The organism is Methanocorpusculum vombati (assembly GCF_026891935.1).
Classification (GTDB): domain Archaea; phylum Halobacteriota; class Methanomicrobia; order Methanomicrobiales; family Methanocorpusculaceae; genus Methanocorpusculum; species Methanocorpusculum vombati.
Genome location: NZ_JAPTGC010000008.1, coordinates 1 through 54,128, shown reverse-complemented (window position 1 = coordinate 54,128; position 54,128 = coordinate 1). Strand labels below are relative to the sequence as shown.

Below are 54,128 nucleotides of genomic sequence, written 5' to 3'. Positions count from 1 at the left end.
GCCTCGTTTCAAAGGTGGTTGCAATACACCGGACAGCAGAGGATTCATTCTCGGTCATCAGCCCGGCAAGATTATGATGCGCCGCAGACGGCGTTCCGGAGAACTCATTCATGCCGCGAAGGCATTCTGCAACGAACCACTCCTGATACGCAGGCTCGCGTGCGGTCATGGTACCTCCCATGACGATCAGTTCCGCTTTGTCCACATGATGACCAAGCAGTTTGAACTGGCCAAGTCGGGCAGTGACCTGACGATAAGGATCATACGCATTCTGCCGGGCACGAAGAGCCGCCGGTTCCTCGCCGGTATAACTCTGCGGCGACCGGAACTCATGATCCGGCCCGCCGGGACAGGGCAGGCATTTCCCGTGCGGGCACGCACACGGCGAGGTCATAACAGCAACCGGGGCAACGCCGGACAGGGTCCGCGTTGGCTTTACCTGAAGCACGCGGCGGACGGACTCATACTCCTCCGGGGTTGCCGCCGCAAGAATTGCCGAACTTTTCGGCATGGCATCAAGGGAGTACTTCCGGCACACGGAAAGCTTGATGCTCTGAATGTCAGGAGAAGACGAGGCAGAGATGAGGGAGATTATCTCCCGGTGAATAGCATGCTCGTCCATAGATAAGGAAAAAAGTTAGTGTTCTGCAATGACGCTGGCGCCGGAGTCCTGAGGGAAGGAGGTCTGGGGCTTTTTGTGGGCGTTCATCTCCGTAACGATCTCGTTGCCGAGTGTGAGAAGAGCAACACGGTGAAGGTTTTTATTTTTATGAATATGGATGGGGGATATCTGCATTGCATCATACTCGGTCGTCGAAACCGTGTTTCCGGATACGGACTCATAATATTTCTTAATCTGAACCATTAGCATATGTAAGTGGAGCAACTCTTCTTTCTGCATATTTTCAAAACACCTCGTATCAAAAGATTACTTACATTTGTCTGTTCATTTACAGATATAGGTTATTGGTGACGTTTATATCTGAGAAGAAAAATCCGGATCGGACACACTGTAGCACGGCCCGGTTACGGCAGATACACACGCGGATTTCCAAAAGAACCCGTGCGACCCGCATATTTTCCGGACGAGACAACACCCACATATGAGGCTTTGGATGACGTTTATATCTGAGAAGGAAAGGATCTTCGGAGGACTGTTCGGAGCGGCGGCGGGTGATGCGGTCGGTCTCACCTATGAAGGAATGAGACCTGCAGTACGCTGCAACCTGCCGGTTGCAGGCGGAGGACGGTTTGGTCTTGCAGCCGGTGCGGTAACGGACGACACGATGATGACGCTTGCCCTGCTTCGGACATATCTCTCCTGCGGGATGTTTGATCGGGATGCATTTCTTCTGCGCATGACAGAGACGGTCAGACGCAACCCGGCAACATTCGGCAGAACCACGAAAACACTCTGTACCCTGCTGGAACAGGGATGCAATCCGGAAGCAGCGGTCCGGGCGGTGGACTCGCTCTTCGGGAGCAGGACAAACGGCAGCGTCATGCGGACCTTACCGGTAGGACTGGTTTGCGACCCCCGGACCGTAGCCGCCGAGGCGCGGCGGGTCTCGGCGTTCACCCACTTCGACCCGGCGGCGGGAGATTGCTGCGCGGCGGTCTCCGCCGCAGCGGCAGTCCTGCTGGCGGGAGGAGAACGGGACGATGCCCTTGCAGCGGCACGAAATGCCGCGGAGAGAACGGATCTGTTTACCGGGGACCTTATCCCGTCAGTTGACGCGGTGGAAGCAACCCGGTGTGCATTTTTCTGCTTCCGGCAGGCCGCATCCGTTCGCGACTGCATTGAGCGGGCGGTAACGCTTGGCGGGGATACGGACACGATTGCAGCAATTGCCGGAGGACTTGCGGGACTGTACTTCGGTATGGAAAATATACCAAAAGAGTGGGTGTGCCGGATCAGCATCCGGAAACATATTGCGACGTGCGCCGGGGAACTTACGTTGGCACGTGGCGCAGCTCGACAAGTTTAAGATTTTTCTTTCCTTTCGGGCACATCTCGTTGTAGGAACCGAGCACCTCAAGAACAACATACCGCCCTTTCTCCGTCATGCCGTCGGGATGGCAGAGAGCATAGCCTTTACAGAACCGATCGTCACAGACCGGCGTGTAGGTGATGCGGGTCCTGCGGGTTGCCTGACTGGTCGGGATAACCGCAGTGATGGAAGCCTCAGTTACCTCCACGGCAACCGCTCCGCCGGCGTGAACAAAACACTCATGTTTGGTCGGACGAACCGCTGCCACGCGGTACCGGCGGCCTTCGCGGAGTTTTGCATTGTGGCAGACCTTGGCCACTTTGCACTTTTCGCATTCCGGGGTTTTTCCTGCATAGACGAACTCGGCTCCCTCATGGGCAAGCACGGAACCGACGATAGTAACTATTTTTTCTGCGTCATCCATTCTGTTTACACCTCATACAATGCCTCTACTACTGCAACAGCCGCTTCCCGTGTGATACCGGTATCAAAGATGGTGAACCGTTCAGGCCGGATCTCGCAGGCACGAAGAACCGCCTCAACACAGGTCTCATTGCTGATGCCAAGGTCCTTCGGTGTAGTCGGTGCACCGATACGTCTAAGGGAAGTCCGGATACCTTTCCAGTCGCCGCCGTGCAGATACATCCCGATGATGGTACCAAGTCCGCAAGCCTCACCGTGGAGCGCAACACCGGGCGCAAGCCGTTCCAGCATATGGGCAAACTTATGTTCGCCGCCGGAAGCGGGACGCGAACTCCCGGCGATGCTCATAGCAATGCCGGAGGAGAACAGGGCCTTCACTACGATCCACGCCGCCGTCTCATCGTTGTGACTCACGAGATCCGCATTCTTGACAAGAATTTCTGCGGTGATCTTGGAGAGCGTTAAGGCGTACTCGCTGATCGCCTCACCGGTGAGACGGTGGGATAACTCCCAGTCAAGGATAGCAGTATAGTTTGCAATGATGTCCGCACATCCTGCGGCGAGCAGCCGGTGCGGAGCGGTTGCAATCACGCCGGTATCGGCTACGATGGCAAGCGGCGGCTGGGCTGCAACACTGACATTTCCCGCATCGGTTACCACCGAAGCGCGGGAGGAGGCAATGCCGTCATGGGATGCAGCGGTCGGCACGCTGACAAACTGAATGTCAAGGTTGTAGGAGACGACCTTTGCGGTGTCGATGACGCGGCCGCCTCCGACCGCGATGATGAGAACGCTTCCCGCCTCCTTTGCCGCATCTTCGACACGCTGAATCTCGTCGTAGGTAATTCTGCCGACGAGACAGGTGGTAACGGGACGTCCCTCTAGGAGTCCGGCAACCCGTGCGCCGACGGTCTGCATGGTTGTTGCACCCGACAGGAGCAGGATGGGTCCTGCAACACCGAGGTCATCGATGATTCCCGGAATCTGCAGAAGGGCATCATGGCCGACCACGACATTGCGCGGCATCTGCATCCAGCGGGATTTGTCAAAGGTTTTATCCTTGAGTATCCTATTATTGTCTACGTTCACGGTCGGGGCCCCACATGTTTAATGAAATAGGTGCGTTCATACAAAAATATTATATCGATGCGGTCCTTGAAGACCAGCCGTATAACATCTATCTGACAATTACGTGTGCAGTCTTGTTGCTCGTCACCCTTTATCTTCTTTACCGCTGGGTGCGGGCAAATAACATCCGTGTTGACACACAGCTTATCTTAGCGTCCATGCCCTTTGTCGTTTTCGGCGGGGTCCTCCGTGTGGTGGAAGATACCGGCTGCATCCCCGAACCCTGGTGGGTGCTGTTTGTTACGCCGCCGATCTTTTTCGTGGTGCTGCTGTACACAATTCTGATTCTGGTACTGTCGCGGACTCTGGAAAAACACGGGGTTGTTACGTCTTACACAAAACCGTACTTCTGGGTCGGGGTTGTATCGAATCTGGTGTGCCTTGCCTTCCTCTGCTGGTGGGGCATTACCCAGACGGAACTTGCACTCTGGGTTGCAGGCTGCATTCTGGTGATGGCGTCAGTTGCGGCAATTCTCTTCTGGGCACTGATCCGGTACGGATTTGGATGGGAGTATGTAACGCATCCGCTGTACAAGATTCTGATCTTCGGACAGCTGCTGGACGCATCGGCAACGAGTTTTGCCCTGGACCTGCATCCGATGCACTACATTGAGCAGCACGTCCTGGGAGATGCCCTGATACAGCTTACGGGAACTGCTTTTGTGATGTTTCCTCTCAAAATGGCGGTTCTGATTCCGGCTATCTGGATTCTGGAGATGTTCCGTAAAGAAGAGGGCATGGACGAGATCTGGCATCTGGTACTGCTTGCCATGATTACGGTCGGGTTTGCACCAGGGGTCCGGGACATTCTGCGGATGGTGCTGTTTATCTGATGATGCCGGACAGAAAGATCTACTTCGCAGCTCTCGCAATTGTGGTGATACTGTTCTTTGGGTCCTGCATCTACGGCTATACAGCATCCATTCAGATGCCGGAGGCGGCCGATGAGATCGTGGTGACGTTTCAGAGCTCCACAACCGAACTGGACACTTCGGCTCCCGCACAACTGTCCTGGCAGATCTTTTTCAATAACCTGAAGGTCTGTTTAATCCTGTTTATCGGCGGAATGACATTTGGCGCGGCAACACTGTTTGTGCTGGTCTCCAACGGGTATGTGATCGGCAGCATCTCCGGCGTCATGCTGCGCGGATACGATCTGTCGGTGTTCGCGGCGACTATCGTTCCCCACGGTATCTTCGAGATTGCGGCAATTCTGATGTCTTCAGCGCTTGGTTTGCAGATGGGGCGGTCGCTGTATCTGGATGCACAGGGGAGGGATAATGCCGGAACAACATGCCTGTGGTACGGGACCCGGTTTTTGCTGGTGGTCGTCCCGCTTCTGGTTATTGCAGCACTGGTGGAGACCTTTGTAACGCCGGGGATTGCGATGATGGTTTTTGCAGGCGCGTGACATGCCAGCAGATTCCGGATAGGAAAAAATCGTAACTCCGGGCAGCTTTTGCCCAAACCCGCAATCTTAAAACCAGCTGCGACATACCACATCACAGATTTTTCCAACGGAGATTCCCAATGTATCTGAAACTTCCCAAATCCGAGTCGGACACGCGGCTCGCACGCCTTTTCTCAGCACTTGAGGCCACCGATGCATCCTGGGACACGGCCCTTGTTTTCGGAAGAATCAATCTGTACTATCTCACCGGAACGATTCAGGACGGGGTTCTGGTTCTGCGCAGGAACGGAGAGGTACAGTTTTTTGTACGCCGGAGTTTTGAACGGGCACGGGAGGAGTCGCCGATTGATGCGATTCACCCGATGAAAAGTTACCGCGACATGCAGGAGTATCTCCCCGCAGACCTCGGACGAACCTTTGTAGAAACGGATCAGGTGCCGGTCGCGATGCTTGACCGGCTACAAAAGTACTTCCGGCTGGATGCGGTGCTTGCACTCGATCCGGTACTGCTGCATCTCCGCGCGGTAAAAAGTCCGTATGAACTTGCATTCCAGCGGAAAGCAGGGCACGATCATGACAATCTCCTGATGAAGATTGTACCGGACATTCTGCGCGAAGGAATGAGCGAAGCGCAGCTGTTCGGCGAACTGTACCGGGCGATGATGGATATGGACTATCAGGGACTGGTGCGGTTTGCCGGGTTCGGGACAGAGATGCAGATCGGCCAGATAGGTTTCGGGACAACAACCCTTGCGGCGACCTGCTTTGACGGACCGGGCGGGATGCTCGGTGCGTCGGCGGTTATTCCTTCGGTCGGCAGCAGGGATCGTACCCTTGCAAAAGGCGATCTGGTATTTGTGGACATCGGTTACGGATACTGCGGCTACCATACGGACAAGACACAGGTGTACTCCTTCGGGGGAAAACTGCCGGAACATGCACTGGCACTGCATGAGGAATGCATTGCAGTACAGAAAAAAGCGGTCGGACTTCTTGCAGCGGGAAATATCCCGTCCGGAATTTATGAAGATATTCTTGCCGGCCTCAGCCCCGCACTTGCGGAGAACTTTATGGGATACGGCAGCCGTCGTGTTTCCTTCCTCGGCCATGGAATCGGTCTTGTGGTGAATGAATGGCCGGTGATCGCACGGGGTTTTGACTCCCCGCTTGCGGAGAACATGGTCATTGCACTTGAACCAAAGACCGGTGTCCGGGGCGTCGGAACGGTGGGAGTCGAAGACACCTATGTGGTCGGAAAATCCGGCGGTGAGTGCATCACCGGCGGCGGAAGACCGGTTCTTGAGCTGTAAATCTCACGGCTCCGTTCCTCCCGGAGACGGCTGCACCGCCAACCGGTTGGTTATCTTAATACTCTCTCGGCGCATAGATCTACTGCTTCAGGTGTATATACAACATGGCAGATGAAACGGAAGGATTACCGCCGCGAAGTGATTTCAGCGCGTGGTACAATGAGGTTATCCGGCGTGCGGAGATTATGGATGTCCGCTATCCGGTGAAGGGACTGTATGTGTGGTATCCGTTCGGATTTGCGCTCCGCAACCACACCTACACGCTTCTCCGCAGCCTCCTGAACAGAGATCATGAAGAAACACTCTTCCCGCTTCTAATCCCGGAGACGGAGTTCATGAAAGAGGCCGAACACATCAAAGGCTTTGAAGACGAGGTCTACTGGGTTACCCACGGCGGCCTTTCTCCGCTGGATGTCAAACTGGCACTCCGCCCGACCTCGGAGACGGCAATCTATCCGATGTATGCGCTGTGGATCCGGTCGCATGCCGACCTCCCGCTGAAACTCTATCAGATCGTGAACACATTCCGGTACGAAACAAAGCATACCCGCCCGCTGATCCGGCTCCGGGAGATTACCTCCTTCATGGAGTCCCACACCGTACATGCAACCTGGGACGAGGCAAACGAACAGGTGGAGTATGAACTTGCCCTGACACAGGAGTTCTACCGCGACCTCGGCGTCCCGATCATCATCTCCAAACGGCCCGACTGGGACAAGTTCCCGGGCGCGGACTTTACCATGGCGATCGATGCAGTGATGCCGGACGGCAGAACACTGCAGATCGGAACCGTTCACCATCTCGGCGACCACTTCTCCAGAACGTTCGGCATCACCTATGAAGATGTGGATGGGGTTCAGCAGTTCGGATCACAGACCTGCTACGGCATCTCCGAGCGGTGCATTGCCGCAGTCATCGGTGTGCACGGCGACGACAAAGGACTGGTGCTTCCGGCAACCGTTGCCCCGACACAGGTTGTCATCATCCCGGTCATCGTCGGCAAACGCGGTGATGAGATTCTTGCAGCGGTAAAGACGCTGGAAAGCGAACTCAAAGCCGCCGGTCTTCGGGTAAAGACGGATGCCCGCGACATGCGTCCCGGTGCAAAGTACTATCACTGGGAACTGCACGGCGTCCCCCTCAGAGTGGAACTCGGTCCCCGTGACCTTGACAACCATCAGCTGGTCTGTGTGAACCGCCTCGGAGTTAAGACGATTGTTCCGCGCGAAAATGCCGCAGAATCGGTGAAGAAGCTGCTCGACGAAGCGCATGACCAGATTCTTGCGCGTGCGGAGAACCATCTGGAAAGCCATCTGATGACAGCTGCAACTCCTGAGGAGTGTAACGAAAAGCTGGACGGCAACGTGGTGGTTGTGCACTGGTGCGGCTGCCGCGACTGTGCAGACAAACTTGAAGAGCTGACGAACTCAAGTCTTCTGGGAACCGAGGTTCGCAGCAGATATGTGGTCGACGACGAGGGACCGTGCATCATCTGCGGCAAGACAGGCAAAGCTGCTCTGGTAGGAAGATCCTACTAACCCAACCATTCTCGAATACTGCGGGGGCTGCCCCCCGCATCAATTGTTGCAATAGGAAAATTTCTGATACGTATGGATAATATTGACAAATCTGCAATGGAGCGGACTATCGGCTTCAAGGAACGCCGGTACATCGAGGAGCTCCGAATTTTAACGAAAGCCACAGCGATTGACTGCCTGATTGACGACCGGTTTGACCGGATCATCTACGTGATCAAGCAGGGCGATATGGGCCTTGCAATCGGAAAGAGCGGTGACAACATCAAAAAGATGTCACGGGTCCTCGGGAAGCGAATCGAGATGGTGGAGTTTTCCGAAGAGCCGGATCACTTTATTGCAAACATGTTCAAGCCCGCAGAGGTACTGAAGGTGCTGTTCGGCGCAGATGATCACCCCGTAACGGTTCTCGTTCCGGAGAAGAGTGATGTCGGCCTTGCAATCGGAAAGGGCGGGTCAACGATCGAAAAAGCACGCCAGCTGGTCCGAAGATTCTACTGTAAAGATATTGGGGACATTACCGTCCCCGGAGGAGAAGAAGCATGACGGACGCACAGGTGTTTGATGAGTTGTGGCAGGTTATCTGCCAACGTGCAAGAGAGGATCCGGGCAGGAAGTCGTATGTCCGTCATCTTCTGTTCCATGAGAAAGGTATCGACAAACCGCTCGAAAAGGTGGGCGAGGAGTCCTGCGAGTTTGTGCTTGCAGTAAAGAACGGACGCGAGGAGGCGATTGTAGGAGAGGCTGCAGATCTGCTGTTCCATCTGATGGTTGCCCTCAAAGCTGCGGACGTGGATTTTGCAAAGGTGGAGGAGGAGCTTGAGGTCCGGCGGGCCGGCATGCACCTCCACGATTAACTTTTTTCAGAACGAACCGTTTCTTTATTGGTCATCCGGGATTACACGACAGTGTAGGCCCCGTCCGCCATCCAGACAGCCCCATAGACGAAGGAGGCGTCATCACTTGCAAGCATGAGGACGATGTGTGCAATCTCATCAGGTCTGCCAAACCGCTTCAGCGGCTGAAGGGCAAGGAAGCCGGCAAGACCTGCCGCTACATCCCCGGTATCGCGTGCGCCGTCATAGAGACCGGGAGTTTCGGTGGTTCCCGGTGCAACAGCGTTGACACGGATACCGTACGGCAGAAGTGCAACCGCTGCGGCGCGGGTGAAGGAGGCGATCGCTCCTTTGGAAGCATGGTAGGCGAGGTAACCGGGTGAACCGACCACGGCAAAGGTAGAGGAAAAGTTGACAATTGCGCCGCCTTTCTTCTGTGCGATCATGAGTTTTGCCGCTTCACGGGTACAGAGGAAGGTGCCGGTGACGTTTACGTCCATGACACGTCCGAACTCAGCGGCGGTAGTCTCAAGCAGGCCTTTATTGAGCTGGAGTGCCGCATCGTTTACGAGAATATCAATGGTGCCGAAGGTTTGCGTAACCTCCGCAATCATCCGAAAAATATCGGATTCACATCCGACATCACAACGGATAAAACAGGCATCTCCTCCTGCGGCGCGGATATCGGCTGCGGTGGTTGCACCTTCGGTTTCATCAATGTCAACGACAGCAACTTTTGCTCCGGATTTTGCAAAGAGAAGCGCAACAGATCTGCCGATGCCTTTTGCAGCTCCGGTGACCACGGCAACTTTACCGGAAAAATTCATGAATGACAGTTTTGTTGTCCGGCGAAAAAAAGTGTGTGGGAAAAGGATTTATGATCCTTCACAGCGGGTATCGAACTTTTCGTTGAGCATGTGCTCTTTGACGATCGCTTTCTCCGGCACGATGACCTCAGGCCAGAGACGGGTTCCGGAATGAATGGTCACCGAGTTTCGCAGAACCGACCGGGGACCAACAACGGTGTTGTGCTCAATGGAACAGTTGTCGCCGATGATGGTATCAATATCGATGATGCTGCCGGAGATGGTAGTGTTCGCACCAACAACAACGCCGTTGTAGATGGAAGAGGAGAATATTTTTGCATTGTTTTTGATCAGGACATTCTCACCAATACTGGTGTAGGGGCCGATAATGACGTTCTCGCCAATCGTTACTCCACTGCCGATGAAGACCGGACCGACAACCCGCGAACCAGCACCGAGCGTGATACCATCACCGAACCGTACCGGCCCTGTGATGTGCGCATCCTTGACGTTGAGCGTTCCTGCAACGCTGGTCGTTGCGTTCTCCTGCAGCTTCCACTTCTCCGCAGCCCGGAGCATCGCGGGGTTGCCGACATCAGTCCAGTTGCCGCGTGCAAGCCAGCCGTTCAGCTGATACCCCTTCTCCATCAGGAGAGGGAAGAGATCCTTGGCGAAGTCGAATTTGGTGTCTTGGGGAATGAACTCAAAGATCTTCGGATCGCAGACATAAATTCCGGTACTTGCAAGATTCGAGAAGATCTCCCCGGGCGAAGGTTTTTCACGGAACCGGCGGATGCGAAGGGACGCATCGAGTTCGGCGATGCCGAACTCGCGGGGGTCTTCGATGCTGATGAGACCAATTGAGGTAATCGCCGAGGAGTTCATGTGTTCGCGATAGAACTCAAGGACGTTAAGGTCGGTCATGTGGTCGCCGCCGACAACAAGGAACGGGGCATCGTTGAGATACTCTTCCGCGTTTTTCACAGAACCTGCAGTTCCGAGTTTGATCTTTTCGGGAACATAAGTGATGGTCGCGCCGTACAGTGAACCATCACCGAGCGCCTTCTGAATTTCATCACCAAGATAGCCGATGGTAATAACAATATCAGTAAATCCGAGATTTGCGAGGTGCGTCACCAGATGGACAATGGACGGACGGTTCGCTATCGGGATGCACGGCTTGGGCCGCTCAAATGTCAGGGGACGAAGACGGGTACCCTCGCCGCCGCACATAATGCAGGCTTTCATATCATACTATAATATGCGCTGGTATCTATTGGTTGTATGCTTCTTTGTGCGCGCAGGGGTTGGAAACCCCGGAGATACAACATGTAGCATGACACGAGTTAACATGCACCATGTCACTTTATATACATGAGACATCAACATTAGTACCAGCACAAGACACCACAAAGACTTCGGGTGGAACGGGATTTTCCCCGGCCTGTGGTGTTTTCTCGGCACCGCAGGGGATGGGGAAGAAACTTTTCTGCTTTTTGGGTATTGTGTATGTGCCGTGCTACTTGGTGAATTACTATGGATCTTGATACTGGTGCGACAGCCTGGGTACTTATTTCAGCCGCATTAGTGTTGCTGATGGTTCCCGCAGTAGGTCTGTTCTACGGTGGAATGGTAAGGAAAAAGAACGTCATCGCAACCATGATGTTGTCCCTCGTGGCCCTCGCCCTTGGTATTATCCAGTGGATTGTGATCGGATACTCGCTTGCCTTCGGCAGTGATGTTGGCGGGTTCATTGGAAGTCTTGAGTACTTCGGACTGAACGGCATCACAATAGACGGTGTGTCCGGCGGGATTCCCGATATGCTGTTCATCTGTTTCCAGATGATGTTTGCATGTCTGACACTTGCCATCCTGACCTCGGGTGTGGTTGGCAGAATTAAGATGTCGGCGTTCCTCATCTTTGGTGCAATCTGGCTTACGATCGTCTATGCTCCGCTTGCACACTGGGCATGGGGCGGAGGCTGGGCCGGAACACTCGGAGCTCTGGACTTTGCCGGAGGAACAGTAGTTCATATCAGTTCAGGTTTCGCGGCACTGGCGCTTGCTCTTGTGATCGGCAAACGGCTCGGCTACGGCTCCCAGACAATGGGTCCGCACAACATTCCGCTGACCCTGCTCGGCGGCGTGTTCCTGATCGTCGGCTGGTTCGGATTCAACGCAGGCAGTGCTCTTGCAGCGAACGGTCTTGCAGCGAGTGCATTCCTCGTGACCGCGGTCGCCTGTGCAGCCGGTGCCCTGACCTGGATGGCCCTTTCCTGGAAAGGGGGCAAACCGAACTCACTCGGTTTCATCTCGGGAGCGATTGCAGGATTAGTCGGTATCACCCCGGCCGCCGGGTTCGTCAATGTGCTTGGTGCTCTCGTCATCGGTATCATCACTGCAGTGGTCTGCTACACCATTCTGACCTGGAGAATCAGGAAAGGTCTCGATGAATCCCTTGATGCCTGGGCAATCCACGGCATGGGAGGATTTGCCGGTGCAATCCTGACAGGTGTGTTTGCGGTTGCGGCAATCGGCGGTGTCGGCGGCCTTATTGAAGGAAATGTGATGCAGTTCGGCATCCAGATTCTGGACGCATGCGTTGCGGTAGCCTACTCCTTTGCGGTAACCTTTGCCCTTGCCTGGATTATCAACAAGATTATGGGTCTGCGGGTCACCGATGATGAAGAGTATGTAGGCCTTGATATCGCACAGCACGGAGAACAGCTGGCAAACTAATGCAGGAGGAGATGCAGCATGAAAATGATTGTAGCAGTCATCAGACCTGAAAAGGTGGATGATGTCGTGGATGCCCTTGAGGCAGTGAATGTCCCGGGAGTAACAATTACCGATGTCCGCGGACGGGGCGAGCAGGGAGGTATCTGTCTGCAGTACCGTGCGGGCAAGATGCAGATTCATACCCTGCCGAAGACGAAACTGGAGATCGTGATTCCTGACAAGGATGTTGATACGATCATCAAGACGATTCGTGAGCATGCACGGACAGGAAAGAAAGGGGACGGACGTATCTTTGTGCTGCCGGTTGACGCGGCGGCATGGGTGCGGACTGACGATTTCATCACCGGATAAGGTTGTCCGGCTGAGACAAAATTATCCCCCTTTTTTACAATTTTTTCTTTTCCTGATGTTAGAACACAAACTGCCAGCCGTCGGTTTTGAGGATTGCTTCTGCATTGCGGTACCCGGGCATAAGGCGTTCGACTTCGTTCCAGAAGGTTTTCTGGTGATGACGGAACCGGAGGTGGGCAAGTTCATGGACGACGATGTACTCGGCAACGATTTTGGGGGCAAGGAGGATACGGGCATTGATGATGATGCCGTTTTTAGGAGTACAGCACCCCCACTTGCGTTCCTGAAGCCGGATGCGGAGACGGGGAGGGACGACCTCTGCGAGGGGGGCGTACTGCAGGATGATCTCCTCCAGAGGAGCTGTGCCGATTCTCCGGTAGAGCATGATGATCAGATCGCGGGCAATAGCAGTCTGATCAGTCTCGGTAAATCCGTCCGGGATGGTGATGAGAAACCGGCCATCGGTAAATTCTGCTTTTGCAGGGCTGCCGGTTCTGCGGATAACCGGGTACTCACGACCAAGAAAGGGAAGGGTTTCCCCGTCAGTGTATCTGCGGATGATTTGGGGACGGGAAGAGTATTTCTGTACCTGATACGCTATCCATTCGCTCTTGGTTTCAACAAGTGTTCTGACTTTTTCGGGAGGGATGTTCTGCGGCATGCGGACGATAACGGAGGCATCGGTTTTGACCTCCACAGCCCATGATTTTCTGCGGTCACTGTATATGACGGTGTAGGGGATTTCGTGTCCGTTGCAGGTGATTGTTCCAAGGCCGGTAACTTCTTCGGACCGCATGTGAATGATTATCTCTCCGTCACGCCAACATAAATAGAATATGTTCGTTCGTGCAATCGACCGGGAAGTCCTGGATCTGCTTCTTGAGATGGGGAGGTCGAGTTCTCCCGACGAGTTTATTGTGATGCTCGGATCCGAGAAGGGTGTGATTACGACAGTGTATCCGATTGCAGGAACGACGGTCACGAGCGATAGTGCGACCATTTTTATGGATATGGTGCCGCTCGGAATGCAGATTGCAGGAACAGCGCACAGTCATCCAAACGGTGCGTTGTGGCCGTCGGATGCGGATCTGCAGACGTTTGCGGAAACAGGCCAGTGCCATATTATCGTAGGTGATCCGTTCGAGGCGGATTCCTGGCGCTGTTTCGATCGCGAGGGCCGTGAGAAGTCTTTGGAGGTTGTTTCTGCGTGAGAAGAGTTGTTGCAACCGGGACGTTTGATATTCTGCATCCCGGCCATTTGTTTTATCTGGAGGAGTCGAGAAAGCTTGGCGACGAGCTGTGGGTGGTTGTTGCCCGGGAGCGGAATGTGGTGCATAAACCGCGGCCGATTATTCCGGAGGAACAGCGCCTGAAGATGATTGCCGGTCTCCGGTGCGTGGACCATGCAATGTTAGGAGACAGGGAGGATATGTTCCGGCCGATTGCGGAGATTGATCCCGAGGTGGTTACGCTTGGGTTTAACCAGAAGTTTTCGGAGGAACGGCTGGTGTCGCAGATGCGGGAACGGGGGATTCGTGCGGATGTCGTGCGGATCGGGCCGTTCTGCGGCTGTGCGTTCAACTCATCGACAAAAATTATCGAGGAAGCCCTGAAACGGAGAGGGGCAAAATGAAGAAGTACCCGGTTGAAGAGGAGATCGTCAGACTGACGAACTTCATCCGCGAGAAAGGCGGAGACGCAACGCCAATTGATGCGGACAAAATTGTAACAGGGGAATGGGTGCGGATGAAGTGCCTGTTCGGCTGCAACGGGTTCGGGAGGCGGTTTTCGTGTCCACCCTATACGCCGACGCCTGCGGAGACACAGGCTGCCCTTGACGGATATTCTCGCGCCCTGCTGGTGCGGTTTGACGGGGATGTGGGAAAGACAACGCCGGAACGGCTGGTGTCACGGGAGATGACGCGGTATGTGCAGACGGTAATGTTTGAACTCGAAGAGATGGCGTTTTACGACGGGTTCTACAAGGCGTTCGGGTACACCGGGCATCAGTGCGGCTGGTGCGGGAAGTGTACGGCGAAGGAAAAGGGAGCAGTAATTACGGACTGTAAGAACCGCAGAAAGATGCGGCCAAGTATGGAAGCTGCTGGCATTGATGTGTATGCGACGTGTGCGGCGGCGGGATGGGAGCTGGATGTGCTGGAGTGTACGGAAGTTGCAGGCGGGTCAGTTCTGAATACACCGATGACAACAGTGATGCTGCTGCTGGTTGAATGAACCGAATTTTTCTTTTTTAAGAGGAGAATCGTTACAGAAAGAGTATTTTTGCTACGTTTCCGTACTCGAACAAAACAAGAAAAAATACCCAAAAGGAATGCCTTCAGCCGGAATTGAACCGGCGACAACCAGATCTTCAGTCTGGCGCTCTCCCGACTGAGCTATAAAGGCGCTGTGCGTCATTAATGTTGACGTGGGAATTATATAAGTATTCTGATTTCCCATCCAGCGATCTTATGTTGTCAAAGATGCAAACATAGTAGCCAATGCCTTTGTATCTGCGTAAGAAAACCGTTGAGAAGAAACCGAACCTCCAGGAAAAGATTGTGGGGAGGACAACGAGTGTGGTACATCTGACGCACAACGATCTGGATGCAGCAGGAAGCGACGCTATCTGCCGGATGGCATTCGGACCGGAGATTCTTACGCTGTTTTCCTCGGTGAACCGGTTCGGCTGGTTCGTCGGACAGGTCGGGGGATGCAACGGCAAAGGGGATCGTCTGATCATCTCGGATCTTGGGTATCAGAAAGGAATTGAGGATCAGATCCGTAAAGCGCATGCAGCCGGATGGAAGATTGAGTGGTATGATCATCACAAGTGGACCGAGGAGGAAAAGGAACGCGTCCTGCCCTTTGTGGTGTCACTTACGGTCGATACATCCGTGTGTGCTACAGGCGTGGTCTGTGCTTCGTTTGCGAAAGGAAACACGGCCGCCGCGGAGGTTGCGCGGGTGGTGTGCGATTATGATTTGTGGAAGCACGAGGATCCGCGGTCGGCGGTCCTGGGAATAGTAACGTCGAAGCGGGAGTACCTGGAACTGATCCGGGACAAGCTTTCCAAGGGCATTATCATTGATGACGAGGTCTCACGGATTTTTGCGGGTATCGAACGGGAAAAGAATGCATGCATGAAAAAGAGCATCCGGCATGCAAAAGTATTCCGGGGACAATATGTGATTGCGGTGATGCCCGCATACGGATACCCGAGTGAAACGGCGGCGGAGGCACGCAAGGAACTCGGATGCGACATGGAACTTCTGGTGTTTGACACGGGGAAATTTTCTCTCCGGAGTGTTGCACCGGTAAGTCACCTGATCGCCCGGCAGTTCAACGGAGGAGGCCACCCGAATGCGTCGGGCGGAAGTTTTGCGTACGGCTGGAAGGAGAAGTGGATGCTGAAACTGTTCGGACGCGTCGCATGCGCAAAAAAGTTTGTCGAAGCAGCTGAGACTCTCTGACCTCTTTGCAAAAAATATTTTTTCTGAAGAAAATTATTTTTCCGCGCCCGCACGTTCCTCGGCAACCGCCTCGGCCATCGTGGAGATCTCCTGCTCGGAAAGTTTTGCAAGCACCTCGTGGGTCGGACCGATATCAATGATCTTCCCGGCGCGAATGAACATACAGCGGTCGCAGACATCGCGGACAAACTCCATATCGTGCGACACGATGATGAACGTCTCGTCCATCTCCTCCCGAGCGTGAATGATCGAATGCTTCACATCCACCTTCGTGATCGGATCCATTGTTCCGGTCGGTTCATCCAGAAGAATAATTCTCGGCTCGCGGATCAGAACCTGCGCCAGCGCAACCCGGTGTTTCTCGCCCGCCGACAGACTTGACGGATAGCGGTTCAGTACATCCTTTGCCTTCTTTTCCGTAAACCCTGCCATCCGCAGTGTAATAACCGCCTTCCGGACCGCAAGCTCCTTGGGGAACTCAAGGCCGATTGCATCGGTCAGATTATCAATAATCGTCCGGTGCGGATAGAGATCGTACTCCTGATGCAGCAGACCGATGTACTGTTTGGCACGGCCGCGGAACTGATACCCGGGCTTGGTCATATCGATCCACTCATCACCAATCCGCACATCCAGTTTTCCCGCGGTTGGTTCGTAGAGACCAGCGATCATCTTCGACAATGTTGTCTTCCCGCCGCCCGACACTCCGATGACCCCAAAGATCTCCCGCTCATTGATCTCAAACGTAATATTGTCCACCGCCTTAATCACGCCGCGATCCACCGCGATGAACTTTTTGTACAGCTTTTCGGCACGCACAATCGGATTGCCGATCTCCTGATCGCTGTACTCCAGATCATCCTCACAGCCCTTCATGAACTCCGTAACGATCTCAGCAGGCTCACCGATCTTCATGATCTTTCCGTCATCCAGAAGCACCGCACGATCACAGACATCCTCCAGCACCTGGGAAAAGTGCGAAGTGATCACCATGCCCATATTCGTATTCTTCGCCGCCTGCTTAAGGAGACCGTGCACAATTGTCGCGGTCTTGGGGTCAAGTGTTCCGGTCGGCTCGTCCGCACAAAGGAACAGCGGTTCGCGTGCCAGCTGGCGGGCGAGGACAACACGCTGCTTCTCGCCGCCGGAGAGATCGCGTGCCACATGCATCATGCGGTGTGTCAGCCGCACCTCATCGATCAGATCTGCTGCACGGTTGATCGCCTTCTCCGCCGGATAGTCAATATCATCCAGCGCCCGCAGAACATTTTCAATCACGCGGTCATCGCCGTAGAGAGCAAACGTCCGCTGAAACATCAGCGACGTTCTCGCCATGATCTTTGTCTTCAAGGCAGCGTTTTCCGGTGCCCAGAAGTCCACGTCCTGTGCCTCCAGAACCGCACCGCAGAGCGGGCATTTCTGACCCGCACTGCTGCGGAACTCAATTCTGCCGCAGGCAGGGCAGCGCGAAATATGATAGATGATCCTTCCTGATGTAGGGGGATTATCAATTCCCCGCAGCAGATGAATCAGAACCGTTTTTCCGCAGCCGGATCTGCCGATCACACCGACAATCTCTCCTTCGGCTATTTCCAGATTGATATCGTTGAGAATCCTGACCTGTTCGCCTGCCGGATTGTCTGCATCTGCGGGAAAATCGATGCAGAGGTTTTCAATGGTGATAAATGGCGTCGTCATTTGCACAATACCTCGAAACCCGGCAGACCAATTGCGTCTGCCGGAAAATGTTATCATACTATTTCTCAGGGAGTATTATATACTTTGGCGCATATGAGTAATTGAAGATCTCTCTGCCAACAGACAAAAGTACTTTTAAGCGGCAGAGAAAAAGATACAGGAGATAATATCATGCCGGAAAATCCAAACGAATGTCCGAAAGGCAGGTGCGGCAGGCCGCGGGTGAGGCGGTGCATTGATCTCAACGGGCCCTCCGGCTGCTATGCACCGGTCTGTCCCCATCGTCAGGAAACTGCGGAGTCGGTTGTTGTGTTTCCGGAGGAGATTGCGGTCCTGAAGCTTGTGGATCTGGACGATCTCTCCCAGGAGGAAGCAGCAGGAGTTCTCGGTGTCTCCCGCAAAACGGCATGGCGGGACCTGCACGAGGCGCGGAGAAAGATCGCCGATGCACTCGTGAACGGAAAAACCATTCGTGTGTCCGGCTGTCCGCACGATAACAGCTGCGACTGTACTGTACCGGACCGGGAAACATAATTTTTGCCGGACGTTGTTCCTGTCAGGTGTCCCTCCCAGTACAGCAAACTAAAAAACCCTTTCCCCCCCATATACTATACAGCTAACCGGGCTGACAGGTAAGGATTTTACAATGGTTTTCAGAGTATTTGTTGAGAAGAAACCCGCTCTTGCAAATGAATCACACGCGCTCCTCCGTGAGCTTTCCACTCTGCCGGGAGTGCAGGGGCTTACGTCACTCCGAATCATCAACCGCTACGATGTGGACAATATCGACGCAGCACTCTTTGCGTACGCAAAGCGCGCCGTCTTCTCCGAGCCGCAGCTTGATATCGTTGCGGACACGCTAACCCTTGCCGAAGACGAACGGATGTTTGCCGTGGAGTATCTGCCGGGCCAGTTTGATCAGCGCGCCGACAGTGCAGCCCAGTGCATTCAGCTCATCTCACAAAAAGAGCGCCCGATTGTCCGTACTGCCCGCGTATATGTTCTCGGCGGCAGTATCTCCGATGCGGTGCTTGACACGGTCAAAAAATATGTCATCAATCCGATCGAGAGCCGCGAGGCCGACTCTGCAATGCCAAAAACTCTGGTGATGAACTGTGATGTTCCGGCAAAAGTTGCGGTGCTGAACGGATTCCGTGAACTTGATGCGGCAGGTCTTGCAGACTTTGCCGCCGAATACGGTCTTGCTATGGATGCGGCAGACCTTGCCTTCTGCCAGAAATACTTCGCGAGTGAAAACCGCGACCCGACCATCACGGAGATCCGGATGATCGATACCTACTGGTCGGATCACTGCCGCCACACGACGTTCCTTACCACCATCGACAGCGTGAAGACCGATAGTCCCCTGCTGCAGAAAGCCTTCGACGAGTACCTGGAGATCCGAAAAGCAGTCGGCAGAACCAAACCCGTCAACCTGATGGACATCGGAACGATTGCCGTCAGATATTTGCGGAGTCAGGGAAAACTTGACAAGCTCGACGAGTCCGAGGAGGTCAACGCCTGTACGGTAAAGATATCGGTCTGCGTGAACGGAACGGATGAGGACTGGCTGCTGCTGTTCAAGAATGAAACACACAATCACCCGACCGAGATTGAGCCGTTCGGCGGCGCGGCAACCTGTATCGGCGGGGCAATCCGTGATCCGCTTTCCGGCAGGGCGTATGTGTATGCCGCAATGCGGCTGACCGGTGCCGGAAACCCGCTTGCGCCGGTCAGTGAAACACTGCCCGGCAAACTTCCGCAGAAAAAGATTGTCACGACCGCCGCCGCAGGGTACAGTTCCTACGGCAATCAGATAGGGCTTGCAACCGGTATGGTGGATGAACTCTATCATCCCGGTTACGTCGCAAAACGGATGGAGGTCGGGGCTGTCATCGGTGCGGCACCCGCGAAGAATGTGCGCCGCGAAGTTCCTGCCGCAGGAGATGTCGTGATTCTTCTTGGCGGCAGAACCGGCCGTGACGGCTGCGGCGGGGCGACGGGTTCTTCCAAGTCCCACACTGCCGCGTCCCTTGAGTCCTGCGGTGCCGAGGTGCAGAAAGGAAATGCTCCTGAGGAGCGAAAAATCCAGCGGCTGTTCCGCAGCCACGACGCTGCGGTTCTGATCAAGCGCTGCAATGATTTTGGTGCGGGCGGTGTTTCGGTTGCGATTGGAGAACTTGCCGACGGGGTTTTCATCAATCTCAACGCTGTGCCCAAAAAATACGACGGATTGGACGGCACCGAGCTTGCGATCAGCGAGTCACAGGAACGTATGGCGGTTGTGGTCGCTTCCGCCGATGCGGAGCGGTTCATCGCACTTGCCCGTGCGGAGAATCTTGAGGCGACCATCGTTGCCGAGGTGACCGCCGAGCCGCGTCTGGTAATGACCTGGAACGGCGACAGAATTGTTGACATCTCTCGTGAGTTCCTCGCATCCAACGGAGTGGAGAAACACACCGACGTGGAGATGGCAGTGCCGCAGCCGTTCGCCCGCGACGTCGCCGGCGACTTCGCGGAGAACTACCGGCACCTTGCAGACGATCTGAATGTCTGTTCCAAACGCGGACTTTCCGAACGATTTGATTCAACGATTGGTGCGGGCGCGGTGCTGATGCCGTTCGGCGGAAAATACCAGCAGACGCCGGTACAGGCAATGGTCACCAAAATTTCGGTGGAGAAGGGAGATACCGATGACTGTTCCCTGATGACATGGGGATGCAACCCGCAGATTCTGGAGAAAAGTCCCTATCACGGGGCGTATCTTGCGGTGGTTGAGAGTGTTGCTAAACTTGTTGCAACCGGTGCGGCGTTTGCGGATGTGTATCTCTCCTTCCAGGAGTACTTTGAAAAACTCGGCAGCGACCAAAAGCGCTGGGGAAAACCCGCAGCAGCACTCCTGGGTGCACTCAAAGCCCAGATGGGGCTGGGTATCGGTGCTATCGGCGGAAAGGATTCGATGAGCGGATCGTTTGAACAGCTCAACGTGCCGCCGACGCTGATCTCGTTTGCGGTGACCACCGAGAAGATCCGCCACATCATCTCAAACGAGTTCAAAGGTCCAGACCACCGTGTGGTTCTCCTCTCTCCCGTGTATGAGGGAGAGCTGCCGACGACCGATTCCCTGCTTGCGGTTTTTGCGCAGGTGACGAACCTGATGCGGGAGGGACGGGTGCTCTCCTGCTGGACACCTGCCTATGGAGGTGTTGCGGAAGGCATTCTGAAGATGGCGCTCGGCAACGGAATCGGCTTTACCTATGATGCGGGTGTTTCGATGAACGATCTCTTCGGTTACCGGTACGGATCGTTCATCCTCGAACTTGCCGATGAGACGGACGCCGGGGTTCTGCTCGGCAGAACAACTGCGGTGCCGGAGCTCCGCTCCGGCGCCGTGTCCGTTTCGCTTGACGAACTGCAAAGGATCTATGAAGCAAAACTTGAGCCGGTGTTTGCCTGCAACATTTCCCAAGGTGAAGGAGCGATTGAGAAGATCTCATATACCGCGCGGAACACGGCAAGGCCCCGTGTCCGGGCTGCTCATCCCCGTGTTCTCATTCCGGTATTCCCCGGAACAAACTGCGAGTACGACAGTGCCAAAGCGGTTGCCCGCGCCGGTGCGGTTCCTGAGATCATTATCATCAACAACATGACCGCAGCCGACACCGCAGAGTCCGTGAACCGCGTGGCAGAAGCCATCCGCCGGTCCCATGCCATCTTCATTCCCGGCGGATTCTCCGGAGGCGATGAGCCGGACGGGTCGGGCAAGTTCATCACCGCGTTCTTCCGCAACGCGAAGATCAAAGACGCGGTGCATGATCTTCTGAAGAACCGCGACGGTCTGATGTGCGGTATCTGCAACGGGTTCCAGGCTCTGATTAAGCTGGGTCTGGTGCCGTACGGCGAGATAGTGGATGTGGATGAACACTCCCCGACGCTTACCTTCAACACCATCGGCCGCCACCAGTCGCGGATTGTGCGCACGCGTGTTGCGTCGGTGAAGTCACCGTGGTTTGCCTGCGTGGATGTGGATGATGTGTTCGCCGTTCCGATCTCCCACGGTGAAGGCAGGTTCCTTGCCGATGAAGAAACGCTCCGGAGTCTGATCGCGAACGGTCAGGTGGCAACCCAGTATGTCGATCTCGCGGACAATCCCACATCCGACATTCACTTCAACCCGAACAACTCGGTGATGGCAGTTGAGGCAATCACCTCACCGGACGGCAGAGTGCTCGGCAAGATGGGACACACCGAACGGGTGGGAGAGGGGCTGTACAAAAACGTGCCCGACCGGTTCATGATGCAGCTCTTTGAGTCGCTGGTCAGATATTATCAGTGAAGGATCATCCGACATTCTTCTTTTTTGTATTTGCCAATTCAGACCGGATCTCTTTTTTGTATGCATACATCTCTCCTGCGAGAGCGCCCCCAAGTATCAATGCCGCGCCTAACAGCTGGATAGGCAGCAGTACCTCTCCAAGCAACAGAACCGAGAATACCACCGCTGACAATGGTTCAAGATACCCGCAAATGGAAACGGTCTGAATCGGCAGATGCCCAAGCGAAGAAAAATACAGATAACAGCAGATGCCGGTATTGAACACACCAAGGATCAGAATCGGCACCCAGTCCTCCGCTGCGATCTCAAACGAAAAACCGGAGCCCATACACCCCATAAACACCACCACTGAGAGAAAACTAAAGATCAACTGCCAGACGGAATTTTCCAGCCCGCCGATCTGTTTGACTTTCTTCGTACAGATAACCATCGCTGCATGCATCACCGCCGACATTCCCCCGCAGAATAGTCCCCATCCGTTATCTCCCGTCAGAAGAATATCTCCGTTCACAAAGAATGTTCCAAACAGCACAATCGTAAAACTTCCAATACCTGCCCAAGTCAGTTTTTCGCGGAACAATACCGGCGCAAACAGCATGACAATTACCGGACCGCAATAGTACGCAAGTGAAGAGAGACTCACCCCGATCAGCTGATACGCTTCATACAAAAATATCCAGCTTGCCCCCATCGCAATACCGGACACGGCAACATAGATAAAATCCCGCTGATACTGAAGAAACGTAAATTTTTCCCGCAGAAGAAGAAACACCGCAAGCAGTACAACACTGCCTATGCACGTTCGCAGGAATACAATCTCATCGCTTGGAAGAGAGATGTAACTCGCTACAACTCCGTTTAAGCCGAACAGGATCAGGGAAACGACATATGCCGCGTAAGCTCTCTTCATCCCTTACTCATATTTCTTTCTGGCTATTTAATAATTACAAAATCAAATGTTTTATTACTTTTTGATTACAAATACGGATGTATCGGTGGCGAAAACCGCATGGATACGAACATTCAAAAATATAAGGCATTCATCAAAACAGTTGAGCAGGGCAGTTTCACGAAAGCTGCCGAAACACTCGGCTGTTCCCAGTCAGGAATCAGCAGAATGATCCATGACCTTGAAACCGAATGGAAAGTATCCCTTCTAGAACGAAGCCGTGCGGGAATACGGCTCACCTCTGAGGGACTCAGACTTCTGCCGCATGCAAAACGGGTCTGCGAAGAGTATCAGAAACTTCAGATGCAGGTGGACGAACTGAACGGGTTGGAAACCGGACTCATCCGAATCGGAACTTTTTCCAGTGTTGCAACCCACTGGCTGCCGAACATCATCAAAGAGTTCCAGAAAGATTATCCAAACATCGACTATGAACTGCTGCTTGGTGACTACACGGAAATTGAGCGGTGGATTTTGGAAGGACGCGTGGACTGTGGTTTCCTTCGTCTCCCCACCCATCCAGAACTGGAGACGATCTTTCTCGAACGGGATCAGCTGCGGGTGATTCTGCCAAAAGATCACCGGTTTGCCGATTGTGACCGGTTTCCGGTTCAGGCACTCTGTGACGATCCGTTTATGCTTCTGGAAAAAGGAGCAAAGGCGGAAGTATCAGAAATTTTTGAAAGAAATCATCTGACGCCAAAAGTACATTTCACCACCTGGGATGACTACGCGATCATGTCGATGGTTGAAAGCGGGCTTGGCATCAGCATCCTGCCAGAGTTGATCCTCAAACGCATTCCCTACACCATTGTGGTAAAAGAGTTGGACGTCCCTGCATACCGCGACATCGGCATTGCTCTGCGGGACACCAAAACGGCATCCCTTGCGGTCAAACGATTCCTAGAGTACCTCACATACAGAAATGTCTCTTCGAATTTTGAATCCGACAGAAAAACGAATGGATCCGAGGAGATTCGAACTCCTGACCTTCGCCGTGTGAAGGCGACGTCATACCACTAGACCACGAATCCAAGAAAATACCCACAAAAAGGGAGTGCACCGACCGGGATTCGAACCCGGGCTATTGGCTTGGAAGGCCAAAGTCATACCTCTAGACCATCAGTGCTTTTGCGTCACATATGTTTCGTTTTGAAGTAATTAAATCTGCCGGATTTCTCAGAACAAGAGAAGGAGGGATTAGTATCCCTGCATCTCCTGCTTGACCTTCTCCAGGTTTGCGATACGCTTCTCAAGGGTCGGGTGCGTGGAGATCAGCTCCATCACCGACTCACCGGATATTGCGGGGATGATGAAGAATGCATTGTTGGCGGAGACCTCACGTTTCTTATCCGGAGGTACCGTATCCATTCTGCCGGAGATCTTCTTCAGCGCACGGATCAGTGCATCCGGGTCGCGGGTGATGTAGGCACTGCCGCGGTCTGCCGCAAACTCCCGGTACCGGGAGATTGCCATTGTGACAAGCGTTCCCACGATATACACGATGACGACCACGACCATGGCAACGATGAAGACAATAATTCCTCCGCCGTTCTCGCTGTCACGGTTGCTGCTGAGGAGCGCCATGATGAAGGCGTTGTTGATGATCATCGCCGCAATCGAAACCAGGAAACTGCCGATGGTCATCGTCAGCATATCCCGGTTCTTGACATGCGCGAGTTCGTGGGCAAGAACTGCCTCCAGTTCCTCATCGGTGAGGATGCCCCGGATTGCCTGAGTCACTGCCACAACCGCATGTTTCGGGCTTCTGCCGGTCGCAAATGCGTTCGGTACCGCAGACGGCATGATTGCCACCCGCGGCATCGGCAGATCCGCCTCATCGGCGAGTTTTTTCACCATTGCATACAGCTTCGGCTCTTCGTCTTCCGATACAACCTTTGCCCTGGTTGACATCAGCACCAGTTTGTCCGAAAGGAAGTACTGGATCAGCGCCATTACCGCTGCCATTCCGATGATCAGGTAGAGGTAAGAGGAACCAAACATACCGGTGCCTGCCAGCCACCATGCGATCACCGAGAAGAGTACGACGTAGATGAGACCCATAATCAGCCACGCCACCATCTGGCGGGCGAGAAGGCCAAAGTCACGCTTCCATATCATTGTAGATATTAATGTATACGCGCGAGATAATATGTTTCGTGTCCCGGAGGTGGATATTCTTAGGTGTATCGGGACTGCATTACCCGGAGCTAGCGGATTTTATCGATCTCCTCTCTGAGGATCTCCCGGACAAGTTTTCGTATCTCCTCCGCATTCACAATACGTGATGAGGACGGATCACTGCCGCAGTCACGGAGTAATTTTTCCGGATGCGGAAGTGGAAATTTCTGATACGCAGGTCTGTTCCAGCATCCTGAGCAGCATTATTTTGCGCCTGGAACGTACAGCCGCACGAATTGACGCAAACGGGGTGATTGAAGCGTAAGAGGTTCACCCCCCGCCGCAACAAGAAACCTAAACATCTTTCTCAGACAATATTCTTGGTACATATGTCTGACGACTGCATCACCGAGTCCGGGGAAGAGATCATGACAGAGGAGCTGACCGATCTGGCGTTTGGGATGTTCACCATTTTCATGGAACAGCAGCTGGAAAAGGAGGAGACCTGCCTGTACCGCGAAGTTGAGGCAGGCACCGATCTGACCGCACGCTGCGAGACACTTCTCGCTGCATTCACCGAGGAGTATCCGCCGCTTGCTCCCGCTCTTGCGATGCTTGGAACCGCTGCGGACATTGCCGGACTGTATGCGGCAGGTGAGGGAATTGTTCCGACGAAAACCACAAAGTCCTACTGGATTCAGCAGGGTCGTCCCGGTGCGGAAACAGGGGCAACAGGGGCGGAAGAAGCGGGAAAGTGGCTGATCTTTCTTGCGCCGGAGGATGTGGACGCCGCGTGGCAGAAGGTGCGCAACGCCACCGTTGCCGGCACGCTTGGCATCGGTGCGAAGGTGAGCACCGCAAAGGAAAATGAGGACTCGCGCGACGACCGCAAAGTCATTTATGTATTTACCGCCGACTGGGCAAATGAAGAAGACGTCATGCGCGTGCGTGAAGAGCTGAAAAATCTCGGATTTGTGGATCGGATCGGCTACAAACGCAACCTTGACACCTATGCGGGCGAGTACCGCGAAAAGGGAAAACGTGTGACGTACTACTCAGTCTAACTTTTTTGAAAAAGAAAAAAATAATCGGTGCGAGTATGCTGCGCCTCGTTCTACACGAGGCCGCACGGACACACTGAATCGCTTATGCTTTCCGTTCCTTGTTCTTCGGGCGGAGCGAAGTGGAGCCGCACTTGCGGCAGGTGGTTGCGCGGATAGCGTTACGTGCGTTGCATTTCATGCAAACTTTCACATTAAGAAGTCTTGCCTCTGCTTCTGGGAATCTCATGTATGAATAACCCCTATATTGAGTTCTATAGTGTGGGTGCTGAATGATATTAACAATTACGCTCACACGGACACAACATACCAGTCCCGGAACGCTGCAAGTGCACGCGCCCGGTGTGAAAGATTGTTCTTCTCCGTCATCGACATCTCGGCAAGTGTCTTTGCGCCTACGGCAAAGATAGGATCGTAGCCGAAGCCTTCCGTTCCGCGTTCTGCGGTTGTAATCATCCCATCAACCCGGCCGGAAAATACCCGGATGCCGTTTGCATCCGCATAGGCGACCGCGGTTGCAAAGTGTGCGCTTCGCATCTCTCTGCCGTCCATGAGCCGGAGCACACCAGCGTTGCCGATGGTGTCCTGCACGTATGCGGCAAACGGTCCGGGAAACCCGGACAGTGCATCGATGAACAGTCCGGTATCATCCACGATTAACGGGACACCAAGCGCCGCATATGCCTGTTCAGCCTTGGCGCGGGCAATCTCTTCCACAGAGTCTGCCTGCGGTTCAATACAGTCGAAAGCAACATGCGTCACTTCGGTAATGCCGGAGAAGAACGCAGCAACTTCCGCGGCCTTGTTTTTGTTGCCGGTAACAACCGTGATCACAGATATCTCCCCCGCAGTTCGATCTCCTGTTCACGTTCGATCACCGCGTCCGCGCCGGAGAATACCGACCGGTATCCGTCACAGAACGCCTGTTTCAATTCCACAGGTGCTGAGGTCGTACTTTCCAGCGTCTGGAACAGGACATGCAGATCCACACCGCGCGGCTCGATCTCATCCGACATCTGCGCAAGACCAAAGTCCAGCAGATACACGCGCCCGCCCTTCCAGATCATGTTTGAAGTGGTCAGATCGCCGTGCACAATGCCTGCCCCGTGCAGTTTTCCAACGGACACGCCTGCTGCATATGCGTATTCGTCACTGATGATGTATTTCAGCACATCACCGTCCAGCTTCTCCATCACAATCGCGTTTCCGGTAACATCGCGGATCACCGGTACCGGCACACCGCCGCGCCGCGCGGCTGCAATGCACCGCGCCTCTGCGCGCGTGCGCTCCGTAATGAGATGCGTATCCAGCGCGGGTACTCGGTATCCTTTTGACAGCCGTGTTTTCACCGCGTCCGCGCCGGTAAGATCCACCGCAGCCTCCGCGCCGCGTTCCGTAATCTCCGACTGACCGGGTGCAAACAGTTTCCCGGCATCGCTCCGCCAGGTCACCTCCACCTGATCGGACCGGTAACCCGGATTTACAAACGACTCCTCGATTGGAATCGTTGACCCCGCTTCCAGCATCACTTTGCCGGTGTAGGCGATCATCGCACCATTGTCTCCCATGTACACACGGGGCGGTGCCATGAACTTCGCGCCGCGCTCCTCGCACATGATCCGCAGCATCTCCTGTAAGCGGCTGTTTGCACCAACACCGCCGACCAGAATCACCTCATCCTTACCGGTGTGGGCAAGTGCACGTTCCGTCACCTCGACACACATCGCAAACGCCGTTTCCTGAAAGCTGCAGCAGACATCCTCCATCGACTCCCCGCGCGCGGTTGCATCCTTTGCCGCACTCATCAGACCGGAGAAGGCAAGGTCCATTCCCTTCACCGTGTAGGGAAGAGGAATGTAGGATCCTTTCTTTGCCATCTCCTCGATGATCGGCCCTCCCGGATGCGGGAGATCATGACTGCGGGCGAACTTGTCCAGCGCATTGCCAAGACCAATATCCAGTGTCTCACCGAAGATGCGGTACCTGCCGTTCAGGAAACCGAGCACCTGCGTGTTTGCGCCCGACGCATACAGTACGATCGGGTCGGCAAACTTCGTGTACCAGCGGCCGATCTCCACATGGGCCACACAGTGATTCACCCCGATTAACGGCACACCGTACTTCAGGGCAAGTGACCGCGCTGCGGTCGCAACCGTCCGGAGCGAAGGGCCAAGGCCGGGGCCTATTGAAAACGCTACACCGTCAATGTCATCGCCGGCTTCGGCAAGAACCTTTCCAATCACCTCTGCAGCAACCGCTGCATGGTGCTGGGCTGCCTCGCGCGGATGAATGCCTCCGTGCGGAGGCACATATGGTGAGGAGTGAAGACAAACCAGATCCTCATCAAAAACAGCGGCACTGAAGTTCCATGCTGTCCCTTCAATGCCAAGAACCCTTGTTTCGGGCATAATAATGTATTTTATTGCTTAAACTCAGTATATCCGCACTTTCCGCAGGCAAAGCGGTCCTTGTGCTCGCCCATGAATACACCCGGGCCGCAGCGGGGGCAGTGGCGGTGCGTGGTGGTTGCCTTTCCCTGTCCGTCAACGGAGTAGAGCTCACTGCGTTTCTGGGTTTGCTTTACTACCTTCTTTGCTGCCATGGTTTTACTCCTCCTCAGCTGCTTTCGGCTGGCCGCGGGCAATCAGGTATTCGCGTTCGGTTGCTTTCAGTGCTTCCGGAGAGTCGTAAATGCGTGCAACACCGATAACTGCTCTTGCTCCGAACCGTCCCTTCAGCGGAGAGAGGATGAGGTTTTCGACCGGGGTATTCTGCATAGCTGCGATTTTTGCTCCGATATCTGCACGGGCAGGGGTTGCGCCGTCATACATGGCGGTGAATGCAACCTCGTTACGGCTTAAAAGCTCGTTTCTGGTATTAGAGGTGATCTTAATCTCCATCGATATCCCACAAATATTGGAATGCAGTATATTTAATACTGGTGTCTTCCGTCATTTTCTTTTCCCCGGTATCCCAAACAGAAAGGCCGGTCAGACAGATACAAAACAGGACAGCAGATCAGCGGCGCGCTGCCGCAGCGCGGACGTCACTTCACAGACCACGACACCCTCGTTCGGCTGACCGTAAAGAACCAGAGCACCGTCGGGCAGAAGTCCGATCAGCGGAAGAACTGCCAGATCCTCTTCACCATCCACCAGAATCATACAGGGGGCGGCTTTGACGGCTTCGGCAAGCACTGCCGTCAGCTCATCCGTGATCGCACCAGCCGGGTTTTTGACACGCAGAATGCGATGCGGGACATCCGGCATCGCAAGATACGGGGAGCGCATGGTAAACCCGTCGATGACACCCACTGCAGGAATAATACCGCGGGCAAGCGCCGAGTGTGTAACAACATCCCCCACCGTACAGACAATCCTGCCGGAGAGCTGCGGGACAACATCGGAAAATTCGGGAAAAAGGGTGCCGAAGGGCTGTTTGAACAGTCCCCGGTGTTCCGACGGGAGAACAAGCATTATCGAACCTTAAGAGCGTAACGGCCGTTGTATTCGATGTTCATCTTCTTTGCAACATCCGAGTGGCGGGAGTCAATGATGACCAGATACCCGAACCACTCCGTTGTCAGGGCATTGCCCTGACACTCCGGGCAGACCGTCTTGTCGGCTTCCAGCACCTTGTGGCAGGTACGGCATGCCTGCAGTAGTTTCTTTGGTGTCCGCTTCGGCGCCATTACTTCCGCTCCTTCTCCGCCTTCTCACGGTTGCACTCATCTTCAAGCCAGGCAAGCGTACCAAGGCCCGGCTGGCGCATGGTCAGACCGATCTTCGACTCGCGCGGTTCACGTTCGTTCAGTGACAGGGCTACCACACGGGCGCGCACCGTATCGCCGACCGCAATCGTTCTGCCGGTGTCTTTGCAGACAAGACGGGAGTTCTTCTCATCATAATCGATGTACTCATCGGTGATCTGACTCATGTGCAGCATTGCATCAATGGGCCCGAGCGAGATGAACGCGCCGAAGCTTGTCGTCTCCACCACAATACCTTCGATGATCTCCTGAAGGGACAGGCGGAGTGTTACCGCTTCAAAGTCCACGTCATAATACACACCGCCGTCGCTGTAGATGATCTCACCGTCGCCGACACGGTCAACACCCGTTACGGCAATGAAGATACCCATCTCCTTGTCAACGCTTCCCTCGAACTGCTCCTGCAGCACATCCAGAATGACGGTGTTCAGATCCTCGCCCATACGTTCCGGCGGGACTCTGACCTTATCGTTTAATTTCAGTTTATAATACATATCCTTGCTCCTCGTCGAATTATTTTCCAATCAGCTCGAGTCTGGACCGTGACCGGAGTACAACAACCGGAATGCGCAGGCTGAGCAGGCGGTCTTTCAGCTTTTTATCATTGGTCACTACAACAGCATTAAACATCTCTGCGGATCGGATAACCTTGTCATCCACCGGGACATCATCCTCATAGGGAGGAAGAACCGTGCAATGTGCCGCAACCGTCAGACCAAACCGTGCCGCTGCCGCATTGTTCCCACGTCCCTGTGCAAGACCGCGCAGCTCGTACACCACCTCGGCAGGTACGAGTACATCATATCCCCCGAGCAGTTCGCGCAGACCCTCAAACAGGTCCACGCCGAACTGCGCGGGCATCATCAGAGCGTTTGTGTCCAGAACAACCGTTACTCGGTCAGGACACCCATGCCGATCAGACGCCATCTGCCACCGACCTGCCGGCTGATTGCAATACGGGACCCAAGTTCCGCACAGACCGGACGCTTGAGAATAACCTCTGCCTGATTTTTCTTCGCCGCCATGACAATACCGACCGTGACAGCCGTGCCGACGGACAGCATCAGCGGCTCTTTCAGCCGCAGCGGGTCGATGTTCTGTTCGGATGCAGACCCTACCACACGATCCATTAAGGTCATGTCAAACTTCAGTTTGTCCCATACCGGAGGAAGAGATCCTGCCGCACCGGCAACCTGACCGACAAGCGTATCACTTTTCGTAATCGCCGGGTCAAGTTTCGTACCAATAGCAGACAGACCGCCCGGAGTTGCGACCGGAACCTTGTGGGACGCCTTGTTCATGGAGGTAATTTTGGTTGTAATCGGCTCCCATTTTGCCTTGTTCTCGGACATGTACTGCCGGCCGGGCCGGATCTCAATGTCGTCGCCTTCATGGAACACGCCGCGGATCAGAGATCCGCCGATAACTCCGCCTTTGATGTCACGCCAGGAACTTCCCGGCCGGTTGACATCAAAGGATCGGGCAATCAGCATAATCGGCGGAACATCAGCATCGCGTTCCCTGTCAGGGATTGTGGTGTTCAGCGCATCGATCAAAACACCGAAGTTGATCTTCTTCTGCGCAGAAACCGGAATAATCGGTGCATTTTCTGCAACCGTTCCTTTCACGAACGCTTTGATCTGTTTATAGTTTTCAATTGCCTGTTTCTGGGGCACCACGTCAATCTTATTCTGTACGATGACGATGTTTGTGATGCCGGTCAGCTCAAGAGCCATTAAGTGCTCTTTGGTCTGGGGCTGCGGGCACGGTTCGTTTGCGGCAATGACCAGCATCGCACCGTCCATGATTGCAGAACCCGAGAGCATGGTAGCCATCAGAGTCTCGTGACCGGGGGCGTCCACAAAGGAGACAGACCGTACCGGTTCGAGTTTTTCGCCGCAGATCGGGCATGTATCAGTATTCGACCAGGAATCTGCGCCCTCACATTTGGGGCACTTGTAAAATGTCGCGTCGGCATAGCCGAGGCGGATGGAGATGCCGCGCTTCAGTTCTTCACTGTGGCGGTCGGTCCATGAGCCGGTAAGCTGGCTGACCAGGGTGGTCTTCCCGTGGTCAACGTGGCCTACCACGCCGATATTTACGTTTGGTATTGTAGGATCATGCAAAGAAACCAAAACCTCCTCAACCTTATATAATCTACCTCCGAACAGATATATTTGTGTGATAAAACATGCCGGATTTGTTTTCCGGTATCGGACAGACTTCGTATGACGAATTCTCATTCTGCATAAGATAACGTAAGAAGAATAAAATAGGAACAGTCCGATATAATACTATATTATGGTAGGAGACTCGGATTTATCGCGTATAGGGATATCCCTTCCGCAGAACCTTCTGGACAAATTTGACGGCATCATCGGACTTCGCGGTTACTCTTCCCGCTCGGAAGGTATCCGTGATGCGATCCGCAGCTACATTACCTACTATGAATGGATGTCTGATGTCAAAGGCGAACGGCAGGGAGTGATTACCATGGTCTATGATCATGATCACCGCGGACTGATGCAGACGATCACCGAGATTCAGCATGAGAACCGTGAAACCATCCAGTCCACCCTGCATGCACACGTGAATGACGAGCGGTGCCTTGAGGTGATCCTGGTCCGCGGCGACGGGGCAAAGCTGAAGGAAGTTGCAGAAAAGCTGATGGCACTCAAGGGTGTTGAGTCGGTCAAACTGACGACTATTCCGGTAAACTGATTTTTCAAAAGAGAGGAGGGAAATTACCCTCCGCCTTCACAACTCTGATCGGTATTCTGCCAGGCAGATTCGTTCATCTCGCGGAATCTTTTCTGTTCCTCCTCAAGATCTTTTCTGAAGTCACTATGCCTGGTTTCTTTGTGGGCAACCTCACTGATGGCAGTGAGCTGGTCAATACGATAGTACAGACCGGTACTGTCAAGCTCTGCAAAGGTGAATCCGTTTTCCTCGACGAATGCCACGATCTTCCCGACGGTTCCCGTTCTGCCGTACCGCACCGTCTGCCCGATTGCAGGAGTGCTCATGCTACTATGTTGGATGATGCCGGGGTATAAAGATGTGGATTGCGGTCCGTCAGGATTTAAAAAAAGGGGTCTGGTATGTTCCAGAATACGGTTCAGTTTATGGTAAGACCCCGCATCACGGCCTCTTCGGAGACTTCGAAGGTCTCACCGGTACCGGCGATGGTATAGGGTCCTGTGGTCTTCACATCATATGAGCTGCCGGAGGTGGAGTACGGGACAACGAACTGTCCGTCGACGCTTGCCTGACGGTAGGTGAAGGTTCTGCCGTTGTTGGTGACAACGTTCACTTCGATGATGCCGTCTCCTTTGATCACGGCTCCCGGCACGTACTCAAAGCTCTTGACCCAGGCGGTGCCGCCTGCAATCGGCTGGGTCGTGTACTGACCGTTGGCCATGACATAGTTCGGGGACTCATGTACCAAGCGGAAGTGCTGCAGTGCCGGAACGGTTGTGCTCGGCAGATAGGCAGTAGCTGTGCTTGACGGGTTTGCAATCACATATGCATGCTTCGTTGCAGGTCCCGCCGCATTGATCAGGTCGGCGGCTGCCTGGGCTTCCGCCTCGGTTGCGTAGGCTTTGACTGCGGTGATGACCGGGTAGCTGTAGTTGGCCGAGGAGTCGGTTTCCACAACTGCGATGTCTCCGGGGCTGGTCATGGAACCGTCATAGTACTGAAGCCGGACGGTAAGGGTGTTGTAATATTCGGGTGTCTGCGCCTGTACCCCGGAGAGCTGACCGCTGTTATTCGGCTGCAGGAAGGTGTAGTAGTACGGGGTGAGCTGGGCAACTGAGTCGTTCCAGATTGCCATTGCCCCAAATTTGCCGCCTGCCATCTGATAGTCGGTCATCACATAGCGGGTGCCAAGGTGATCCAGTTTTTCCATTACGGCAGATTCATTCGTACTGGTCAGTACTGCAGCAGCACCGTACGGGCCCGCCACTCCTGACTGGAACGGATTGCTGTTCGGGATGCGTTCTGCAATGGTGGTGATATAATGGCCGTAGTCCCACCAGGACATGACACCGTAGGACTCTGACGGGTACTCGAATCCTTCGCCGTTGTAGATGGTGAGGTAGTCAACGCCGGTCTCCGGAGTTCCGGTAAGCATCCAGGTACATTCGGAGATCCAGTCCTTCTCGGTTCCACCGTACTTGCCGTAGCTCTCACCGGTCTGGACTGCGGTTACTGCAGAGGTTGCAACAAATGCGATTGCGATAACTGCAACGATGGCGCAGGTTCCTACCTTAATCCAGTCAGGGCCTGCTGCTGCCTTTGCAGTAGCTTTTTTACCTTTCTTTGCCGGTTTGTCTTCAGATTCTTCCTGTTTTTTGCTTCCGGCAATCTGCAGAAGATCCTTTTCGGCAAACGTGATCGCCCATCCGACAAACACTGCGGCAAGAAGCGCGATGTTTGCTGCAACATAGTACTCCCAGCGGACGTGCTGCATAGTGGCAAAGATCATCAGCGCCGACCAGATGAGAACGAAGAGTGCTCCGGGTTCCTCATGTTTCCATACACGGTAGAGGAGGTAAATGAATCCGCCTGCGGCCAAGAGGATGCCCCAGCCGAAGGAGTTGAACGCTCCCTGTATGGACCAGGATGCCATTTCGGCGATGGTGGATCCAGCTGCACTTGTGGCGAAGAATCCGCTGAGACTGCCTATCGCTGAGTTGAAAAGCAAGGGTGCCGCACCTGCAGTAATACCCATGCCAATGACAACCAGCAGAGCAAGGGAGACAGGATAATAATACCACTGGAACTGTTTCTTTGTGAGTATCATTGATATGGCATAGAGAACGATCGTTCCAAATATCAGGCCAAGATGAGCACAAAGTACTCCCAGGGAGTAAGTGTAGAAATTGAAGTCGACACTCTGAATGCCGTAGATCAGCATGCCGATAGCAACGACCGCAAACGTAATCACGTTCAGAACAAGCAGATATTCGGTTGGTTTTCCAGAGTGGTGGTTGATAATGAACTGAAGCAGCGTGAAGATCGCAGCAAACAGCCCGAACACAACCATGGTTGACATGGTCAAAAGGCCGAGCAGGTAGGCAATACCACAGATTACTCCGTATAATACAGGAATCTTCAGGGTTGCGTACTCTTTGAAATCGATTTTGTGATCCTTGAGCGCATACAGAGCCACTACATAGAGAAGACAGAACAGTGTGGAGAACAGTGTTTCTGCGATGTGGTGATCCAGGTGCCCGTACAGGGATCTTGACAGATACTGACCGCCGATTACGGCAATGAACAGAGCGGAGACAAGTCCTGTCTTCCAGTTGCCGATTCTGGCACCAAGCCAGTACATAACCGGAACCATTGCGGCACCCATCAGGGCAGGCACCCATCCGGCCGCATCAATGACCTCAGGCCGGGTTGCAGCTCCGGCAAGTGCCGCAATCGCTGCTGCAATCCAGGTGAACAATGGACCCCAGACGATATCCTGTCCGGTAGGATACAGGGTCATCGGTTCAAAATGGATAAATCCGAAGTTGTTTGCAAGCGCTACTTCAATCAGCCGCAGGTTGTACCAGGCATCAGGTCCTGCGATCATATCGCCGGTCCCGGCAAGGTCCGGAAACGGCAGTATGCGTATCCAGAAGGCAAGTACGGTGAAGATGAGTACAAGCCCTCCAAGGATTCCATAACGATATCGACGATCGTTCCAGAAACTCAGATCCATAAGTTATCACAGAGGAAATTATCTATCTATAATCTGGGTTCTTTATCAGATAAAGTAATTGGGGAAAGCGGAACAATCATTTAACCGGCAATAACAATATTATTAGCATGATATCTGCCGCAGCAGTCCTTCTGATACTATGTGGAGTCGGAGCCGGATGTGCTGCCGCGTATCCGTATTTTTCCTATTTGCGAAAACTCCACGGAGTTTCTTTTACTCCCTCCCCCCAACTCCTGGAATACCCAGCAGTCAGTATTGTGGTGAATGCATATCATGAAGGAGATCTCGTCAGAACACGTATTGAGGATATTTTTCATGCCGCGTATCCTTTAGACAGGATTACACTATACGTGGTAAATGACGGCGCGGATAAGGCAACCGGTGATGCCGCAAAAAAAGCTCTCAAAGACAGCCCAATAAAGGCAGCAGTGCTTGAACCAAAGGAAAGACTGGGGAAAATCAAATGCCAAAATCTGGTTCTTTCCCAAATCACAGACGAGTTCGTAATCTTCACGGATGCTGATATTACCACAAAACCGGATGCGCTTGCAAAACTAATTGCCCGCCTGCAGGATCCGGAGATCGGGGCAGTGTGTGCAGATCTGATTCCGGTTGGTTCGTCACAGAATGTAACCGGTTCCGAGGGTGCGTACCGGTCTGTATATGGGAAAATGTGTGAGTACGACAGTCAGCTTGACTCCACCTACAACTTTAACGGCCCGCTGATCGCTTTCAAAAAATCAGCAGTACCGCATATCGAGGAAACGATCGGTGCTGATGACGCAAACCTTGCGCTGACATGCATTGCCAACGGGTATCGTGCCGTATATGCGGCGGATGCGGTCGCATACGAACTGCAGCCCGTATCGTTCCGTGCCCAGTACCGCCAGAAGGTCCGCCGTGCAGACGGGCTGGTGAACAGTACCCGCCTGTTTGGCTCTGCATACCATGAAAAGCGTGCAGTCTTCTGGAAACAGGTATTTCCGCGGCGTCGGTGGATGCTGCTGTACTCTCCGGTCCTGTTTGCGGTTTCCGCAGTTCTGCTTCTGACCGGGTTTTTCCTCTGGTCACTTTGGTACGGGACAACGCTTCTTCTGATCGGAGTTGTCATTTTGCTGTTTTCTCTCATAAAACCGGACAATCTTCTGAGCAGTTTCATTCTGAACCAGATATATCTGGTAATCGGTCTGGCAAAACGGAAAAATATTCAGATGTGGGACAGGGTTGAAAAATGATTTACGTCCCGTACGGGCACCAGTGTTCCAATCCCAGCAGCGCCGCTGTCCCCGCCCACTCCGGCCCGAGAAACAGCATCTCCTTTCCCAAAGTCCGTGCCTCCTCAATCTCCGCAAGACCATCCTCCGTCAGAAACGCATCCCCGGTTACAACCACCAGCTCAGCCTCCTCCACAAACAGTGCCTGACGAAGTCCGGGAATATCATCCCCGATCACATAGACAAGCCGTCCGGCGCAGCGGGAAACAAGCTCCTCCAGACAGTCATCAAAGTTCACCGTAGGACAGGGCGCAAGCTTGCGCGTCAGCATCAGAAAACCACTGGCAACAGTCAGCGCACCTGCTGCGGCGGCACGCGTCTTCTCCGACTTTAGCGGCGCATCAAACAGATGCTCCAGCAGCATCCGGGCCGAAAACGGCTCACTTGAACTGATCTCCGCAACCCGTCCCCCGTACTCAACACCCATGCACCTGCCGCGGCAGTAGCGGCAGATATGATGCGACGGGAGGGGCGCGTATCGCAGATCCCCGTCCTCACATCCCGCGCCCGCAGAAACTTCACGCAGGCGCACAACTGCATCATGCAAAATCATTCTTCCTCCTCGATCAAAACAACCCGTGCAGGGGCCGCATCAGCCCCGGCAATCTTCAGCGGCAGGGCAATCATCCGGTACACACCATCAGCCACATTCGCAAAATCCAGCATCTCAATCACGATTACCCCCGCCGCAAGCAGAATGCGGTGAACCGCATCGTTTCCGATCGACGGCGTATCACACCCGACAACCGTCACTCCGGCCGCTACAAGCGCGGATGCCTCCTCCTCAGAAAGCTGCGGATACGTGGCATCCCCCTCGCGATATCCCGACCGGAACAAAACCGCAGACGTTGTCTCGGAAACCAGCCCGCCGAAGGAAAGCAGTTCGGCGGTGGTGAACAGCTTTTCGGGCAGCAGTTCATCCACTCCTGCCGCCCCGGAAAAATAGTGGGCAGGGGCATCGATGTGCGTTCCCGTATGGGTCCCGAGTGCCAGCGCGGAAATATACGACTCCCCTGAACGCAGGGGAGTTCGTACAAACTCTGGATCGCCCGGATACACATACATCCCGGACGCAAGCGTCCGGGTCACATCGTATATTTTCATACTCAGAATCCGTGATCCGCAGAATCGATCGCATCATCGATCTGCTTCTGCAGCGCATCCGGCAGACCTTCAATGCGCACATCAAGGAACCCGCGAATGATCGTCGCGGTTGCCTCCTCCTCAGAAAGACCGCGCGCCATCAGATACTCGATCTCATCGCGCGCAATCTTGCCGACCGCCGCTTCGTGGGAAAGCTCCACATCCACCACACGTCCGTCAATCTCCGGAATCGCATGCATGATGCCGTCCTTGAGAATAAGACCGCGGCACTCAATGTGTCCCTTCGTCTGCGGCGCCTCGCCGATGATTGCACCGCGGGAGATGATCGTACCACCGTTCGTAATTGCACGGGTGATTAACTCGGCGCTCGTCTCCGGTGCCTCCAGAATCGCACGCGAGCCTGCATCAATGTGCGAACCCGGCCCTGCCACAATCACACTGGAGAAACGGGCGACCGCTCCCTTCCCGCGGAGATGGGCGGTAGGATACATCTGCACCATCTTTGTCGGTTTCATACAGACATAGTTCGAGATGAACGTTCCCCCTTCTGCAACAACAGAGGCAGTCCGCGGGAACACCTCGATCTCCTCGCCCCACGTGTGAATCATGGTTGAGGTCACTTTCGCATCCTTGCCGACGTAAATCTCATTGATACCGTAGTGTGCTCCCTCTTTTGTCTTCAGGGAACTGGCGCATCCGGCAATCAGATGAACCTCGGCCCCTTCCTCGGCGATCACAATATTGTGGACGGTCTGGATGGTATCGCCCTGCAGGAACATGCAGCTCTGTAAGGGGAAGGTGGTCTTTGCACCTTTGCGGGCGATGATGACATACCCCCGCTGGGGATGATCGGCAACGTACTGCGTGTACTGGTCTTTGTCTTTGGGGACAACGTTCCAGAAGTACTCGGAAAGCCATGCATACGTCTCCAGGGCCTTATCGATCATCATGACCTCAACGCCTTCGGCGTTGGAGCCTGCGTGCAGAACATGGTCATTGACAAGGAGGAAACTCCCTGCACGGCCTTCAAGGGAATCGGTCTGGATTCCCGTCAGGGTCAGTCGTTCTTTGTCCTCGGTACTGATGGAATCGAATCCGTTCATTTCTGACATGCAATACACTCCTTATAGCCGGATGTTTTCACACTCCGGAGAATTTCACGCGGGTTGCCACTGCACCGCATCATACCGTCGATTAACACATGACCGACATCAGCTTCGATATAGTCGAGGATGTAGCCGGTATGGGTAATGATGAGACCGGACTTGGTACGGTTAATCATGTGCTGATCCTTTTCCAGAAGGCTTGCCGCAGCAGTGCCGAGCAGTGCCATGTTTTCGACATCGACACCGCTTTCCGGCTCGTCCAGCATGACGAAGGAGGGGTCCTGCACCATGAGCTGGAGAATTTCGCTGCGTTTGATCTCACCGCCGGAGAATCCGGCATTGACATCGCGGTCAAGGAATTTTGTCATATGCATGCGTTCTGCAAGGGCCGGAATCTGTTCCCCGTCGATTTTCGTGGTCGCGGTAAGGAACTTGCCGAGCTTCAGACCGGAGATGGTGGGCGGGCGCTGGAACATGATGCCCATACCCAGCTGTGCCCGTTCGTGCACCGGTTTTTCGGTGACATCAACGCCGTTAAAAAGTATTTTGCCGCTGGTAACCCGGGAGCTGCCAAATCCCATAATGGTACGCAGAAGGGTGGTTTTTCCCGAGCCGTTCGGTCCGAGAAGTACATGGGTCTCACCGTCGTTAATTTTCAGATTAACGCCGTGAAGCACCTCACGTCCGCCAACTTCCACATGAAGATTGCTGATCTCAAGCATGGAAAATCTGCTATCTAATTTGTTGCGGAGGGTTGTAAAGATACGTGTTTGATACAGTTTCCCCGGGGGCCCGGGGCACTTTCAGTACGCGCGGTCCGGGGTTTATATTCTCTCACTCTGATGTTTGATCATGACAAGCATTGCATTAACCTCAATGGCAGAACGTGCTGCCCAGTACACGGTGATTCAGCGCAAGAATCAGCTTTCCAAACTCTGCTGGTATGCTGCGGGAACGCCCGGCAACATGGTTTCGTCCCTGAAGGATCCAAGCTACCTTATTGCGTAAGCGAGAGTATGTCGGAGAGTCCCGGGAGTATTTTCCAGGGTGCCGGTGCATCTGCGGGAAGGACGCCGTCAAATTTGCCGGTGAGAACTAAAACGCCCCGTACAGATACGGAGGCGGCACCGCCGATGTCCGAACGCGGATCGTCGCCTACCATGACGACCTCCCCGGCGGGGAGACCTAAGGAAGTAAGGGCAGCCTGGAAAAATTTCGCGGAGGGTTTTCCGAGAAGTGTTGCAGATACGTCTGCGGCAAACTCCAGTGCCGCAACAAATGCTCCTGCGGAGAGCAGAAGTCCGTCATTTCCTTTGAAGTAACGGTCATGTTCAAGGGCAAGAAGTTCGGCACGGTTGCGCATCAGTATCCGGAATCCTGTAACAAACATGTCGTACTCCAGTACATCGCTTACGTCGCCGACCAGCACATGGGATGCATTTGGATCGGAGGGGTTGATCCCCGCACTCCGGAGTTCGGCGGCGGCGTCAGGGCTGCCGAGAAGCCAGCAGGATCCGGCACCCGCGTCACGGAGATACGCGATCGCGGCGGTGAGCGGCGTAAATATCCATGCCGCGGGAACGTCAACTCCGAACCGTGCGAGCCGTTCCCGGATGGTTTCCCTGCTCCGGTGTGTGTTGTTGGAGACGAACCGAAACGGAATGCCGCGTTTCTGGAGTTCCCGTAATGCGGAAACTGCGCCGGGAATCGGCTCTCCGTTAATATAGACTACGCCGTCAAGATCGATTAAAAACCCCGAAACCGTCATATGAATACCAGTATTGGAGAGAGAACGAGAAAATGATGCAGGTAGAACAGGGATTCATCCCGGCACTGTCCCTTAGGACAAATGCCGTGCAGAGCGGTGCGGGTCCAAAAGGAGTTGAGGCTGCGACGGCTGACGGCTGCTGCCTTGCGATTGAGTCCGTACATGCTCTGCCGGAGTTTTTTGTTTCCGAGGAACAGCTGCGCAACCGTTTGATGCACGAGCTTACGCTCGTGCATGGTATCGGCGGGACGCGGGAACGAATGTGCCGCAGACATGGAATACAGACGCTTGCCGATCTCCGGCGCACCAACTGGAAGTCCGAGGCGCAGGAGATCGCAGAGGTTATTCAGAACGGTACACCGCGGGAGGTTATCCGGTTGTTCCGGGAAAAAGGACGCGGTGCCGATCCGCTCCTGATCGGGTTCGGGGCGGCTGTGCCGAAGGAGAGTCTGCTGTTTTTTGATATTGAGACGCTCGGCATGGTACATTCTCCGATCATTCTCTTCGGGTGCGGTGTCTGTGAGGGCCGGACACTCCGGGTTACGCAGTATCTGCTCCGTGATATTAGTGAAGAGATCGCAGCCCTCGGACTCGTTGCGGAGATGATGCGGGCGCATCCGGCTCTTGTTACCTACAACGGCAGGTCGTTTGACCTGCCGTTCACCAACAGCCGTCTTGCCTACTACGGTGAACGGGAATGCAGGCCCGCGCTGCACTTTGATCTGCTGCATCCTGCGCGGCGTCTGTTCCGCGACGATCTGCCGGACTGCTGTCTCGGGACCGTGGAGGAGTATGTACTGGGCTGCGGACGCGAAGAGGATCTCCCCGGTTACCTTGTGCCCGTCTATTATCAGAAGTATCTGCGTACCGGCGACCCTGCCCCTCTGAAACAGATCGTCGATCACAACCGCAGCGATGTAACGAGCCTTGCCCTGCTGCTTGCCAGACAGACGGAGATGGTGTATGGAGCCTGAGATGCATACGCGGGTGTTCCCCGCACGATCCGCTGTGTATAAAGAACCGGCAGTCCTGCCGTCTCCTGCGCTCCGCGAGTACCTGCAGAGCCAAAACATCCGGCTTTACACCCATCAGGCAGATTCCTATGATGCGATCATGCAGGGGGAAAATATCATTCTCACCACCCCTACGGCGTCGGGTAAAACTCTTGCATATACCCTGCCGGTTCTGGAAAATCTGATGCAGAACCGGGACGCGACCGCACTGTTCATTTATCCGACCAAAGCCCTGACCCGCGATCAGCTTGCCGTTCTGCAAAAGCTTGACAAGGAACTCAGCGCAAAAACCCGCCCGGCAATCTATGACGGCGACACGCCCCGCGACGCCAGATCAAAGATCCGCAGCAGTTCACGTATTATCCTCACCAACATGTACGAGCTGCACCAGATTCTTGCATGGAGAATGCAGTGGGGAGATTTCTGGGCAAATCTCTCCTTTGTCATCATCGATGAGGCGCACCGGTACCGGGGAATCTTCGGTTCGCACATTGCACTTTTGCTGCGGCGGCTGCGGCGTGTCTGCAGGTATTACGATGCCCGTCCGCAGTTTATCCTTTCCTCTGCCACCATCGGCGATGCTTCTTCGTTTGCCAAGACCCTTACCGGCGCTGCGGCAAGGGAGATAGCAGATGACGGTTCTCCCCGGGCACAACAGACGTTCCGGCTGTACAACCCGTGGAGTTCGGGCAAAAGCAGTCTTTCCGCCACCGCAGATCTCATCCGCGATCAGGTGCAGAGTGGTATGCAGACGCTCTGCTTCACCAAATCCCGCAACATGGCAGAGATCACCGCACTCCGGTGCAGGGAGGAGATGCCCGCAGGCCGCATCTCCTCCTATCGCGGCGGTTACCGTCCGAAGGAACGGCGGGATATTGAAAAAAATCTCAAGGGAGGGGATATTGCAGGCGTTATCAGTACCAATGCCCTGGAGCTCGGTATCGATGTCGGCAGTCTTGATTCGGTGATCATCAGCGGATTTCCGGGGACGATGATGTCCGTCCGCCAGCAGGCAGGACGTGCGGGACGCAGCGGGAAGGATGCGCTCATTACCTTTGTTGCGAATCTTAACCCGCTGGATCAGTATTTTATGCGGTGTCCGGATGCTTTCTTTGATGCGCCCTACGAACACCCGATCCTCGATCTCGAAAACCCCTATGTTCTGCGGCAGCATCTCCTCTGTGCCGCAGCCGAACTTCCTTACCGGACGGAACGCGACGCTGAGTACTTCGGGGAGTTTGCCGCCGAGATCGTCCGCAGTCTGAAGGAGGAACATCTCCTTGCAAGTACCCCCAAAGGGTATGTGTACTGCGGTACCGAACCCCCCGCACAGCAGGTTTCGCTTTCCGGCAGAACGTCCGGAACCTGTACGGTTATGTACGGCAGCCGTGTTCTGGAAACGATGGACGAGTCACAGATGTTTCGCGAAGCGTATCCGGGTGCGGTTCTCTTTCATCAGGGAGACCGTTACCGGGTGGAGGAGGCTGACCGGAAGAGTCTCATTGTCCGTGTCAGAAAGATCACGGACAACTACCATACCCGTCCGCTCTCCGTCACCGATGTCCGCATTCTTTCCCGTGAGAAGACCTGCCGGCACGGAGACCTGCTCGTTCATTACGGTTCGGTTTCCGTCTGCTCTCAGATGATCGGCTACTCGGTTCTTGAGTACGATCAGATCGTGTCCACCCACTCCCTTGACGTTCCGCCGCTTGAGTTTACCACCAAGGCCTGCTGGATCGTTCCGGAGTGCTGTGATGAGATTTCTCCTGCGGATCTTGCCGGGGCGTTGCATGGTGCGGAACATGCCCTGATTGCTGCCATGCCGGTTCATGTTCTCTGTGACCGGTCTGATATTGGCGGTGTCTCCACTCCGTTCCATCCGGATGTCGGTGATGCTGCTATCTTCATCTATGATGGTGTTCCAGGCGGGGTAGGTCTTGCCGAAAAAGCGGCGGAGGTGTTTTTGGACATTCTCTGTCTCGCACGGGATATGGTGTCCCGCTGTTCCTGCGAATCCGGGTGTCCCGCCTGTATTCACTCGCCCAAATGCGGAAACAACAACCAGCCCTTAAGCAAAACCGGTACGGTTACTCTGCTTTCCTGCCTTTCCCAGGGGCTGAAAACCGAAAACCCATGAGTATATATACGTAAAATGAGAATTGTAACTACGGTATAATCATGAGAATTGAGAAAGTTGGTGTTTCTTCCGCCGCATTTGTTTTTGGAGGTATTTTTGCTGTTCTCGGTGCCATTGGCGGGTTCCTTGAGGGTATCTCTGCAATGGTCGGACTTTCCTTCAGGATTGGAATCATTCAGGGTCTCGGCATCGGTCTTCTGGAGACTATTATGCTGATTGTCATCTATGCAGTAGTTGGGCTCATCATCGGTCTGATCGTTGGCGCAGTCTGTGCCTGGGCATTCAACCATTCCTCCAGACTTTTCGGCGGCATTGAGATCACGATAAAGGAATAATCATTCCTGAAAAATCTTTTTTTAAATAATTTTAAACGAAAAGTTGTAAAGAAACCTATTACCCGAAACAGACCCAGCGGTCGTAAATCGGGTCGCGGTCATTTTCCCAGATCTCAAGTTCGCGGTCAACCCCTTTTGCCCACTCACGTACCCAGTGTGCTTCTTCCTCGGTTGCAACCGTGATCAGTGTCTCGGCGGTGATGCCGGCGAGCTCCTCAACGATGGGCCGCCACAGATCCTGCGTGTACACATACATCTGGCCGAACATGATTCCCATGCCGCGTTCCGCGTCCGGCAGATATGCAGACGCCACCGTTGCATCGATGCAGATGGTATCCTCCGGTGCGAGGCGGCCTGAGGCAAGACCCAGTGCAAGCAGTGCCGGATCATTATCGTATGCAATCGGACGGCCTCCCATCTCGCGGATGATCAGGGATCCGATACCGGAACCGGCACAGGCATCAAGACAGAGACCGGGGGCGGACGGGCCCCATACCTCGTGCAGAAGGTCACGGACCTTTTCAATTCTGTCGGGCGGCAGGTCTTCACGGGCAGGGGCAATCTCCTCGCGGAGAATGTCGGCAAAGCAGGCACGCACTGCATCATCAATTGCGGCACGCGGTTCCTGATACAGATCGCCGTCCGCCGCGGTAAAGAGGGCAAACTCCTGTTCCATCGGGCTGCGGAAGTTCCATGAGGTTCCTACCCATTCATCACCTGCACGAACTGCGAGCAGTACCGGATTTTCCTCTTCATCAATCAGCATCCGGGCACCGCCGGGTGTCGGTTCCGCCTCGCAGATCAGAACGCCGGGTTCGCCGTTGTTCACAAGCGATGCATAGTCGGGTTCCAGAAACCGGACGGTTTCCAGTTCCAGCATTTCTGCAACCGATTTCATTCTTTTTTCTCCTCAAACCGTCCGATGGTCAGACCGCCGGGCGAACGGATGATGCCGCTCACCAGCGCATCCTCATGCAGCCAGACCTTGTCACCGGCAACATCGCCGAGGATGTCTGCTCCGCGTTCGATTCTGATGTTCTGACCGACAACATCACCGTGCACTGCAGTGCGTTCACCGATTTTGACACGGCGGGTTGCGTGAATGCCGCCGAAAAGGGTCACGTCATTTTTCAGGGAGATGGATTTTGCTTTGATGTTTCCGTGCAGGCGGCAGTTTGCACCGACTTCCATGGGGGTGGATACGGAGAAGTAGCGGAGATCCATGGTGGTGCGGGGAGGGAGAACAAGCGGTTCGGAGTTGGCTTCCGAGATGATGGCATTTACGGTTTTTTCCACCTCTGCCTCGTTGTCAAGGTGGAGCATTGTCATGACGTAGAGGAGGAGATAGAGGATGACCGGCATCGGGTTGCGGATACTGATGTCGCCTAAGGCTTTGAACTCTTTGTCGATGGTGACGTTGTCACCGATGTCAAGGTTTCCGCCGACGGTCAGTTTGCCGTGCACTTTGACGCCTTCACCGAGATAGGCGTCGCCGTTGCAGATGACGGTTCCGTTGATCTCGCAGAAGTTGTCGATGCGGAGATCGCCTTCGGCAACGACGTCTCCGGTCAGTTTGCAGAACTCGCAGACGACAACGTCGTTCCCGTAGAGACCGTAGCCGATGTCGCAGTGATCACCTACCAGAATGTCGTTTCTGGTTTTGAGAATGCGTTCCTGCAGTTCGGTTTTGTCCGGCAGAATACATTTTTTGAAGAGTTCGGCGGTTGCCATGGCGGCAACGGCGGAGGACTCTTCATTTTTCGGCGGTTCTTCGGCAGAGACCTCTTCCGTTTCTGCGGGGAGAGGGGACGAAGCTGTGCGCTCTTCTTCCATTTCCCCGGCAAAAACTTCCTCCGCTTCAATCAGGACGTTTTCGGGAATGGGTTCTGCGATGATGACCCGTTTTTTTTCCTCTGCCATTCTCCACCCTGTATATATGTAATAATCGTTATGCGCCGTACTTATGGGTTTTGTCGATGAGGTCCAGAAGGATCGGCATCAGGTCGCCGCCGCGTATCCGGCAGAGGGCTCCAGCAGCGCAGGAGATTTCATCGTAGGAGGATACGTGGTCGGTCCGCGTTCCGTCACCGTGAATGATCAGGGGTACGGGGTCTGCGCTGTGCTCTTTGATGGTGCAGGGCGTTGAGTGGTCACCGCAGACGGCGATCATGAGGTCCGGCATTTCCATGAGAGGACGGAGTTCTTTGTCGATCTTTTCCAGAAATTCCTTTTTCTCCATTGCTTTTCCGTCGTGACCGTATTCGTCGGCGTTTTTGATGTTGAAGAGGACAAAGTCCCGGGTTGCAAGTTCCTGCAAAACGAGGGATACCTGTTCTGCAAGCGGGGTGTCCGGGTGTACCGGTACGCGGCGAAGACCAACGGAGCTGCCGATGCCTGCGATGAGGGCGGCTGCGGCAACGACACTGCCGGAGAGTTCGTGACGTTCCTCGAAGGGTTCATAGACGCCCATGGCACCGGCACCCCGGATAAGAACGACGTTTGCGGGGTTCTGGCCTGCGGCTTTGCGTGCAAGGTTGACGGGGTGATTTTTGAGAATTTCCGCTGCCTGACGGCAGAATTCGTTGCAGACGTCTGCGGTGAATTTTGCTTCGGGTGTGTCTTCGCCTTCGGGGTGGATGGTTTTGGGAGGGATTCCGGTTGCTTTGGGGTCGTTGCTGGAGACTGCAGCGGAGAGTCCGCTGCCTTTCAGGGCGAGGGCGGCGCGGTGGCCGGTTCCGGGTTCGAACCGGATGGTGACGCCGTATTTGCTGAGGTCAACGCCGTCGCGGATGGCGGCGGATAGTTCGGTGGTGTCGGCGATTCTTCCGGCGCGCCGATCGATGACGTTGCCTGCGTCGTCGATGGTTGCGTAGTTGGCGCGGAATCCGATCATGCCCGGTTCCATTTGTATGCCGCAGCCTGCGGCTTCCAGCGGGCCGCGGCCGGTGTAGTACTGCTGCGGCGGGTAGCCAAGGAGGCTTAAGTGGGAGGTGTCGGAGCCCGCACGGATTCCGGGGGCGACAGGGTCCATGATGCCGCAGATGCCGGTCTTTGCAAGTTCGTCGAGGTTCGGGATGTGTGCTGCCTGTAACGGGGTTTTTCCGCCGAGACAGTCGCACGGACGGTCGCCCACACCGTCGATGATGAGAAGAAGAATTTTGGATGCTGTCATTGCCTGATAGGTTGGACGGGTAAGACTAAGTGCATTGTGCTTTTGGAAAAATCTTCGGAAAAACAGTAGCGAGGAATGGATTTGAACCATTGGTCTACGGGTTATGAGCCCGTCGGGATCTCCTGACTACCCCACCTCGCTTCTTGTAAGTGAGATAAGATATACGATGGGTTTCTTTAAATAAATTCCGATATGTCATTGGCATATCCTCATTAGGTTGGTTTTCCCATATTCTGGTATGGAAGATAGTGAGCTGGAACAGCTGCGGCGGAAACGGTTTGAACAGATGGCAGTGAAGATACCGCCTCCGGAGGGGTGGCCGGTTGTGCATCTGACGGAGTACAATTTCAATGAGGTGACGCTGGGGAGACCGAAGGTGGTGATTGATTTCTGGGCTGAGTGGTGCGGACCGTGCAGGTATTTCAGCCCGATATTTGAGGAGATGTCAGTTGAGTTTCCGGAGGTGCAGTTCTGCAAATGCGATACTGACCGCAACCACGGGATTGCGACGCAGCTGGGGATTACGAGTATTCCGCGGGTGCTCTATGTTATCAACGGTACGGCGGTGCGGCTGCATGTGGGTGCGATGTCGGCGGAGAAGTTCCGTGAGGAGCTGAATGCGGTGTTCCGATCTGATGACGCTGTTTGAGTCGTTTCATCCGAGTTTGCAGGAGGTGCTGCTTTCGGGTCTGGGGTGGGATGGTCTGCGGCCGGTGCAGGAGGAGACCTGCCGGGCGGTGGCTGATGGTGCGGATGTGGTGGTGCTCGCGCCGACTGCGGGCGGAAAGACTGAGTCGGCGTTTATTCCGGTGATTGATGCGCTGCTGAAGGCGGGGTCGTCCGGGCTTGGGGCGATTTATCTGTCGCCTTTAAAGGCGCTGATCAATGATCAGGAGGATAGGATTCTGCTGATGTGCGGGCGGGCGGGACTGACGGTGGCGTCCCAGCACGGGGATGTGGCGGCCCGTGACCGGTGGAAATTTTCCGCAGACGGGGAGCTGCCGAATCTGCTGCTTACGACGCCTGAGTCGCTGGAGGTGCTGCTCGGCGATCCCGCGTCACGAGGAGCGTTTGCTTCCGTCCGGTTTGTGATCATTGATGAGATTCATGCGTTCATGGAGACGGATCGCGGGGTGCATCTCCGGTGTCTGCTGGATCGGCTGGAGATGACAGGGGCCGGACGACGGATGGTCCAGCGGATCGGGTTGTCTGCGACGGTGGGGAATCCGGAGGAGCTTTTGGCATGGTTGTCGGGTCCGGGACGGAAAAGGCAGCTGGTGCAGATTCCGTCGCCCGCGACGCCGAAACGGTTTTCTTTTGTGGTGGAGGGGGAGTTTTCTGCCCAGGTGCGGGCGGTGGCAGAGGCGGTGCGGGGGAGGAAGGCGCTGGTGTTTGTGGACAGCCGGAGTTTGGCGGAGCGGTTGATGATGCCGCTTTCGGATCTGGTGTCCGGGGTGTATCTGCATCATTCGTCGGTGTCGGCGGAGGATCGTGCGGAGGCGGAGGCGGCGTTTGATCAGGGCGGCGGGACGTGTGTTATTTGTACGAGTACGATGGAGCTGGGGATTGATATTGGGGATTTGGATCTGGTGGTGCAGTATGGGCCGCCGCGGTCGGTTGCGTCGTTTTTGCAGCGGCTGGGACGTACGGGCAGGCGGGGAGGGGCGGCGGAGATGTTGTTTGTTCTGTACAGTCCGTGCGATCTGCTGGTTGCTGCGGCGACGATTGAGTCGGCGATGCGGCATGAGGTTGAGCCGCTTCGGGTTCCGGCACATGCGTACCATGTGATGGTTCAGCAGTTGTTTCTTCTGCTGAAAAGCAGGCCGGGAGGGGTGTCGCGGAGGACGATTGCCGGGGCACTTCGTTCTCTGTCGCCGTTTGCGATGGTGCCGCCTGATACGGTGATGAGGCTGCTTGGGTATCTTGCGGAGCAGGAGTTTCTGGTCTGCGACGGGGATCTGTATTCTGCCGGGCCGCGGGCGGAGCGGGAGCTGGGGAGGTCGAACTGGGTTGCGCTGGTTTCGGTGATTCATGATGCGGGAGGGTATGCTGCGGTGCTGCCGGACGGGACGGTGGTGGGTACGCTGGATCCCCGGTTTGTGGGGAGCGAGCCGGGGAAGATGTTTTCGTTTTCCGGGAGAAACTGGCGGCTGCTGTTTCGGGATGATGTGCATAAGCGTGCGCTGGTGGAGCCTGCGAGCGGTTCCGGCGGCGGGGTGAAGCGGCCGTTCTGGAGCGGCAGCGGTATGCGGGGGGCGGATGTGTCGCCTACGGTATGCGGGGCGGTCTGTCAGATTCTTGCGCGGGGGAGGACGCTGCTTCCTCTGCCGCGGGAGCAGGAGGAGATGCTTGCGGGTCTGATCCGGATGCTTCCGGAGGATTTTGTGCCGGGGTGTGTGCATGTGCGTGCAGAACCTGAGGTTACCGGCTGGTCGGTGGTTGTTGCGACGTTTCTTGGTGCACGGGCAAATATGGTTCTGGTACGTTTGTTAAAAAACCGGTTGCCGGACGGAAAATTCAGTATGCATTCTGATCCGTTTGCGATACGTATCTTTGGGTGGGAGTCTGTGGATGCGGCGGTGCGGGCAGGTGATCTTTTGCGGGAACTGGCGCGGACGGATGCGGCGGTGCTTGCGGGTGAGCTGCCGGAGCTGCCGGATACGATGTGGAAGTTCGGGGCGATGGTGCCGCGGGAGATGCTTGCGGAGATGGCGGCGGATGAGTATTACCGGCTGGGTGATGTGCTTGCGGGGATTTCTGCGGTGCGGGTGCGGGAGGGAGGATCTGAGGTCTGAGCAGGATTTTGTTTTGCGGTCAAAAAAAGTCCGGGAGGGTTAGTCCCGGTGTTCGTCTGCGGTGCTGTGGTGGGTGCGGTCAAGCCATCTGTCCGCCCATGCGTAGAGGGGCGGGGCGAGGACGATTGCGGCGAATGCGATGCCCTGTGCGGCGAGACCGATGATGAGGAGGGTAGTAAGGGTGTCCATGATTTTTTCTCCTTTTTTGTTTTTATTTTCCAGACGTTCCGGTTCAGCTGCTGCGTCCGAGCGGGTGGAGCCCGCGAGCGGACCGCGCCGGTCATTTTCTGTGGGGGTTGCCCCGCACGGGGCAACCCCCACGTTAGAAAATGGGCGGGTCGGTTAGTTGAGTGCGGCTACGCCGTCTGCCCAGGTGTCTACTTTGGTGAGGATGGTGTCTGCCTCGTAAGAGCTGATTCTGAGGTCTTTTCTGGTGAAGCTGAGGAAGTAGTTTTCGCCGGTTGGGTCGTGGATTTTGAGGCGGACGTTCCAGCTGTCTTTTGCGGTGTTGCGGTTTGCGGTTGTGTCTGCGCCGTAGGCCTGGGTGATGGCGGTTGTTGCGAGGATTTCTGCGATGATATCGTCATAGGCGTCGCGGTCGGGGGCGCTGATGGTGATTGTGCCGAGGGTTTTTCCAAGGGGGTTTACGTATTCGATGGTGGCCCGGTAGGATTCGGCGGCGGTGGTGACGCCGTCGATGGTTTCTCCCGCGGTCTGGTATGCGGATGCGCCGAGCGGATTGTCCTCTGCCTTGAGCGCGGCGATTGCGGCGTCGAAGGTAGCGGCAGAGGTGATCGGTGCGGTGAAGGTGCGTTTTGCGCTCTTCACGATTGCAGTCGGGGTGAAGTCGAGTGGCATGTTTTTTGTTTCTCCTGAGGCTGCACTGCGGCAGTCTCTGCGTATTCTGTTGGGCGGGGGATGGTATGAATCTGGGCAGTTTCCGGTTTTCCGGGAAGTTTTCCGGGTTGTAAGGGGGATTTCTCCCGTCACAAAAAAGTAGTGTTCCCCGGTTCAGAGCCGGAGCTTTTTCTTCATTTCGTCGGAGAGTCCTTCTACGAAAGGCCGCTGAATGCCGTGGTTGCGGATGGCCGAGGCGACCGCTGTCTTGGTACAGCCGACGTTCGTACAGATGTCGCGGACGGAGAGTCCTGCGCGGAGCATGGCAATCAGGGTTTCCCGGTCGGCGAGTTCGGGGTAGTGGTACCATCTCATGCGGTTTCCCTCCGGAGAATTACGGGGCGTGCGGGTTTCTGGTCTGTGTGGAGAAAGGGTTCGAGTTCTGCGGGGCTGAGGATTCCGGCGAGGTCTCCGATGGTGACGATGGTAAGAGATGCGGTGCGTGCCGGGTCGGTTTTCCGGCACAGGGTATACAGTGCATCTCTGCCGAGGATGTGCTCTGCGTCGGTCGCCCGGAGATGTGCGGTTCGGTCGTAAGCCGCCGGCAGTTCGCGCCGGAGCCGGTCGGTGTCCACGCGCCGGACGGGGATGACCGGAAACCGGAGTTCGTAGTCGGGGCTGGTGAGGTTTCCTGCGGTGATTTCGCTGACGGCGGTGTGATACTGTTCGTTGAAGATGCGGGCGAGTTCGCCTGCGGCGTGTTCGAGCCGGTCTGCCCAGAAGGCCCGGGCAAAGGGGTTGGCGGGCCGTGGCCACTTCGGGAGGATGAGGTCGTTGAGGAGGGTTGCGGTGCGGGTCATGGTCGGTCGTTTCTCAGGTGATGTTCGCGTGTTCTGGTGTCGAGGATGATGTTTACGGCTTTTCTGAGGCGGAAGTACTCTTCGATGATGTGTTTTTCTGCGGTGTCGGTGCGTACGGCGGTCTGTTTGCAGCGGGGACAGGTGAGGAGGGGTTCGGGGTCCGGGGGTTCGGGCGGTGTCCAGATGCCGAGGGAGAAGGTGCGTCCGCAGCTGGTGCAGGTGTAGTCGGTTATCTGATAGACGGGGTCGGTTTCGGGTGTCATGGGGTGACCCCGGTGTAGGTGCGGTTTCGGACGATGCGGGATACGGCTGCCGGGGAGAGGAGGTGCTCTGCGGCGAGTGCGCGGATGCTGATGCCGCCTGCGGCGTAGCGCGTGCGAATCCGGCGAACGGTGTCCGGCGGTACGGGTCCCTGTTTTTTGCGGGAGTTTCGGCGGTTTTCTGCGACGGTGACGAGCCGGAGGTTGTGGATGCGGCAGTCGGTGCGGTCGTGGTTGATGTGGTCTATTTCCAGGGTGTAGTCGAGGGGGAGAGCGAGGATGCCGTGTGCGGCGATCCATACTGCGCGATGTTTGAGGATGGTGGTTTTTCTGTCGTGGACGCGGACGGTTGTGATGAGGTAGCCGTCGGCGTTTGTGCGGAATGGTACGGGGTTGCCGGTGCGGGTGTTGCGGATTTCTCCGGCGGAGAAGTCGTACTGCCATTCACCGGTGATGTGTTTGTACCAGGCGAGGTAGTCGCCGGTGTGGATGCGGGGGGCGTGTGGTGTCATGGTTCTTTGGGGGTTTTGTGTGGTTTTTCCGTTGTTACGGGGTTTTGATGTTCGGCTGGTTGCGGGAATTTCCGTTGTTCCGGGGCTTTGATGTGCGGCTGGTTGCGGGAATTTCCGTTGTTCTGAGGGTTTTGATGTGCGGCTGGTTGCGGGAATTTCCGTTGTTCTGAGGGTTTGATGTGCGGCTGGTTGCGGGAATTTCCGTTGTTCTGAGGGTTTTGATGTGGGTTGGTTGCGGGAATTTCCGTTGTTCCGGGGTTTTGATGTGCGGCTGGTTGCGGGAATTTCCGTTGTTCTGAGGGTTTCACAGGGGTAGGATGAGGAAAGAATAACGCGAATCCGCACGAATCTCGGCAGCTTCGCTGCCTCCACGAATCGCGTTTGCGTTTCGTCGCTCGCCTTCCCGCCGGAGCCGGCGGGCGGCGTTGCTATCGCAAGCGCGACGGCAAACGCTGGACGGCGCCATTCGGGCGCCGCCGAAGTTTTCCAAGCATCCCTTCCGTAGATGCAGTACAAAGGAGAAATCCCAACATCCTTAGGACAGGAATAATTCGCAGAAATCCTGTTTAACCTCGGCGCCGCCGAAGTTTTCCAAGCTTCCCTTCCGTAGACGCAGTACAAAGGAGAAATCCCAACATCCTTAGGACAGGAATAATTCGCAGAAATCCTGTTTAACCTTGGCGGCGCCCGAATGGCGCCGTCCAGCGTTTGCCGTCGCGTTTGCGATAGCAACGCCACCCGCCGGCTCCGGCGGGAAGGCGAGCGACGAAACGCAAACGCGATTCGCGGAGCGAGCGTTAGCGAGCGAGATTCGCGTGGATTCGTGTTTCCTTTCTCCATCGTGCCCATGCCGGGGATTCCCCACTTTCTTAGATCAGTGCAATCAGTGCAATCAATGCAATCAATGCAATCAGTGCCCATCCTCCCGGCTTCGGCGGAACTCTGCGGCGAGCTGTTCGGTACGGTGGCGGATGAGTTCGGGTCGTTTGAGGTTCTGGTAGATGTTCATCCAGAGTTCGAGGTCTCCGGCTCCGGGGAGGACGCCGCAGCGGTCAAGTACGGATGCTTCGATCTCCTGCCGGAGTGCGGCGAGTGCGTCTTTTCCGCCGCGCATGGCGATGACGGGGAAGGCGAGGTCGTCGAAGGCTTCCAGGGTTGCGGCAAGAACTGCGTCGTGTGTTTCGGCAATGTCGCGGACTGCCGCGATCCAGGCTGCGGTTGCAGGCGGTGGTGCGGTGCGGGTCCGTGCGGTTTCTCCGTGGATGGTGGTGTGCAGGAGGGCGGTCAGGTAGTCGGTACGGT

General features: G+C 55.1%; 61 protein-coding genes, 4 tRNA genes and 1 pseudogene (1 of these 66 running past the window's edge). 25 read left to right on the top strand and 41 right to left on the bottom strand.

Going from position 1 to position 54,128, the window contains the following annotated elements; translation table 11 throughout:
• Positions 1 to 622 carry the 5' portion of a tRNA uridine(34) 5-carboxymethylaminomethyl modification radical SAM/GNAT enzyme Elp3 gene (locus O0S09_RS07070; RefSeq protein WP_268923264.1) on the bottom strand. The gene continues 944 nt to the left of window position 1, outside the view, so only the first 622 of its 1,566 coding nucleotides appear in the window; its start codon is at positions 620 to 622; the stop codon falls past the left edge of the window.
• Between the two features lie 15 nt (positions 623 to 637).
• Positions 638 to 901: a UPF0058 family protein gene (locus O0S09_RS07065; protein WP_268923263.1), complete on the bottom strand. Its 264-nt coding sequence runs from the start codon at positions 899 to 901 to the stop codon at positions 638 to 640.
• A gap of 214 nt (positions 902 to 1,115) precedes the next feature.
• Between O0S09_RS07065 and O0S09_RS07060 the strand changes: the two genes are divergently transcribed.
• Positions 1,116 to 1,988, top strand: a complete 873-nt coding sequence (locus O0S09_RS07060) for an ADP-ribosylglycohydrolase family protein (RefSeq protein WP_268923262.1) — start codon at positions 1,116 to 1,118, stop codon at positions 1,986 to 1,988.
• Here O0S09_RS07060 and O0S09_RS07055 read toward each other — a convergent pair.
• Positions 1,954 to 2,415: a UPF0179 family protein gene (locus O0S09_RS07055; protein WP_268923261.1), complete on the bottom strand. Its 462-nt coding sequence runs from the start codon at positions 2,413 to 2,415 to the stop codon at positions 1,954 to 1,956. The two genes, O0S09_RS07060 and O0S09_RS07055, sit on opposite strands and share 35 nt — an antisense overlap.
• A 5-nt stretch (positions 2,416 to 2,420) precedes the next feature.
• Entirely contained in the window at positions 2,421 to 3,503 is a 1,083-nt protein-coding gene (locus tag O0S09_RS07050) for an NAD(P)-dependent glycerol-1-phosphate dehydrogenase (RefSeq protein ID WP_268923260.1), read from the bottom strand.
• A 14-nt stretch (positions 3,504 to 3,517) separates the two neighbouring features.
• On the opposite strand from O0S09_RS07050, the gene O0S09_RS07045 reads away from it, so the two are divergent.
• The 6 genes from O0S09_RS07045 to hisE all read left to right on the top strand — a co-directional run bounded on the left by O0S09_RS07045 (position 3,518) and on the right by hisE (position 8,655).
• Complete coding sequence (locus O0S09_RS07045; protein WP_268923259.1) at positions 3,518 to 4,375, top strand: DUF63 family protein; 858 nt, start codon at positions 3,518 to 3,520, stop codon at positions 4,373 to 4,375.
• The gene (locus O0S09_RS07040; protein WP_268923258.1) at positions 4,375 to 4,953 is read left to right on the top strand and encodes a stage II sporulation protein M; all 579 of its coding nucleotides are present in this window, start codon (positions 4,375 to 4,377) and stop codon (positions 4,951 to 4,953) included. Before O0S09_RS07045 ends, O0S09_RS07040 begins: the two co-directional genes overlap by 1 nt.
• Before the next feature lie 119 nt (positions 4,954 to 5,072).
• Positions 5,073 to 6,263 carry a M24 family metallopeptidase gene (locus tag O0S09_RS07035; RefSeq protein ID WP_268923257.1) on the top strand — a complete coding sequence of 397 codons (1,191 nt, stop codon included), beginning with the start codon at positions 5,073 to 5,075 and terminating at the stop codon, positions 6,261 to 6,263.
• Between the two features lie 104 nt (positions 6,264 to 6,367).
• Complete coding sequence (gene proS / locus O0S09_RS07030) at positions 6,368 to 7,801, top strand: proline--tRNA ligase (protein WP_268923256.1); 1,434 nt, start codon at positions 6,368 to 6,370, stop codon at positions 7,799 to 7,801.
• Positions 7,802 to 7,897: 96 nt separating this feature from the next.
• Positions 7,898 to 8,344, top strand: a complete 447-nt coding sequence (locus O0S09_RS07025) for a NusA-like transcription termination signal-binding factor (RefSeq protein ID WP_268923303.1) — start codon at positions 7,898 to 7,900, stop codon at positions 8,342 to 8,344.
• Positions 8,341 to 8,655 (top strand): phosphoribosyl-ATP diphosphatase, encoded by a 315-nt coding sequence (gene hisE / locus O0S09_RS07020; RefSeq protein ID WP_268923255.1) that lies wholly within the window; start codon positions 8,341 to 8,343, stop codon positions 8,653 to 8,655. The genes O0S09_RS07025 and hisE overlap by 4 nt, the downstream gene beginning before the upstream one ends.
• A 41-nt stretch (positions 8,656 to 8,696) precedes the next feature.
• On the opposite strand, the gene O0S09_RS07015 is transcribed toward hisE, so the two are convergent.
• Positions 8,697 to 9,461 carry an SDR family NAD(P)-dependent oxidoreductase gene (locus tag O0S09_RS07015; protein ID WP_268923254.1) on the bottom strand — a complete coding sequence of 255 codons (765 nt, stop codon included), beginning with the start codon at positions 9,459 to 9,461 and terminating at the stop codon, positions 8,697 to 8,699.
• A gap of 48 nt (positions 9,462 to 9,509) precedes the next feature.
• The gene (locus tag O0S09_RS07010; RefSeq protein ID WP_268923253.1) at positions 9,510 to 10,688 is read right to left on the bottom strand and encodes a nucleotidyltransferase family protein; all 1,179 of its coding nucleotides are present in this window, start codon (positions 10,686 to 10,688) and stop codon (positions 9,510 to 9,512) included.
• A 288-nt stretch (positions 10,689 to 10,976) separates the two neighbouring features.
• Between O0S09_RS07010 and O0S09_RS07005 the strand changes: the two genes are divergently transcribed.
• A complete protein-coding gene (locus O0S09_RS07005) occupies positions 10,977 to 12,179 on the top strand; it encodes an ammonium transporter (protein WP_268923252.1) in 1,203 nt (400 codons plus the stop codon).
• An 18-nt stretch (positions 12,180 to 12,197) separates the two neighbouring features.
• Complete coding sequence (locus O0S09_RS07000; protein ID WP_268923251.1) at positions 12,198 to 12,530, top strand: P-II family nitrogen regulator; 333 nt, start codon at positions 12,198 to 12,200, stop codon at positions 12,528 to 12,530.
• A gap of 58 nt (positions 12,531 to 12,588) precedes the next feature.
• On the opposite strand, the gene O0S09_RS06995 is transcribed toward O0S09_RS07000, so the two are convergent.
• The gene (locus tag O0S09_RS06995; RefSeq protein ID WP_268923250.1) at positions 12,589 to 13,326 is read right to left on the bottom strand and encodes a M48 family metallopeptidase; all 738 of its coding nucleotides are present in this window, start codon (positions 13,324 to 13,326) and stop codon (positions 12,589 to 12,591) included.
• 40 nt (positions 13,327 to 13,366) lie between these two features.
• Here O0S09_RS06995 and O0S09_RS06990 point away from each other — a divergent pair, with 40 nt between their 5' ends.
• The 3 genes from O0S09_RS06990 to O0S09_RS06980 are packed head-to-tail and all read left to right on the top strand — an operon-like array spanning position 13,367 to position 14,765.
• Positions 13,367 to 13,741 carry a Mov34/MPN/PAD-1 family protein gene (locus tag O0S09_RS06990; RefSeq protein WP_268923249.1) on the top strand — a complete coding sequence of 125 codons (375 nt, stop codon included), beginning with the start codon at positions 13,367 to 13,369 and terminating at the stop codon, positions 13,739 to 13,741.
• Positions 13,738 to 14,163, top strand: a complete 426-nt coding sequence (locus tag O0S09_RS06985; RefSeq protein WP_268923248.1) for an FAD synthase family protein — start codon at positions 13,738 to 13,740, stop codon at positions 14,161 to 14,163. The genes O0S09_RS06990 and O0S09_RS06985 overlap by 4 nt, the downstream gene beginning before the upstream one ends.
• Entirely contained in the window at positions 14,160 to 14,765 is a 606-nt protein-coding gene (locus O0S09_RS06980; RefSeq protein ID WP_268923247.1) for a DUF2284 domain-containing protein, read from the top strand. The genes O0S09_RS06985 and O0S09_RS06980 overlap by 4 nt, the downstream gene beginning before the upstream one ends.
• Positions 14,766 to 14,863: 98 nt before the next feature.
• Here O0S09_RS06980 and O0S09_RS06975 read toward each other — a convergent pair.
• A tRNA-Phe gene (locus O0S09_RS06975) sits at positions 14,864 to 14,936 on the bottom strand.
• 95 nt (positions 14,937 to 15,031) lie between these two features.
• Here O0S09_RS06975 and O0S09_RS06970 point away from each other — a divergent pair.
• Positions 15,032 to 16,003 (top strand): DHH family phosphoesterase, encoded by a 972-nt coding sequence (locus O0S09_RS06970; protein ID WP_268923246.1) that lies wholly within the window; start codon positions 15,032 to 15,034, stop codon positions 16,001 to 16,003.
• Positions 16,004 to 16,036: 33 nt separating this feature from the next.
• On the opposite strand, the gene atwA is transcribed toward O0S09_RS06970, so the two are convergent.
• Positions 16,037 to 17,701 carry a methyl coenzyme M reductase system, component A2 gene (atwA, locus tag O0S09_RS06965; protein WP_268923245.1) on the bottom strand — a complete coding sequence of 555 codons (1,665 nt, stop codon included), beginning with the start codon at positions 17,699 to 17,701 and terminating at the stop codon, positions 16,037 to 16,039.
• A 171-nt stretch (positions 17,702 to 17,872) separates the two neighbouring features.
• Here atwA and O0S09_RS06960 point away from each other — a divergent pair, with 171 nt between their 5' ends.
• The gene (locus O0S09_RS06960; protein WP_268923244.1) at positions 17,873 to 18,235 is read left to right on the top strand and encodes a DUF134 domain-containing protein; all 363 of its coding nucleotides are present in this window, start codon (positions 17,873 to 17,875) and stop codon (positions 18,233 to 18,235) included.
• Between the two features lie 112 nt (positions 18,236 to 18,347).
• The gene (locus O0S09_RS06955; RefSeq protein ID WP_268923243.1) at positions 18,348 to 22,037 is read left to right on the top strand and encodes a phosphoribosylformylglycinamidine synthase; all 3,690 of its coding nucleotides are present in this window, start codon (positions 18,348 to 18,350) and stop codon (positions 22,035 to 22,037) included.
• 4 nt (positions 22,038 to 22,041) lie between these two features.
• On the opposite strand, the gene O0S09_RS06950 is transcribed toward O0S09_RS06955, so the two are convergent.
• Positions 22,042 to 22,947, bottom strand: a complete 906-nt coding sequence (locus O0S09_RS06950) for a DMT family transporter (RefSeq protein ID WP_268923242.1) — start codon at positions 22,945 to 22,947, stop codon at positions 22,042 to 22,044.
• A gap of 99 nt (positions 22,948 to 23,046) precedes the next feature.
• On the opposite strand from O0S09_RS06950, the pseudogene O0S09_RS10045 reads away from it, so the two are divergent.
• A pseudogene (locus O0S09_RS10045) lies at positions 23,047 to 23,892 on the top strand (LysR family transcriptional regulator); the annotation flags it as partial.
• Between the two features lie 56 nt (positions 23,893 to 23,948).
• Here the strand turns inward: O0S09_RS10045 and O0S09_RS06945 are convergent.
• The 3 genes from O0S09_RS06945 to htpX form a co-directional block, all read right to left on the bottom strand.
• Positions 23,949 to 24,020 (bottom strand) — tRNA-Val (locus O0S09_RS06945).
• 24 nt (positions 24,021 to 24,044) lie between these two features.
• A tRNA-Gly gene (locus tag O0S09_RS06940) sits at positions 24,045 to 24,115 on the bottom strand.
• Between the two features lie 71 nt (positions 24,116 to 24,186).
• On the bottom strand, positions 24,187 to 25,107 hold the full coding sequence (htpX, locus tag O0S09_RS06935) for a zinc metalloprotease HtpX (protein WP_268923241.1): 921 nt from the start codon (positions 25,105 to 25,107) through the stop codon (positions 24,187 to 24,189).
• Positions 25,108 to 25,496: 389 nt separating this feature from the next.
• On the opposite strand from htpX, the gene O0S09_RS06930 reads away from it, so the two are divergent.
• A complete protein-coding gene (locus tag O0S09_RS06930) occupies positions 25,497 to 26,171 on the top strand; it encodes a putative phosphothreonine lyase domain-containing protein (protein WP_268923240.1) in 675 nt (224 codons plus the stop codon).
• Positions 26,172 to 26,253: 82 nt separating this feature from the next.
• On the opposite strand, the gene O0S09_RS06925 is transcribed toward O0S09_RS06930, so the two are convergent.
• From O0S09_RS06925 to O0S09_RS06880, 10 genes are all read right to left on the bottom strand, one after another.
• Complete coding sequence (locus O0S09_RS06925; protein WP_095642496.1) at positions 26,254 to 26,397, bottom strand: 50S ribosomal protein L40e; 144 nt, start codon at positions 26,395 to 26,397, stop codon at positions 26,254 to 26,256.
• Between the two features lie 62 nt (positions 26,398 to 26,459).
• Positions 26,460 to 27,002: an RdgB/HAM1 family non-canonical purine NTP pyrophosphatase gene (gene rdgB / locus O0S09_RS06920; RefSeq protein WP_268923239.1), complete on the bottom strand. Its 543-nt coding sequence runs from the start codon at positions 27,000 to 27,002 to the stop codon at positions 26,460 to 26,462.
• Complete coding sequence (locus tag O0S09_RS06915; RefSeq protein ID WP_268923238.1) at positions 26,999 to 28,576, bottom strand: bifunctional N(6)-L-threonylcarbamoyladenine synthase/serine/threonine protein kinase; 1,578 nt, start codon at positions 28,574 to 28,576, stop codon at positions 26,999 to 27,001. Before O0S09_RS06915 ends, rdgB begins: the two co-directional genes overlap by 4 nt.
• 11 nt (positions 28,577 to 28,587) lie before the next feature.
• Entirely contained in the window at positions 28,588 to 28,770 is a 183-nt protein-coding gene (locus O0S09_RS06910) for a 30S ribosomal protein S27ae (RefSeq protein WP_268923237.1), read from the bottom strand.
• 4 nt (positions 28,771 to 28,774) lie between these two features.
• On the bottom strand, positions 28,775 to 29,068 hold the full coding sequence (locus O0S09_RS06905; RefSeq protein WP_268923236.1) for a 30S ribosomal protein S24e: 294 nt from the start codon (positions 29,066 to 29,068) through the stop codon (positions 28,775 to 28,777).
• Positions 29,069 to 29,158: 90 nt separating this feature from the next.
• On the bottom strand, positions 29,159 to 29,644 hold the full coding sequence (locus O0S09_RS06900; RefSeq protein WP_268923235.1) for a GTP-dependent dephospho-CoA kinase family protein: 486 nt from the start codon (positions 29,642 to 29,644) through the stop codon (positions 29,159 to 29,161).
• Positions 29,644 to 29,859, bottom strand: a complete 216-nt coding sequence (gene spt4, locus O0S09_RS06895; protein WP_268923234.1) for a transcription elongation factor subunit Spt4 — start codon at positions 29,857 to 29,859, stop codon at positions 29,644 to 29,646. The genes O0S09_RS06900 and spt4 overlap by 1 nt, the downstream gene beginning before the upstream one ends.
• On the bottom strand, positions 29,859 to 30,431 hold the full coding sequence (locus tag O0S09_RS06890) for a DNA-directed RNA polymerase (protein ID WP_268923233.1): 573 nt from the start codon (positions 30,429 to 30,431) through the stop codon (positions 29,859 to 29,861). The genes spt4 and O0S09_RS06890 overlap by 1 nt, the downstream gene beginning before the upstream one ends.
• Positions 30,432 to 30,450: 19 nt before the next feature.
• Positions 30,451 to 30,864, bottom strand: coding sequence for a type II toxin-antitoxin system VapC family toxin (locus O0S09_RS06885; protein ID WP_268923232.1), 414 nt, complete (start codon positions 30,862 to 30,864; stop codon positions 30,451 to 30,453).
• Positions 30,828 to 32,063 carry a translation initiation factor IF-2 subunit gamma gene (locus O0S09_RS06880; RefSeq protein WP_268923231.1) on the bottom strand — a complete coding sequence of 412 codons (1,236 nt, stop codon included), beginning with the start codon at positions 32,061 to 32,063 and terminating at the stop codon, positions 30,828 to 30,830. The genes O0S09_RS06885 and O0S09_RS06880 overlap by 37 nt, the downstream gene beginning before the upstream one ends.
• Positions 32,064 to 32,238: 175 nt before the next feature.
• Between O0S09_RS06880 and nikR the strand changes: the two genes are divergently transcribed.
• Positions 32,239 to 32,658, top strand: a complete 420-nt coding sequence (gene nikR, locus O0S09_RS06875) for a nickel-responsive transcriptional regulator NikR (RefSeq protein WP_268923230.1) — start codon at positions 32,239 to 32,241, stop codon at positions 32,656 to 32,658.
• 23 nt (positions 32,659 to 32,681) lie between these two features.
• Here nikR and O0S09_RS06870 read toward each other — a convergent pair whose 3' ends face one another.
• A complete protein-coding gene (locus tag O0S09_RS06870; RefSeq protein ID WP_268923229.1) occupies positions 32,682 to 32,963 on the bottom strand; it encodes a DUF2098 domain-containing protein in 282 nt (93 codons plus the stop codon).
• Between the two features lie 92 nt (positions 32,964 to 33,055).
• Complete coding sequence (locus O0S09_RS06865) at positions 33,056 to 35,653, bottom strand: oligosaccharyl transferase, archaeosortase A system-associated (protein WP_268923228.1); 2,598 nt, start codon at positions 35,651 to 35,653, stop codon at positions 33,056 to 33,058.
• 107 nt (positions 35,654 to 35,760) lie between these two features.
• On the opposite strand from O0S09_RS06865, the gene O0S09_RS06860 reads away from it, so the two are divergent.
• A complete protein-coding gene (locus tag O0S09_RS06860) occupies positions 35,761 to 36,888 on the top strand; it encodes a glycosyltransferase (protein ID WP_268923227.1) in 1,128 nt (375 codons plus the stop codon).
• Position 36,889: 1 nt separating this feature from the next.
• On the opposite strand, the gene O0S09_RS06855 is transcribed toward O0S09_RS06860, so the two are convergent.
• From O0S09_RS06855 to O0S09_RS06840, 4 genes are read right to left on the bottom strand one after another with little or no spacing between them, the layout of a single operon-like run.
• Complete coding sequence (locus tag O0S09_RS06855) at positions 36,890 to 37,480, bottom strand: hypothetical protein (RefSeq protein WP_268923226.1); 591 nt, start codon at positions 37,478 to 37,480, stop codon at positions 36,890 to 36,892.
• Positions 37,477 to 38,031 carry a cyclase family protein gene (locus O0S09_RS06850; RefSeq protein WP_268923225.1) on the bottom strand — a complete coding sequence of 185 codons (555 nt, stop codon included), beginning with the start codon at positions 38,029 to 38,031 and terminating at the stop codon, positions 37,477 to 37,479. The genes O0S09_RS06855 and O0S09_RS06850 overlap by 4 nt, the downstream gene beginning before the upstream one ends.
• A 2-nt stretch (positions 38,032 to 38,033) precedes the next feature.
• Positions 38,034 to 39,143 carry a SufB/SufD family protein gene (locus tag O0S09_RS06845; RefSeq protein ID WP_268923224.1) on the bottom strand — a complete coding sequence of 370 codons (1,110 nt, stop codon included), beginning with the start codon at positions 39,141 to 39,143 and terminating at the stop codon, positions 38,034 to 38,036.
• On the bottom strand, positions 39,131 to 39,859 hold the full coding sequence (locus O0S09_RS06840; RefSeq protein ID WP_268923223.1) for an ABC transporter ATP-binding protein: 729 nt from the start codon (positions 39,857 to 39,859) through the stop codon (positions 39,131 to 39,133). The genes O0S09_RS06845 and O0S09_RS06840 overlap by 13 nt, the downstream gene beginning before the upstream one ends.
• A gap of 130 nt (positions 39,860 to 39,989) precedes the next feature.
• On the opposite strand from O0S09_RS06840, the gene O0S09_RS06835 reads away from it, so the two are divergent.
• Positions 39,990 to 40,145 carry a hypothetical protein gene (locus O0S09_RS06835; protein ID WP_268923222.1) on the top strand — a complete coding sequence of 52 codons (156 nt, stop codon included), beginning with the start codon at positions 39,990 to 39,992 and terminating at the stop codon, positions 40,143 to 40,145.
• Here the strand turns inward: O0S09_RS06835 and O0S09_RS06830 are convergent.
• Entirely contained in the window at positions 40,135 to 40,905 is a 771-nt protein-coding gene (locus tag O0S09_RS06830) for a TIGR01458 family HAD-type hydrolase (protein ID WP_268923221.1), read from the bottom strand. The genes O0S09_RS06835 and O0S09_RS06830 overlap by 11 nt on opposite strands.
• A gap of 32 nt (positions 40,906 to 40,937) precedes the next feature.
• On the opposite strand from O0S09_RS06830, the gene O0S09_RS06825 reads away from it, so the two are divergent.
• The 3 genes from O0S09_RS06825 to O0S09_RS06815 are packed head-to-tail and all read left to right on the top strand — an operon-like array spanning position 40,938 to position 44,390.
• On the top strand, positions 40,938 to 41,879 hold the full coding sequence (locus O0S09_RS06825) for a ribonuclease H-like domain-containing protein (RefSeq protein ID WP_268923220.1): 942 nt from the start codon (positions 40,938 to 40,940) through the stop codon (positions 41,877 to 41,879).
• Entirely contained in the window at positions 41,869 to 44,055 is a 2,187-nt protein-coding gene (locus O0S09_RS06820) for a DEAD/DEAH box helicase (RefSeq protein WP_268923219.1), read from the top strand. The genes O0S09_RS06825 and O0S09_RS06820 overlap by 11 nt, the downstream gene beginning before the upstream one ends.
• Before the next feature lie 41 nt (positions 44,056 to 44,096).
• Entirely contained in the window at positions 44,097 to 44,390 is a 294-nt protein-coding gene (locus tag O0S09_RS06815; RefSeq protein ID WP_268923218.1) for a Z-ring associated ZapG family protein, read from the top strand.
• A gap of 58 nt (positions 44,391 to 44,448) precedes the next feature.
• On the opposite strand, the gene O0S09_RS06810 is transcribed toward O0S09_RS06815, so the two are convergent.
• From O0S09_RS06810 to O0S09_RS06795, 4 genes are all read right to left on the bottom strand, one after another.
• A complete protein-coding gene (locus tag O0S09_RS06810) occupies positions 44,449 to 45,288 on the bottom strand; it encodes a hypothetical protein (RefSeq protein WP_268923217.1) in 840 nt (279 codons plus the stop codon).
• Positions 45,285 to 46,310: a polymer-forming cytoskeletal protein gene (locus O0S09_RS06805; RefSeq protein WP_268923216.1), complete on the bottom strand. Its 1,026-nt coding sequence runs from the start codon at positions 46,308 to 46,310 to the stop codon at positions 45,285 to 45,287. The genes O0S09_RS06810 and O0S09_RS06805 overlap by 4 nt, the downstream gene beginning before the upstream one ends.
• A gap of 28 nt (positions 46,311 to 46,338) precedes the next feature.
• Positions 46,339 to 47,562: a 2,3-bisphosphoglycerate-independent phosphoglycerate mutase gene (locus O0S09_RS06800; protein WP_268923215.1), complete on the bottom strand. Its 1,224-nt coding sequence runs from the start codon at positions 47,560 to 47,562 to the stop codon at positions 46,339 to 46,341.
• 66 nt (positions 47,563 to 47,628) lie between these two features.
• Positions 47,629 to 47,703, bottom strand: a tRNA-Met gene (locus tag O0S09_RS06795).
• A 97-nt stretch (positions 47,704 to 47,800) separates the two neighbouring features.
• Between O0S09_RS06795 and O0S09_RS06790 the strand changes: the two genes are divergently transcribed.
• Entirely contained in the window at positions 47,801 to 48,211 is a 411-nt protein-coding gene (locus O0S09_RS06790) for a thioredoxin family protein (protein ID WP_268923214.1), read from the top strand.
• A complete protein-coding gene (locus O0S09_RS06785; RefSeq protein ID WP_268923213.1) occupies positions 48,180 to 50,357 on the top strand; it encodes a DEAD/DEAH box helicase in 2,178 nt (725 codons plus the stop codon). The genes O0S09_RS06790 and O0S09_RS06785 overlap by 32 nt, the downstream gene beginning before the upstream one ends.
• A 39-nt stretch (positions 50,358 to 50,396) precedes the next feature.
• On the opposite strand, the gene O0S09_RS06780 is transcribed toward O0S09_RS06785, so the two are convergent.
• The 7 genes from O0S09_RS06780 to O0S09_RS06750 all read right to left on the bottom strand — a co-directional run.
• On the bottom strand, positions 50,397 to 50,678 hold the full coding sequence (locus O0S09_RS06780) for a hypothetical protein (RefSeq protein ID WP_268923212.1): 282 nt from the start codon (positions 50,676 to 50,678) through the stop codon (positions 50,397 to 50,399).
• Between the two features lie 21 nt (positions 50,679 to 50,699).
• Complete coding sequence (locus O0S09_RS06775) at positions 50,700 to 51,215, bottom strand: hypothetical protein (protein WP_268923211.1); 516 nt, start codon at positions 51,213 to 51,215, stop codon at positions 50,700 to 50,702.
• A 153-nt stretch (positions 51,216 to 51,368) separates the two neighbouring features.
• On the bottom strand, positions 51,369 to 51,569 hold the full coding sequence (locus O0S09_RS06770) for a hypothetical protein (RefSeq protein ID WP_268923174.1): 201 nt from the start codon (positions 51,567 to 51,569) through the stop codon (positions 51,369 to 51,371).
• Entirely contained in the window at positions 51,566 to 52,054 is a 489-nt protein-coding gene (locus tag O0S09_RS06765; protein WP_268923210.1) for a hypothetical protein, read from the bottom strand. Before O0S09_RS06765 ends, O0S09_RS06770 begins: the two co-directional genes overlap by 4 nt.
• A complete protein-coding gene (locus tag O0S09_RS06760) occupies positions 52,051 to 52,317 on the bottom strand; it encodes an FmdB family zinc ribbon protein (RefSeq protein WP_268923209.1) in 267 nt (88 codons plus the stop codon). Before O0S09_RS06760 ends, O0S09_RS06765 begins: the two co-directional genes overlap by 4 nt.
• Positions 52,314 to 52,826: an HNH endonuclease signature motif containing protein gene (locus O0S09_RS06755; protein ID WP_268923208.1), complete on the bottom strand. Its 513-nt coding sequence runs from the start codon at positions 52,824 to 52,826 to the stop codon at positions 52,314 to 52,316. Before O0S09_RS06755 ends, O0S09_RS06760 begins: the two co-directional genes overlap by 4 nt.
• Positions 52,827 to 53,736: 910 nt before the next feature.
• The coding region (locus tag O0S09_RS06750; RefSeq protein WP_268923207.1) for a hypothetical protein at positions 53,737 to 54,128 on the bottom strand (392 nt) is incomplete at its 5' end.

Bases quoted from the DNA above. Each gene is read 5' to 3' on its own strand.
- O0S09_RS06995 (WP_268923250.1), bottom strand. From the start codon at position 13,326: ATGCGGTCCGAAGAAGTTACCGGCCTTGGAACAATCACCTGCAACGGA.
- O0S09_RS06910 (WP_268923237.1), bottom strand. From the start codon at position 28,770: ATGGCAGCAAAGAAGGTAGTAAAGCAAACCCAGAAACGCAGTGAGCTC.
- O0S09_RS06990 (WP_268923249.1), top strand. From the start codon at position 13,367: ATGTTCGTTCGTGCAATCGACCGGGAAGTCCTGGATCTGCTTCTTGAG.
- O0S09_RS06785 (WP_268923213.1), top strand. From the start codon at position 48,180: ATGCGGTGTTCCGATCTGATGACGCTGTTTGAGTCGTTTCATCCGAGT.
- O0S09_RS06855 (WP_268923226.1), bottom strand. From the start codon at position 37,480: ATGATTTTGCATGATGCAGTTGTGCGCCTGCGTGAAGTTTCTGCGGGC.
- O0S09_RS07000 (WP_268923251.1), top strand. From the start codon at position 12,198: ATGAAAATGATTGTAGCAGTCATCAGACCTGAAAAGGTGGATGATGTC.
- atwA (WP_268923245.1), bottom strand. From the start codon at position 17,701: ATGACGACGCCATTTATCACCATTGAAAACCTCTGCATCGATTTTCCC.
- O0S09_RS06915 (WP_268923238.1), bottom strand. From the start codon at position 28,576: ATGCCCGAAACAAGGGTTCTTGGCATTGAAGGGACAGCATGGAACTTC.
- O0S09_RS06815 (WP_268923218.1), top strand. From the start codon at position 44,097: ATGAGAATTGAGAAAGTTGGTGTTTCTTCCGCCGCATTTGTTTTTGGA.
- O0S09_RS06950 (WP_268923242.1), bottom strand. From the start codon at position 22,947: ATGAAGAGAGCTTACGCGGCATATGTCGTTTCCCTGATCCTGTTCGGC.
- hisE (WP_268923255.1), top strand. From the start codon at position 8,341: ATGACGGACGCACAGGTGTTTGATGAGTTGTGGCAGGTTATCTGCCAA.
- O0S09_RS06865 (WP_268923228.1), bottom strand. From the start codon at position 35,653: ATGGATCTGAGTTTCTGGAACGATCGTCGATATCGTTATGGAATCCTT.
- O0S09_RS07005 (WP_268923252.1), top strand. From the start codon at position 10,977: ATGGATCTTGATACTGGTGCGACAGCCTGGGTACTTATTTCAGCCGCA.
- O0S09_RS07040 (WP_268923258.1), top strand. From the start codon at position 4,375: ATGATGCCGGACAGAAAGATCTACTTCGCAGCTCTCGCAATTGTGGTG.
- spt4 (WP_268923234.1), bottom strand. From the start codon at position 29,859: ATGGCGCCGAAGCGGACACCAAAGAAACTACTGCAGGCATGCCGTACC.
- nikR (WP_268923230.1), top strand. From the start codon at position 32,239: ATGGTAGGAGACTCGGATTTATCGCGTATAGGGATATCCCTTCCGCAG.
- O0S09_RS06810 (WP_268923217.1), bottom strand. From the start codon at position 45,288: ATGAAATCGGTTGCAGAAATGCTGGAACTGGAAACCGTCCGGTTTCTG.
- O0S09_RS07010 (WP_268923253.1), bottom strand. From the start codon at position 10,688: ATGAAAGCCTGCATTATGTGCGGCGGCGAGGGTACCCGTCTTCGTCCC.
- O0S09_RS06825 (WP_268923220.1), top strand. From the start codon at position 40,938: ATGATGCAGGTAGAACAGGGATTCATCCCGGCACTGTCCCTTAGGACA.
- O0S09_RS07065 (WP_268923263.1), bottom strand. From the start codon at position 901: ATGCAGAAAGAAGAGTTGCTCCACTTACATATGCTAATGGTTCAGATT.
- O0S09_RS06800 (WP_268923215.1), bottom strand. From the start codon at position 47,562: ATGACAGCATCCAAAATTCTTCTTCTCATCATCGACGGTGTGGGCGAC.
- proS (WP_268923256.1), top strand. From the start codon at position 6,368: ATGGCAGATGAAACGGAAGGATTACCGCCGCGAAGTGATTTCAGCGCG.
- O0S09_RS06860 (WP_268923227.1), top strand. From the start codon at position 35,761: ATGATATCTGCCGCAGCAGTCCTTCTGATACTATGTGGAGTCGGAGCC.
- O0S09_RS06765 (WP_268923210.1), bottom strand. From the start codon at position 52,054: ATGACCCGCACCGCAACCCTCCTCAACGACCTCATCCTCCCGAAGTGG.
- O0S09_RS06830 (WP_268923221.1), bottom strand. From the start codon at position 40,905: ATGACGGTTTCGGGGTTTTTAATCGATCTTGACGGCGTAGTCTATATT.
- O0S09_RS06790 (WP_268923214.1), top strand. From the start codon at position 47,801: ATGGAAGATAGTGAGCTGGAACAGCTGCGGCGGAAACGGTTTGAACAG.
- O0S09_RS06955 (WP_268923243.1), top strand. From the start codon at position 18,348: ATGGTTTTCAGAGTATTTGTTGAGAAGAAACCCGCTCTTGCAAATGAA.
- O0S09_RS06760 (WP_268923209.1), bottom strand. From the start codon at position 52,317: ATGACACCCGAAACCGACCCCGTCTATCAGATAACCGACTACACCTGC.
- O0S09_RS06890 (WP_268923233.1), bottom strand. From the start codon at position 30,431: ATGTATTATAAACTGAAATTAAACGATAAGGTCAGAGTCCCGCCGGAA.
- O0S09_RS07045 (WP_268923259.1), top strand. From the start codon at position 3,518: ATGTTTAATGAAATAGGTGCGTTCATACAAAAATATTATATCGATGCG.
- O0S09_RS07060 (WP_268923262.1), top strand. From the start codon at position 1,116: ATGACGTTTATATCTGAGAAGGAAAGGATCTTCGGAGGACTGTTCGGA.
- O0S09_RS07015 (WP_268923254.1), bottom strand. From the start codon at position 9,461: ATGAATTTTTCCGGTAAAGTTGCCGTGGTCACCGGAGCTGCAAAAGGC.
- O0S09_RS07025 (WP_268923303.1), top strand. From the start codon at position 7,898: ATGGAGCGGACTATCGGCTTCAAGGAACGCCGGTACATCGAGGAGCTC.
- O0S09_RS06850 (WP_268923225.1), bottom strand. From the start codon at position 38,031: ATGAAAATATACGATGTGACCCGGACGCTTGCGTCCGGGATGTATGTG.
- O0S09_RS06970 (WP_268923246.1), top strand. From the start codon at position 15,032: ATGCCTTTGTATCTGCGTAAGAAAACCGTTGAGAAGAAACCGAACCTC.
- O0S09_RS06870 (WP_268923229.1), bottom strand. From the start codon at position 32,963: ATGAGCACTCCTGCAATCGGGCAGACGGTGCGGTACGGCAGAACGGGA.
- O0S09_RS06775 (WP_268923211.1), bottom strand. From the start codon at position 51,215: ATGCCACTCGACTTCACCCCGACTGCAATCGTGAAGAGCGCAAAACGC.
- O0S09_RS06770 (WP_268923174.1), bottom strand. From the start codon at position 51,569: ATGAGATGGTACCACTACCCCGAACTCGCCGACCGGGAAACCCTGATT.
- O0S09_RS06755 (WP_268923208.1), bottom strand. From the start codon at position 52,826: ATGACACCACACGCCCCCCGCATCCACACCGGCGACTACCTCGCCTGG.
- O0S09_RS06960 (WP_268923244.1), top strand. From the start codon at position 17,873: ATGCCGGAAAATCCAAACGAATGTCCGAAAGGCAGGTGCGGCAGGCCG.
- O0S09_RS06930 (WP_268923240.1), top strand. From the start codon at position 25,497: ATGTCTGACGACTGCATCACCGAGTCCGGGGAAGAGATCATGACAGAG.
- O0S09_RS06820 (WP_268923219.1), top strand. From the start codon at position 41,869: ATGGAGCCTGAGATGCATACGCGGGTGTTCCCCGCACGATCCGCTGTG.
- O0S09_RS06900 (WP_268923235.1), bottom strand. From the start codon at position 29,644: ATGCTTGTTCTCCCGTCGGAACACCGGGGACTGTTCAAACAGCCCTTC.
- O0S09_RS06835 (WP_268923222.1), top strand. From the start codon at position 39,990: ATGACAAGCATTGCATTAACCTCAATGGCAGAACGTGCTGCCCAGTAC.
- O0S09_RS07055 (WP_268923261.1), bottom strand. From the start codon at position 2,415: ATGGATGACGCAGAAAAAATAGTTACTATCGTCGGTTCCGTGCTTGCC.
- O0S09_RS06885 (WP_268923232.1), bottom strand. From the start codon at position 30,864: ATGGCGTCTGATCGGCATGGGTGTCCTGACCGAGTAACGGTTGTTCTG.
- O0S09_RS06905 (WP_268923236.1), bottom strand. From the start codon at position 29,068: ATGGAGATTAAGATCACCTCTAATACCAGAAACGAGCTTTTAAGCCGT.
- O0S09_RS06980 (WP_268923247.1), top strand. From the start codon at position 14,160: ATGAAGAAGTACCCGGTTGAAGAGGAGATCGTCAGACTGACGAACTTC.
- O0S09_RS06805 (WP_268923216.1), bottom strand. From the start codon at position 46,310: ATGGCAGAGGAAAAAAAACGGGTCATCATCGCAGAACCCATTCCCGAA.
- O0S09_RS06845 (WP_268923224.1), bottom strand. From the start codon at position 39,143: ATGTCAGAAATGAACGGATTCGATTCCATCAGTACCGAGGACAAAGAA.
- htpX (WP_268923241.1), bottom strand. From the start codon at position 25,107: ATGATATGGAAGCGTGACTTTGGCCTTCTCGCCCGCCAGATGGTGGCG.
- O0S09_RS06840 (WP_268923223.1), bottom strand. From the start codon at position 39,859: ATGCTTGAGATCAGCAATCTTCATGTGGAAGTTGGCGGACGTGAGGTG.
- O0S09_RS07035 (WP_268923257.1), top strand. From the start codon at position 5,073: ATGTATCTGAAACTTCCCAAATCCGAGTCGGACACGCGGCTCGCACGC.
- O0S09_RS06925 (WP_095642496.1), bottom strand. From the start codon at position 26,397: ATGAGATTCCCAGAAGCAGAGGCAAGACTTCTTAATGTGAAAGTTTGC.